The sequence below is a fragment of the Vibrio sp. 10N.247.310.17 genome (genome assembly GCF_041466605.1).
GTDB lineage: Bacteria > Pseudomonadota > Gammaproteobacteria > Enterobacterales > Vibrionaceae > Vibrio > Vibrio tasmaniensis_A.
This window is the reverse complement of record NZ_JBFSTC010000022.1, coordinates 1-57,671: the sequence shown is the minus strand read 5'-3', so window position 1 is coordinate 57,671 and position 57,671 is coordinate 1. Positions and strand designations below refer to the sequence as shown.

Annotated in this window: 52 protein-coding genes and 1 tRNA gene (1 of these 53 running past the window's edge); 13 read left to right on the top strand and 40 right to left on the bottom strand. The window is 44.6% G+C overall.

Annotation, left to right across the window (positions count from 1 at the left end):
* The 4 genes from AB6D80_RS08935 to fabB all read right to left on the bottom strand — a co-directional run.
* Positions 1-1,589, bottom strand: part of the annotated coding region (locus AB6D80_RS08935) for a FimV/HubP family polar landmark protein (protein WP_372188328.1) (this coding region is incomplete at its 3' end). 1,441 nt of the annotated region lie to the left of the window's left edge; 1,589 of its 3,030 annotated nt are in view.
* Positions 1,590-1,798: 209 nt separating this feature from the next.
* Complete coding sequence (locus AB6D80_RS08930; protein ID WP_102249272.1) at positions 1,799-2,812, bottom strand: aspartate-semialdehyde dehydrogenase; 1,014 nt, start codon at positions 2,810-2,812, stop codon at positions 1,799-1,801.
* A 12-nt stretch (positions 2,813-2,824) separates the two neighbouring features.
* The gene (locus tag AB6D80_RS08925) at positions 2,825-3,958 is read right to left on the bottom strand and encodes a 4-phosphoerythronate dehydrogenase (RefSeq protein WP_102257949.1); all 1,134 of its coding nucleotides are present in this window, start codon (positions 3,956-3,958) and stop codon (positions 2,825-2,827) included.
* Positions 3,959-4,471: 513 nt separating this feature from the next.
* Positions 4,472-5,683: a beta-ketoacyl-ACP synthase I gene (gene fabB / locus AB6D80_RS08920; protein ID WP_009848735.1), complete on the bottom strand. Its 1,212-nt coding sequence runs from the start codon at positions 5,681-5,683 to the stop codon at positions 4,472-4,474.
* Positions 5,684-5,811: 128 nt separating this feature from the next.
* Between fabB and mnmC the strand changes: the two genes are divergently transcribed.
* A complete protein-coding gene (mnmC, locus tag AB6D80_RS08915; protein ID WP_372188327.1) occupies positions 5,812-7,890 on the top strand; it encodes a bifunctional tRNA (5-methylaminomethyl-2-thiouridine)(34)-methyltransferase MnmD/FAD-dependent 5-carboxymethylaminomethyl-2-thiouridine(34) oxidoreductase MnmC in 2,079 nt (692 codons plus the stop codon).
* A 146-nt stretch (positions 7,891-8,036) separates the two neighbouring features.
* Here mnmC and AB6D80_RS08910 read toward each other — a convergent pair whose 3' ends face one another.
* The 3 genes from AB6D80_RS08910 to AB6D80_RS08900 form a co-directional block, all read right to left on the bottom strand.
* A complete protein-coding gene (locus AB6D80_RS08910; protein ID WP_372188325.1) occupies positions 8,037-8,558 on the bottom strand; it encodes an NADPH-dependent FMN reductase in 522 nt (173 codons plus the stop codon).
* Between the two features lie 188 nt (positions 8,559-8,746).
* Positions 8,747-9,010 carry a YfcL family protein gene (locus AB6D80_RS08905; RefSeq protein WP_004734185.1) on the bottom strand — a complete coding sequence of 88 codons (264 nt, stop codon included), beginning with the start codon at positions 9,008-9,010 and terminating at the stop codon, positions 8,747-8,749.
* A gap of 9 nt (positions 9,011-9,019) precedes the next feature.
* On the bottom strand, positions 9,020-9,550 hold the full coding sequence (locus AB6D80_RS08900) for an elongation factor P hydroxylase (protein ID WP_017079495.1): 531 nt from the start codon (positions 9,548-9,550) through the stop codon (positions 9,020-9,022).
* 299 nt (positions 9,551-9,849) lie between these two features.
* On the opposite strand from AB6D80_RS08900, the gene AB6D80_RS08895 reads away from it, so the two are divergent.
* The gene (locus tag AB6D80_RS08895) at positions 9,850-10,473 is read left to right on the top strand and encodes a trimeric intracellular cation channel family protein (protein ID WP_029405962.1); all 624 of its coding nucleotides are present in this window, start codon (positions 9,850-9,852) and stop codon (positions 10,471-10,473) included.
* Between the two features lie 113 nt (positions 10,474-10,586).
* On the opposite strand, the gene aroC is transcribed toward AB6D80_RS08895, so the two are convergent.
* Positions 10,587-11,672 (bottom strand): chorismate synthase, encoded by a 1,086-nt coding sequence (gene aroC / locus AB6D80_RS08890; protein WP_004734182.1) that lies wholly within the window; start codon positions 11,670-11,672, stop codon positions 10,587-10,589.
* Between the two features lie 297 nt (positions 11,673-11,969).
* On the opposite strand from aroC, the gene AB6D80_RS08885 reads away from it, so the two are divergent.
* On the top strand, positions 11,970-12,473 hold the full coding sequence (locus tag AB6D80_RS08885) for a GNAT family N-acetyltransferase (RefSeq protein WP_371727029.1): 504 nt from the start codon (positions 11,970-11,972) through the stop codon (positions 12,471-12,473).
* A 113-nt stretch (positions 12,474-12,586) separates the two neighbouring features.
* Here AB6D80_RS08885 and AB6D80_RS08880 read toward each other — a convergent pair.
* A tRNA-Arg gene (locus tag AB6D80_RS08880) sits at positions 12,587-12,663 on the bottom strand.
* Positions 12,664-12,874: 211 nt separating this feature from the next.
* On the opposite strand from AB6D80_RS08880, the gene folD reads away from it, so the two are divergent.
* Positions 12,875-13,732, top strand: a complete 858-nt coding sequence (folD, locus tag AB6D80_RS08875) for a bifunctional methylenetetrahydrofolate dehydrogenase/methenyltetrahydrofolate cyclohydrolase FolD (RefSeq protein ID WP_012603477.1) — start codon at positions 12,875-12,877, stop codon at positions 13,730-13,732.
* A gap of 119 nt (positions 13,733-13,851) precedes the next feature.
* On the opposite strand, the gene AB6D80_RS08870 is transcribed toward folD, so the two are convergent.
* From AB6D80_RS08870 to AB6D80_RS08850, 5 genes are all read right to left on the bottom strand, one after another.
* Positions 13,852-15,666: a cation:proton antiporter gene (locus AB6D80_RS08870; protein WP_372188323.1), complete on the bottom strand. Its 1,815-nt coding sequence runs from the start codon at positions 15,664-15,666 to the stop codon at positions 13,852-13,854.
* Positions 15,667-15,851: 185 nt separating this feature from the next.
* Positions 15,852-17,051, bottom strand: a complete 1,200-nt coding sequence (locus AB6D80_RS08865; protein ID WP_102249267.1) for a NupC/NupG family nucleoside CNT transporter — start codon at positions 17,049-17,051, stop codon at positions 15,852-15,854.
* Between the two features lie 205 nt (positions 17,052-17,256).
* The gene (locus AB6D80_RS08860; RefSeq protein WP_009848494.1) at positions 17,257-18,177 is read right to left on the bottom strand and encodes a LysR family transcriptional regulator; all 921 of its coding nucleotides are present in this window, start codon (positions 18,175-18,177) and stop codon (positions 17,257-17,259) included.
* A 152-nt stretch (positions 18,178-18,329) separates the two neighbouring features.
* A complete protein-coding gene (locus AB6D80_RS08855) occupies positions 18,330-19,328 on the bottom strand; it encodes a lytic transglycosylase domain-containing protein (protein ID WP_009848495.1) in 999 nt (332 codons plus the stop codon).
* Positions 19,329-19,358: 30 nt separating this feature from the next.
* Positions 19,359-19,649, bottom strand: coding sequence for a YcgL domain-containing protein (locus tag AB6D80_RS08850; RefSeq protein WP_009848496.1), 291 nt, complete (start codon positions 19,647-19,649; stop codon positions 19,359-19,361).
* Positions 19,650-19,868: 219 nt separating this feature from the next.
* Between AB6D80_RS08850 and minC the strand changes: the two genes are divergently transcribed.
* Genes minC through minE form a run of 3 tightly spaced genes read left to right on the top strand, consistent with a single transcriptional unit; the run spans position 19,869 to position 21,636 of the window.
* Positions 19,869-20,531 (top strand): septum site-determining protein MinC, encoded by a 663-nt coding sequence (minC, locus tag AB6D80_RS08845; protein WP_009848497.1) that lies wholly within the window; start codon positions 19,869-19,871, stop codon positions 20,529-20,531.
* A gap of 22 nt (positions 20,532-20,553) precedes the next feature.
* Positions 20,554-21,366, top strand: a complete 813-nt coding sequence (gene minD / locus AB6D80_RS08840; protein WP_009848498.1) for a septum site-determining protein MinD — start codon at positions 20,554-20,556, stop codon at positions 21,364-21,366.
* Between the two features lie 6 nt (positions 21,367-21,372).
* Complete coding sequence (gene minE / locus AB6D80_RS08835) at positions 21,373-21,636, top strand: cell division topological specificity factor MinE (protein ID WP_009848499.1); 264 nt, start codon at positions 21,373-21,375, stop codon at positions 21,634-21,636.
* A gap of 95 nt (positions 21,637-21,731) precedes the next feature.
* On the opposite strand, the gene hflX is transcribed toward minE, so the two are convergent.
* The 10 genes from hflX to prmB form a co-directional block, all read right to left on the bottom strand.
* Positions 21,732-23,099 (bottom strand): GTPase HflX, encoded by a 1,368-nt coding sequence (gene hflX, locus AB6D80_RS08830; RefSeq protein ID WP_012603471.1) that lies wholly within the window; start codon positions 23,097-23,099, stop codon positions 21,732-21,734.
* Between the two features lie 279 nt (positions 23,100-23,378).
* A complete protein-coding gene (locus tag AB6D80_RS08825; RefSeq protein WP_048613122.1) occupies positions 23,379-24,491 on the bottom strand; it encodes an ABC transporter ATP-binding protein in 1,113 nt (370 codons plus the stop codon).
* A gap of 6 nt (positions 24,492-24,497) precedes the next feature.
* On the bottom strand, positions 24,498-25,355 hold the full coding sequence (locus AB6D80_RS08820; protein ID WP_048613124.1) for a carbohydrate ABC transporter permease: 858 nt from the start codon (positions 25,353-25,355) through the stop codon (positions 24,498-24,500).
* Positions 25,352-26,290: a carbohydrate ABC transporter permease gene (locus AB6D80_RS08815; protein WP_102480879.1), complete on the bottom strand. Its 939-nt coding sequence runs from the start codon at positions 26,288-26,290 to the stop codon at positions 25,352-25,354. The genes AB6D80_RS08820 and AB6D80_RS08815 overlap by 4 nt, the downstream gene beginning before the upstream one ends.
* A 181-nt stretch (positions 26,291-26,471) precedes the next feature.
* Positions 26,472-27,719, bottom strand: coding sequence for an ABC transporter substrate-binding protein (locus AB6D80_RS08810; protein ID WP_048664276.1), 1,248 nt, complete (start codon positions 27,717-27,719; stop codon positions 26,472-26,474).
* A 110-nt stretch (positions 27,720-27,829) separates the two neighbouring features.
* Positions 27,830-29,275, bottom strand: a complete 1,446-nt coding sequence (locus AB6D80_RS08805) for an ATP-binding protein (protein WP_012603466.1) — start codon at positions 29,273-29,275, stop codon at positions 27,830-27,832.
* Positions 29,276-29,320: 45 nt separating this feature from the next.
* Positions 29,321-30,049, bottom strand: coding sequence for a response regulator (locus tag AB6D80_RS08800; RefSeq protein WP_102582666.1), 729 nt, complete (start codon positions 30,047-30,049; stop codon positions 29,321-29,323).
* 157 nt (positions 30,050-30,206) lie between these two features.
* Positions 30,207-31,664 carry a protein adenylyltransferase SelO gene (locus AB6D80_RS08795; protein WP_372188320.1) on the bottom strand — a complete coding sequence of 486 codons (1,458 nt, stop codon included), beginning with the start codon at positions 31,662-31,664 and terminating at the stop codon, positions 30,207-30,209.
* A 567-nt stretch (positions 31,665-32,231) separates the two neighbouring features.
* On the bottom strand, positions 32,232-32,873 hold the full coding sequence (locus tag AB6D80_RS08790; RefSeq protein ID WP_372188318.1) for a LysE family translocator: 642 nt from the start codon (positions 32,871-32,873) through the stop codon (positions 32,232-32,234).
* 262 nt (positions 32,874-33,135) lie between these two features.
* On the bottom strand, positions 33,136-34,068 hold the full coding sequence (gene prmB / locus AB6D80_RS08785) for a 50S ribosomal protein L3 N(5)-glutamine methyltransferase (protein WP_009848509.1): 933 nt from the start codon (positions 34,066-34,068) through the stop codon (positions 33,136-33,138).
* 62 nt (positions 34,069-34,130) lie between these two features.
* Between prmB and smrB the strand changes: the two genes are divergently transcribed.
* Positions 34,131-34,661, top strand: a complete 531-nt coding sequence (gene smrB / locus AB6D80_RS08780; RefSeq protein WP_009848510.1) for an endonuclease SmrB — start codon at positions 34,131-34,133, stop codon at positions 34,659-34,661.
* A 135-nt stretch (positions 34,662-34,796) separates the two neighbouring features.
* Here the strand turns inward: smrB and sixA are convergent, their stop codons facing one another.
* The gene (sixA, locus tag AB6D80_RS08775) at positions 34,797-35,261 is read right to left on the bottom strand and encodes a phosphohistidine phosphatase SixA (protein ID WP_371707233.1); all 465 of its coding nucleotides are present in this window, start codon (positions 35,259-35,261) and stop codon (positions 34,797-34,799) included.
* A gap of 304 nt (positions 35,262-35,565) precedes the next feature.
* Between sixA and AB6D80_RS08770 the strand changes: the two genes are divergently transcribed.
* Positions 35,566-38,343, top strand: a complete 2,778-nt coding sequence (locus tag AB6D80_RS08770) for an insulinase family protein (RefSeq protein WP_371995690.1) — start codon at positions 35,566-35,568, stop codon at positions 38,341-38,343.
* A 317-nt stretch (positions 38,344-38,660) separates the two neighbouring features.
* Here the strand turns inward: AB6D80_RS08770 and fadJ are convergent, their stop codons facing one another.
* Together fadJ and fadI are read right to left on the bottom strand one after the other, a co-directional pair.
* The gene (fadJ, locus tag AB6D80_RS08765) at positions 38,661-40,907 is read right to left on the bottom strand and encodes a fatty acid oxidation complex subunit alpha FadJ (protein ID WP_372188317.1); all 2,247 of its coding nucleotides are present in this window, start codon (positions 40,905-40,907) and stop codon (positions 38,661-38,663) included.
* Complete coding sequence (fadI, locus tag AB6D80_RS08760; protein ID WP_009848514.1) at positions 40,907-42,214, bottom strand: acetyl-CoA C-acyltransferase FadI; 1,308 nt, start codon at positions 42,212-42,214, stop codon at positions 40,907-40,909. The genes fadJ and fadI overlap by 1 nt, the downstream gene beginning before the upstream one ends.
* Positions 42,215-42,773: 559 nt before the next feature.
* Here fadI and AB6D80_RS08755 point away from each other — a divergent pair.
* The 4 genes from AB6D80_RS08755 (at position 42,774) to AB6D80_RS08740 (ending at position 47,180) form a co-directional block, all read left to right on the top strand.
* A complete protein-coding gene (locus AB6D80_RS08755) occupies positions 42,774-43,322 on the top strand; it encodes a sigma-70 family RNA polymerase sigma factor (RefSeq protein ID WP_009848515.1) in 549 nt (182 codons plus the stop codon).
* Positions 43,315-44,043 carry a DUF3379 domain-containing protein gene (locus AB6D80_RS08750; RefSeq protein ID WP_371707236.1) on the top strand — a complete coding sequence of 243 codons (729 nt, stop codon included), beginning with the start codon at positions 43,315-43,317 and terminating at the stop codon, positions 44,041-44,043. The genes AB6D80_RS08755 and AB6D80_RS08750 overlap by 8 nt, the downstream gene beginning before the upstream one ends.
* Before the next feature lie 297 nt (positions 44,044-44,340).
* The gene (locus AB6D80_RS08745) at positions 44,341-45,609 is read left to right on the top strand and encodes an outer membrane protein transport protein (protein WP_017099182.1); all 1,269 of its coding nucleotides are present in this window, start codon (positions 44,341-44,343) and stop codon (positions 45,607-45,609) included.
* Between the two features lie 296 nt (positions 45,610-45,905).
* Positions 45,906-47,180, top strand: a complete 1,275-nt coding sequence (locus tag AB6D80_RS08740; protein WP_372188315.1) for an outer membrane protein transport protein — start codon at positions 45,906-45,908, stop codon at positions 47,178-47,180.
* Positions 47,181-47,310: 130 nt separating this feature from the next.
* On the opposite strand, the gene AB6D80_RS08735 is transcribed toward AB6D80_RS08740, so the two are convergent.
* From AB6D80_RS08735 to AB6D80_RS08675, 13 genes are all read right to left on the bottom strand, one after another.
* Positions 47,311-48,096 carry a VacJ family lipoprotein gene (locus AB6D80_RS08735; RefSeq protein WP_012603453.1) on the bottom strand — a complete coding sequence of 262 codons (786 nt, stop codon included), beginning with the start codon at positions 48,094-48,096 and terminating at the stop codon, positions 47,311-47,313.
* Positions 48,097-48,214: 118 nt separating this feature from the next.
* On the bottom strand, positions 48,215-49,435 hold the full coding sequence (gene ccmI / locus AB6D80_RS08730; protein ID WP_012603452.1) for a c-type cytochrome biogenesis protein CcmI: 1,221 nt from the start codon (positions 49,433-49,435) through the stop codon (positions 48,215-48,217).
* Entirely contained in the window at positions 49,435-49,923 is a 489-nt protein-coding gene (locus AB6D80_RS08725) for a cytochrome c-type biogenesis protein (RefSeq protein ID WP_009848521.1), read from the bottom strand. Before AB6D80_RS08725 ends, ccmI begins: the two co-directional genes overlap by 1 nt.
* A complete protein-coding gene (locus AB6D80_RS08720) occupies positions 49,920-50,471 on the bottom strand; it encodes a DsbE family thiol:disulfide interchange protein (protein WP_009848522.1) in 552 nt (183 codons plus the stop codon). Before AB6D80_RS08720 ends, AB6D80_RS08725 begins: the two co-directional genes overlap by 4 nt.
* A 5-nt stretch (positions 50,472-50,476) precedes the next feature.
* On the bottom strand, positions 50,477-52,447 hold the full coding sequence (locus AB6D80_RS08715; RefSeq protein WP_372188313.1) for a heme lyase CcmF/NrfE family subunit: 1,971 nt from the start codon (positions 52,445-52,447) through the stop codon (positions 50,477-50,479).
* A complete protein-coding gene (gene ccmE, locus AB6D80_RS08710) occupies positions 52,444-52,926 on the bottom strand; it encodes a cytochrome c maturation protein CcmE (RefSeq protein WP_009848524.1) in 483 nt (160 codons plus the stop codon). The genes AB6D80_RS08715 and ccmE overlap by 4 nt, the downstream gene beginning before the upstream one ends.
* Complete coding sequence (ccmD, locus tag AB6D80_RS08705; RefSeq protein ID WP_009848525.1) at positions 52,923-53,129, bottom strand: heme exporter protein CcmD; 207 nt, start codon at positions 53,127-53,129, stop codon at positions 52,923-52,925. Before ccmD ends, ccmE begins: the two co-directional genes overlap by 4 nt.
* A gap of 14 nt (positions 53,130-53,143) precedes the next feature.
* Entirely contained in the window at positions 53,144-53,884 is a 741-nt protein-coding gene (locus AB6D80_RS08700) for a heme ABC transporter permease (RefSeq protein WP_009848526.1), read from the bottom strand.
* Positions 53,885-54,067: 183 nt separating this feature from the next.
* Positions 54,068-54,736 (bottom strand): heme exporter protein CcmB, encoded by a 669-nt coding sequence (gene ccmB / locus AB6D80_RS08695; RefSeq protein WP_009848527.1) that lies wholly within the window; start codon positions 54,734-54,736, stop codon positions 54,068-54,070.
* Position 54,737: 1 nt separating this feature from the next.
* Positions 54,738-55,355, bottom strand: a complete 618-nt coding sequence (gene ccmA, locus AB6D80_RS08690) for a cytochrome c biogenesis heme-transporting ATPase CcmA (protein ID WP_372066510.1) — start codon at positions 55,353-55,355, stop codon at positions 54,738-54,740.
* A gap of 278 nt (positions 55,356-55,633) precedes the next feature.
* A complete protein-coding gene (locus tag AB6D80_RS08685) occupies positions 55,634-56,146 on the bottom strand; it encodes a DUF2802 domain-containing protein (RefSeq protein WP_372043856.1) in 513 nt (170 codons plus the stop codon).
* Positions 56,146-56,640, bottom strand: a complete 495-nt coding sequence (locus tag AB6D80_RS08680; RefSeq protein ID WP_009848530.1) for a chemotaxis protein CheW — start codon at positions 56,638-56,640, stop codon at positions 56,146-56,148. The genes AB6D80_RS08685 and AB6D80_RS08680 overlap by 1 nt, the downstream gene beginning before the upstream one ends.
* A 70-nt stretch (positions 56,641-56,710) precedes the next feature.
* Positions 56,711-57,671, bottom strand: a 961-nt coding sequence (locus AB6D80_RS08675) for a chemotaxis protein CheW (RefSeq protein ID WP_372188311.1), incomplete at its 5' end; no start/stop codon positions are given.

Below are 57,671 nucleotides of genomic sequence, written 5' to 3'. Positions count from 1 at the left end.
TCGCTCTGTTGTTCAGAGATAAGCGCATCAATGTCAAAATCATCGGTTGCTGATGTGTCGGTATTAGAAATCGAATCACTTTGCTCTTCTGAGATTAAAGCATCAATATCGAAGCTATCATCATCTTCATCATCAAGCGCAAATAGATCATCTAATAGAGATTGGTCTAGTTCGTTAGAGCCTAGATCTTCAGTCTCAGAATCCTGTGATAGTAGCGATTCAATATCTTCATTCGACATTGAGTTATCATCTGAAAGATCAAAGTCGGCCTCATCAGAACCGAGTTCGCTTTCTGATGTTTTATCAAGTGCGCGCTCCATCTCTTCAAGACCAAGCGCCTTGTCATCGCCATTGACACTAATGCCGTTGCTGCTGTCTAACTCCAGATCATCGAAGTTAGTGTCTAAGTCACCATTTTCTCCGATGCTCGCAAATGGGTCGTCATCGTCATCATCGAGATTAAAATCGAGATCAGAATCATCTAAACCTGCAAATACATCTTCTTCAGGCGATGCTTGGTCATCAAATAACTTATCAGCATCATCTTCATTGCCAAATTGTTCATCGTCTAAAGACAATTCATTATCAAAGTCGTCCATCTCGTCGCCTAAAGCGATAGGCGCGACGCTACTTGCATCTGATTGAATTGGTTGGTCTTGTGTCGGCTGCTGCTCATCATTTTTAGAACGGCGCCCCAACAAAATCACTATGATAAGACCAAGTAGAAGGCCTGGAATAACCGCAAGAGCAGTAACTAACCAACCATTTGATAACAATTGATCCATGGCACTTGGAGCCATTTTTGCAATCTCAGCGTTCTTTCTACGCTCTTCATCAAGCAGCTTTTCCACTTCGCTACGAATACGGTCTTCATCACTAAGTTCTGTTTTTAGCTCATCCACTTCCAATTGAACATTCGACAACATCAGACGAAGTTGATGGTTTTTCTCTTCAAGTGACAATAGCTCAGTTTCTGAAAGCTCTAGCTGTTTCTCTAACTTATTCACCTCTCGGGTTGGAGCCGATTGAGCTTGAGATGATTGAGTTGGAGACAATGGCTTTTTAGCGGCTTCAGTAGTGCTTACTTGCTTAGCAAGAGCAACATTTTTTGCATCAGAACTCGACGCTTTGGGTTTTGAAGCGACAGGCTTACTTGCAGGAGCATCGAGCTTAGCAAGGTGCGCATTCATGATGTTAACGGCTTGCTGTGTAGAACTTGCACGTGCTTGCTCTAAAGAAGGCACTCGTAAATTACTGGCAGGCAGCAAGCTGTGGATATTCTGGTTTTCAAACGCTTGTGGATTTAGACGATAAATAGCCAACAAGGTTTGCTGAACTGAAACGGAATTATCAGGGCGTAACCTTGAGGCAATTGACCACAATGTTTCCGACCCCAAAGTTGGGCCGTAAAAACGAGAAGGCCCAGCACGATTCAATTGTGCTCTTTGAAGAGGTTCGGAAAACGTAGGCGCTGATTGTATCTGACCATTAGGCCCTACAACTCGAATGGAATCTGCACGAACAACGGAAATCTGAGTCGCCATGAGAATGGCAAAAGGCATTAACCACGGCTTGAAAAATTGAAACATAAAAGGCTCAGCTAGGTGCTTAAATTCGAATAAATTGATGAACTGTTAAATATATCGGATAAACGACGTAAAGCTATAGAGATGAAAACAAAAAATGTGTTGCAGCGACAATATTCGCAGCAATTTCACACAATTTGACTAACAATATTTTCAATCGATTAAAAAAGCCCCACTAAAAGAGTGAGGCTTGTTTATCAAAGCAGTGAAGCTTAGAAGTAATCGCGAATCAGAACTTCAGCGATTTGAACTGCGTTTGTTGCTGCGCCTTTACGAACGTTATCAGCGACAACCCACATGTTCACACCGCTGTGATGGCTGATGTCGTTACGAATACGACCAACCATTACGTGGTCTTTACCACCAGCATCACGAACCTGTGTTGGGAAGTCTAGAGCTTGGAAAACTTCTACGCCTTCCGTGTTCTCTAGAAGCTGAACCACTTGCTCAGCACCGATTGGCGCGCGAGTTTCAATGTGTAGAGATTCAGCGTGACCATAGAACACAGGAACACGAACACAAGTCGGGTTAACCGTGATTGATGAATCAGCAAAGATCTTTTGAGTTTCCCAAACCATCTTCATTTCTTCACGTGTGTAGCCGTTCTCTGTAAATTCATCGATTTGAGGAATACAGTTGAACGCGATCTGCTGTGAGAACGCTGACTTGTCAGCTGGCATACCGTTAAGAAGCTTAGCCGTTTGACCTGCTAGCTCATCGATACCCGGCTTACCTGCACCAGACACAGATTGGTAAGTTGAAACGTTAATACGCTCAAGGCCCACTTCATCGTGAATCGGTTTAAGTGCTACTACCATCTGAATAGTAGAACAGTTCGGGTTCGCAATGATGTTGCGATTACGGAACTCAGCAATCGCTTCAGGGTTCACTTCAGGCACAACCAGAGGAACATCGTATTCGTAACGGAAACGTGAGGTGTTATCGATAACAACCACACCTTCGTCAGCGGCGATTGGAGCCCAACGTTCTGAAAGCTCGCTACCTGCAGAGAAAAATGCAATATGTACTTGAGACCAATCGAAGTCTTCTACGTTTTGTACTTGTATTGTTTTGCCGTTAAAACGGGAAGTTTTGCCTTCACTACGTTCACTTGCTAGTAAGTGCATTTCACCGACAGGGAATTTACGCTCTTTAAGTACTTCAAGAATGGTTTCACCAACCGCACCAGTCGCACCTAAAATAGCAATATTAAATTCTTGGCTCATTGTTTCTCTCTTTTATAAAGTTGGCTTTACCATAAAACCGAGTTTAGATAACGGCGTTAAATTACAAGATTCGTCGCCCGTTAACTCGACTGCACTGTACTCTCTGCGGTCCCAATATTCTTTACGCATCTTGTCAAAAGAACCCGGCGTAGAGATATTGCGACGGAATAAGGCGTCGTCTTTGCGCACATCATAGATCAACTGAGTCAAATTGTGCAGTGTTGCTTCATCCCAAGCTCTATCTAATTTCATTTGAGGCACTGGCGCTGTCGGCAGGAGGTCGCTTGCATAAGCACGCTGTTCAGTACCTAAAAACTCACAATAACTGTTGAAGATCATCGTGGTACCACGCGCTTTACCCTCTAAACCGTAGCCCGCTACGTGAGGTGTTGCAAAAGCGAGCAATGGAAGAAGTTCAAAGTCGACTTCAGGTTCAAACTCAAACACATCAAGAACGGCAGTGAAACCATCGGCTTTTTGCAAGCGAGCTTTTAACGCTTGGTTATCAACAACTGGGCCACGAGCCGCATTTATCAGAATTTGGTCAGCACGTAAATTGTTCAGTACTTGCTCATTGATCAAATGATGCGTTGGGAACTCACCTGTCTTAGTGATTGGCGTATGCAGAGTGATGACGTCTGACTGCTCAAGCAGTGTATCTAGCTCAGTAAATTCACGAGTATCACCCTCTTGCTGTTTTAGAGGGTCGTTCAGCAGAACTTTAATACCAATACCTTCAAGGCATTTCGCTAAGTAACTGCCTACCTGCCCACAGCCGATAATACCGACCGTTTTTTCGAATACAGAGAAACCTTGTTGCTGCGCAAGCACCATCATCGCACTGAACGCGTACTCAGCAACACCCACCTTGTTACAGCCAGGCGCCGCAGTAAAGAAAATGCCACGCTCTTTCATCAATTCTTGGTCAACATGATCCATACCAGCCGTCGCAGTACCGACAAACTTCAGCTTATTGGCTTTGCTGATCAATGACTCGTTTACCTTAGTAACAGAGCGAATCATCAATGCGTCTACGTCAACTAGGTCGTCAGCTGTTAATGTGCGACCAGACTTCATTGTCACTTCCCCTAGCTGGCTAAAAAGCGCTTCAGCATAAGGCATATTTTCGTCGATTAAGATTTTCATTTGGCGAGTACTTTTGTTGGGGTCTATCGACCTAAATGTGAATTGAAATGATTGTGCAAAATTCCACACACGGTGTCGAGTAGCAATTGGAATACATTATAAATAAAGGGCTGAATCACTGAGTCTGCACAAACAACAGGCATAAGATTCCATACCCAAATATCAAACGGCTAAAACGAAAAATGCCCGATTGAATAAACAATCGGGCAAACATCCAGAACAAAAGGATCCTATCTCGCTCTCCAGGAGACAGAGTCTTGCGTCTGTTCAACCAGTACTAACCAAAGCCAGTACTGATCAAGCTCTGGAAACCTTTCAACTTCTAAATCTTGATTTAAAAAGCTATTTTCTAAAGCGAAGCTTACAAAGCTAGGGTTAAAAAACACGCTTAAAACCATATTTATAAAAGCTTTGTTCTGTTGGGCAGGGTTAATGAGCGACCTGTGCGTGTTGAATCAGCACTCACATCACCCACTAACGATTAACCTTTTATTAATTTAACCTTAGCTTCAATTAGCCTTGGTATTTTTTGATTACTAGCGTTGCGTTCGTACCGCCGAAACCAAAGCTGTTAGACATAACCGTTGTTAGCTCTTGTTCACGAGCTTCGGTTACGATGTCTAGGCCTTCGCCCGCTTCGTCTAGGTTTGCAACGTTAATGCTTGGTGCGATGAAGCCGTTATCAAGCATTAGCGTTGAGTAAATTGCTTCGTGTACACCAGCCGCACCTAGAGCGTGACCTGTCATCGCTTTAGTTGCTGAGATTGCTGGGCTATTGCCGCCAAAGACTTCTTGGATTGCACCAAGTTCTTTAACGTCACCAACAGGAGTTGAAGTACCGTGAGTGTTCACGTAGTCAACGCCATCAACGTTTTGCATTGCCATCTTCATACAACGAACCGCGCCTTCGCCAGAAGGAGCAACCATGTCGTAGCCATCTGAAGTCGCGCCGTAACCCACGATCTCGCCGTAGATTTTTGCGCCACGAGCAACAGCGTGCTCAAGTTCTTCGATAACTAGCATGCCGCCGCCACCAGAGATAACGAAACCGTCACGGTCAGCATCGTAAGTACGAGAAGCCAATTCTGGCGTGTCGTTGTACTTAGTAGAAAGTGCGCCCATTGCGTCGAACATCATAGTCAGAGACCAATCCAGTTCTTCACCGCCACCAGCGAATACTACGTCTTGCTTACCAAGTTGGATAAGCTCCATTGCGTGACCGATACAGTGTGCAGATGTTGCACATGCAGAGCTCATAGAGTAGTTCACACCACGGATTTTGAAAGGTGTTGCTAGACAAGCAGAAACCGTAGAAGCCATTGTACGTGGAACCATGTATGGACCAACGCGCTTAACGCCTTTTTCACGGATGATGTCTACAGCGTTAACTTGGTTTAGAGATGAAGCACCACCTGAACCCGCAACGATACCTGTGCGGTCATTAGATACTTGATCTTCAGTTAAACCAGAGTCAGCAATTGCTTGCTCCATTGAAAGATAAGCGAATGCCGCTGCATCACCCATAAAGCGCATTTTTTTGCGATCGATATGGTCAGCAGGGTTCATTTTTAGGTTACCCCAAACTTGAGAGCGCAAGCCATTTTCCTTGAACTGCTCTGAAGCGGTAATACCTGATTTACCCTCTTTCAGTGATGCTAAAACTTCTTCGACGTTGTTACCGATACTTGAAACAATACCCATACCGGTGATTACGACTCGTTTCATGTGACATTCCTATAATTCTAAATTCAGCTAGATGATAACTAAGAAGCCTAACAAAAGTGGTCAGCTTTCCTAGAAATTCGTACAATCCCTACCAACATATCGCTTCAAATCACAAAATGATAGATTTTATGACTTCAATTACTAATGCAGAGCTGGAATGGAATGAGTCTGGCACGCCAGTTTCAGACCAATTTGACGACGTTTACTTCTCTAATGTTAACGGTTTGGAAGAAACTCGCTACGTCTTTTTAAAACAAAACCACCTTCCAGAGCGTTGGGTTGAACATCAACAACGCCGTTTTGTGATTGCTGAAACCGGTTTTGGTACAGGTTTAAACTTTCTCGCAGTCTGGCAATGGTTCGATGCTTTTCTTAAAGATAACCCACAAGCTATGACCAAAGAGTTACATTTCATCAGTTTTGAAAAATATCCTTTAAATAAAGAGGATCTCATCAAAGCGCACCAATCGTGGCCAGAATTAGCGGAGTATGTGACACAACTCCAAGAACACTACCCGATTGCCCTGCCCGAATGTCACCGCATTGTGTTAGGCGATGGTGCTATCACGCTTGATTTGTGGTTTGGTGATATTAAGGATTGTATGCCAAACGTGCCGACCCCTCGCAAAGGTTTAGTCGATGCGTGGTTCTTAGATGGCTTTGCTCCAAGCAAAAACCCTGAAATGTGGAATCAAAACCTATTCAACGGCATGGCCAAACTGGCAAAACAAGATTGCAGCTGTGCAACGTTTACCGCTGCCGGTTTTGTTCGCCGCGGTTTAATCGAAGCTGGCTTTGCGATGAAAAAAGTTAAAGGCTTTGGTACTAAGCGGGAAATGATTGCCGGGCGACTTGGTGAGAAGCACGCTCACACCAACATTAAACCTTGGTATGGCCTTTCAGAGCACAGTGAATCACAAGACATTGCGATCATTGGTGGTGGTGTCGCCAGTGCTGCATTAGCCAAAACGCTAAGCCGACGTGGTAAAAACATCACCCTTTATTGTGAACACCAACAAGCTGCGGGCAATGCCTCTGGCAACAATCAAGGTGCCATTTATCCGCTACTCAGCGAAGCGACATCGAACGTGTCTCGCGTGTTTGGTCCAGGGTTACTGTTTGCTCGCCAATTTATTAATCAAGCAGCACTATCAGTAAACTTCGATCACAATTGGTGTGGCGTGAACATTTTGATGTGGGATGAAGGCTCCACTAAAAAGCTCAATCGCATGTTAGAAGGCAATTTCCACACAGATCTGATTCAGCGTTTAACGCCAGAGCAAGCCAACGAAAAGATTGGCTTACCAGTCGATAAAGAGAGTGTCTACTTTCCACTGGGAGGTTGGTTAAGCCCTCTCCAACTGACTCAAGGTTTGATTGGCAGGTTAGAAGAGACCAACCAAGTGAGCGCACACTATCAACATCAAGTAACGAAACTTGAGTGGCTCGAAGCTGAACAACAGTGGTTATTGACGATTGAGACACCTCAAGGTGAGATTCAAACCAAGCACGACCAAGTGGTTGTCGCGAATGGACACAAGTTCACTCAGTTTGAACAAACTCAGCCAGTACCTCTGACGCCAGTTAAAGGCCAAGTGAGCCATATTCCGACCACGGAAAATCTCAGCCAGCTAAAAACCGTGTTGTGCTTTGATGGCTACCTGACGCCACAGAACCCAAACAATGGTCACCACTGTATTGGTGCGAACTACGACAAAACCAATATCGACCAAGAGTTTGATATTGAGGTTCAGCAACACAATGGCGAGCGCCTACATGGGTCGCTACCAAACCAAGCATGGGCCAAAGATGTCGACACCAGTGACAACTTAGCGCGCCAAGGTATCCGAAGCGTAAGCCGCGACCACTTACCGTTTGTCGGAAACGTTGGTGACTTTGAAGCCATTAAGGAGCAGTACCAAGACCTGCACAACTTCAACCCGCAGCGCGACTCGGTTGAGGATGTTCAAACGGTAACAAGCTTCCCTAACCTTTATTGCTTTATCGGGCTAGGTTCACGTGGCTTGAGCTCCGCGCCATTATTGGCTGAAGTATTAGCATCACAAATCTGTGGCGATCCGCTGCCCTTGCCTGTTGATGTGCTTGAGGCGATTCACCCAAGTCGAATGTGGGTACGCAGACTGCGTAAAGGTAAGGCATTAACGGCTGGATGGGATGCGGACAAGCATTCTAAATCAAAGCCGTAGTTTCTAGTTCAGCTATTCTGAACATCTGAAATTTCTGAATATCTGAAACTAATAAGTTATAAGCTCAAAAGCCCGAACGACATTATGTCGCTCGGGCTTTTTGTTATTCGTGTTGCTCTAAACTGATGCTCTAAACGAAGCAGTATTTACAGCTTAGCAATCGCGTCTTTAATTTGAGCGGCAATCTCTTCGTTGCTAATTGAACCCGACTCAAAATCAAAGTTATCGTAGAAGCTTGGTACTGAAAGTGACGCTTTAACGTTACCGCCAAAAAATGGTGCTGAACCTGTTGCTGCGCCAAGTACCGTCTGTGCACCACCTGGGCCTGGTGAGGTTGCTAAGTAAACCGCAGGCTTCTCGCCAAATACTGAACGCTCAATGCGTGTCGCCCAGTCAAATAGGTTTTTGTACGCTGCTGGGTAATGACCGTTGTGTTCAGCAAACGAGATAACGAATGCATCGGCTTCAGTTAGGTCACGTAAAAATGCTTGAGCGCCTTCCGCTTGGCCAATCTCTTTTTCAGTGTCTTCACTGAACATAGGCACGTTGTAATCGGTGATGTTTAGGACTTTTACTTCAGCACCTTCAATCAAGTTTGCTGCGTAAGTTGCTAGTGCTTTATTGATAGAGGTAGAGCTTGTGCTTGCGCCAAATGCGATAACTTTCATGATGTGACCTTTTCTATAGTTCCGTTAAGTGGGATTAGAATAACGTAGTCAGGAAATGGAACCATCATAAGAAATGAACGGACTCATTCAAAAATTTCGAATGAGTCTCAAATTATTGGTTCGCTCAAAAGTGAGGAGGAAGAGTAATGAGCGAATTACGGTAGACGAATAATGCTAGACGAATAAAATTAAGCTTGGTTTTGCAGCTCAACCCAAAGGTCATTAACGATAGTGCGATCGGCTGGCGTCAATTCAGAACGCGCGTCTTCTAGGCTCTTCTCAATACGCAATTTAACTTCTGCTACGTCTTCAATGCCGTCTTCTTCACATGAAGCCACTGAAAGAGAAATATGACCACGTAAGTAACCACCAGCAAACAGTTCATCGTCTGATGCGTTTTCAATGCGAGCATCAATTACTTCAAGTAGTTTTTCTTCAAATTCGATAATCATAATATTCTCTTATTTCACAATAAATTGGCTAGTACATAAAGGTGCAACATCATAGAAACTGCGTAATGCTTCAGAGAGCATTTTCACGCGAGGCGGAAGGCCAGCTTCAAAGATACCCATGACTTCGCTGTGTACTTTATTCATAAAGGCCAAACGATCTGGCTCAAAATCGCCGTGTAGATTGTCACAGCTGACATTAAAAGGAAAGCCTGCACTGGTCGCAATGATCCATTCATACGCTTGTGGGCGAATTTCTACTTTTTCAAACTCAGCTTGAACCGACTCAGTTCGGCCATCAGGCTCATACCAGTAACCAAAATCTTCCAATAAACGACGTTCAGGACCAGCCACACACCAGTGTGCTATCTCGTGAAGTGCTGACGCGTAAAAGCCGCGAGCAAATACGATACGGTGATGAGAAACCTCCCCATCGGCTGGCAGGTAAATAGGCTCGTCCGCTCCCAGTTCTAGCTTGGTATTGAAGCTCTCGAAAAAGGTTTGATTGAAAATGTCGATGATATCTGGGTATTGGTGCGTCATAAGATCAAATTTAAATAAAAAGAACTGGGGCATTTTGCGTTTTTTTAAGCGCTCGGTAAAGCCCTATCACTGGCAATGACATTAGGTTCATCATAATACTTTACGATGACAATCGATTGCTGATCCCAGATTACACCATTTTGAGGTGAATGATTAGTTTAGCTAATCTGAAATGCCTATTCACGGTACAAATATTCATTCGTCAATCAGCGTTTTTACTACTACACTCGCGCTTCATTTTTATATCCCTATGGCCTATAAGACTCCAATTTATAGACCTAAATTATAGAGCTACAGCAATGCTACTAAGTGTTTTGTATATCATTGGCATCACGGCAGAAGCCATGACCGGCGCTCTCAGCGCTGGCAAACAAAAAATGGATTGGTTTGGTGTAATGTTGGTTGCAAGTGCAACGGCAATTGGCGGCGGTACAGTACGAGATATCTTACTCGGCCATTACCCTTTAGGTTGGGTTGAAAACCCACAATATCTGGCGATCACCTGTATCGCGGGTGTTATCACAACAGGACTGGCTAAATGGGTAATCAAGCTAAAAGGGTTATTCATTCGTTTGGATGCGCTGGGGCTTATCGTATTCAGTATCATTGGTACTAAAGTGGCGATGACCATGGGTCTGCACCCAATGATCTGTATGGTGTCTGCATTGGTCACTGGCGTGTTTGGTGGCCTGCTGCGCGATCTTATCTGTCGTCAAACGCCACTGGTTCTGCATGAAGAGCTGTACGCATCTGTCGCCCTTGTCGCTTCAGGTTTATACCTAGGTTTGCTTGAGCTTGGCATAAACGACGTAACAACAACGATTGTTACGCTTGTGGTTGGCTACTTGCTGCGTATGGCTGCCGTAAGATTCAAATGGCGCTTGCCTTCGTTCCAGCTTGATCCGGAAAGCTCTGTGCATTAGATAATATATTCTCAATGACGCAGAATATAAAAAGGGTTGCTTCATTACGAAGCAACCCTTTTTGGTTTCTCTCAAATCAGTTTCAAATCTGTTCTGAATAAAACGAAGCAGAACTAGATTTTTGGCGTTTCTGTTGTCACACCAAAGTTTTGACCACGGTGACGCAGTAAGTGGTCAAGCAACACGATAGCCAGCATCGCTTCAGCAATAGGCACTGCACGGATACCAACACATGGATCGTGACGACCTTTAGTGATTAACTGCGTTGCTTCACCGTCTTTAGTGATCGTGTCACCAGGAACGGTAATGCTTGATGTGGGTTTAAGCGCAATGCTTGCCACAATATCTTGGCCAGTAGAAATACCACCTAAGATACCGCCAGCATGGTTGCTGCTGAAACCTTCCGGAGTTAATGGATCACGGTGTTCACTACCGCGTTGATTAACCACATCAAAGCCATCACCAATCTCAACACCTTTCACCGCATTGATGCTCATTAGAGCGTGCGCGATGTCTGCATCTAGACGATCAAAGATTGGCTCACCAAGGCCTACAGGCACTTTAGTCGCAACTACTTGAATCTTCGCACCGATCGAGTTGCCTTCTTTTAGCAAATCACGAATCAGCTGGTCAAATTCAGGTACTTTGTCGGCATCAGGACAGAAGAAAGCGTTGTTTTCGATCTCGTTCCAATCCACTTTATCAATTGAGATATCACCCATTTGAGAAAGATAAGCTTGGATTTCAACACCAAATTCTTGCTTAAGGTATTTCTTCGCAATCGCACCTGCCGCAACACGCATTGCAGTTTCACGAGCAGAAGAGCGACCGCCACCTCGGTAATCACGCACACCGTACTTTTGATGGTAGGTATAATCAGCGTGGCCAGGGCGGAACTTGTCTTTAATTTCGGAATAGTCTTTAGAGCGTTGGTCTGTATTTTCAATCAATAGACCAATAGAAGTACCCGTAGTCTGGCCTTCAAATACACCGGATAAAATCTTTACTTCATCCGCTTCACGGCGAGCCGTTGTATAACGAGAAGTACCTGGGCGACGACGATCCAAATCTCTTTGAAGGTCTGCTTCGGTAATTTCTAATCCTGGTGGGCACCCATCTACGATACATCCTAGTGCGATACCGTGACTTTCTCCGAACGTAGTCACGCGGAAATGTTGTCCGATACTGTTTCCTGCCATTACTTCCTCTAAATCAGCCATTGAGCAGAAGGTTTGATTCCTAAACCTACGGGTTAACAGCTTTACTTGTCTATTCTTCGTGAATTCATATTGGCTTTATTACCAAATGATGTAAACCCCAAAAAACCAACAATTTTAACTTTCTATTACATGAGCCGAATGAAATGAATAACGAGGGGAAATGAGTGGTGCTTTAAAGTGGTGATTTTGAATAGTTTCATGGCCAGTTAACAAAGGTTAATGAACTCGGTTTGAATACTATCTATGTTGTAGCCCAAAATAATAAGGAGAAAAGTGATGATCGAGTGGAGAGTTAAAAAATTTTCGGAGCTGTCTGTTCAAGAGCTCTATGATTTCTTACAGCAAAGAGTCGATATTTTTATCGTCGATATGAACACACCCTATAGTGATCTAGACGGCAAAGATAGCCATCCAGAAACCTATCACGTCATGGGTTATGAGAACGGGCAACTAGTAGCTTACAGTCGAATTATGGCTCAGAAGCTTGGATACCCCGTAGATGTTCTCCCTCTGCTCGATTCTGATGCAGATGATGTTTGTATCGGGCGAGTGATCGTAGCAAAGGATTATCGCGGTAAACAGATTGGTAATCAGCTGATGCAAGTAAGCTTTGATGCAACCCGCGAGGCGTACCCTGACTGTTCAATTTTTATTTCGGCACAAGCACATCTCAAAGACTACTATGGTAAATTCGGATTCAACGTTGTCACCGACAGTTATTTGGAAGATGGGTGCAGTATGTTAGGTCTTAGATATACCCCACAGCTAGTGGCCGTTTAGCAAAAGACAAAAGACAGAGGCATCGAAATACAAAACATGGTTTTGATAGATTAAGTCGTTCTGAAATGCAAAAAACCCGACAACTCAGAGAGTTATCGGGTTTCTTTAAATAGTGGTACGCCCTGAAGGATTCGAACCTTCGACCACCTCCTTAGAAGGGAGGTGCTCTATCCAGCTGAGCTAAGGGCGCGCTACAGGGAAGGATTATACGAATTCGAATCAGTAAAGCAACGGCTTTATGTAACATTCTGATCCAAGTGAGTAAAAAAAGTGCAATAGGATTATAAGTGTTGGAAAATAGAACAAAGCAAACGTTTGCTTGATGGTAATCAAAAAGATTTTCTGGAATAATGCGCCAAAAACATCAGCCACTAACTTGAATATCAATACTAAGGAAATTCATGACTGCTCAAAATATTGATGGAAAGCTAATTTCTCAAACGGTTCGCTCTGAAGTTGCGGCTCGTGTAAAAGCTCGCACTCAAGCTGGATTACGCGCTCCGGGCCTAGCGGTTGTTTTAGTGGGTGAAGACCCTGCTTCTCAGGTTTACGTAGGAAGTAAACGTAAAGCATGTGAAGAAGTTGGCTTCGTATCTAAATCTTACGACTTGCCAGCCACTGCTACAGAAGACGAATTATTAACACTGGTAGACCAACTGAACGAAGACCCGGAGATTGACGGTATTCTTGTTCAACTTCCTCTGCCGGCTGGTATTGATAGCACTCAAGTTCTTGAGCGCATCACGCCAGAAAAAGACGTTGATGGCTTCCACCCATACAACGTAGGTCGTTTGGCTCAGCGTATGCCTAAGCTTCGCTCTTGTACGCCTAAAGGCATCATTACGCTGCTTGACCGTTATAACATCGACTTACGTGGCAAACACGCGGTTGTGGTTGGCGCATCAAACATCGTAGGTCGCCCAATGACATTAGAGCTTCTTCTAGCCGGTTGTACAACGACAACATGTCACCGCTTCACCAAAGACCTTGAGGGTCATGTACGTCAAGCAGATGTTGTTGTTGTAGCCGTTGGTAAGCCTAACTTCATTCCTGGTGCTTGGATTAAGAAAGGTGCTGTTGTGGTCGATGTAGGTATCAATCGTTTGGAATCTGGCAAACTCGTTGGCGACGTTGAATACGATGTCGCGAAAGAGAGCGCAAGCTTCATCACACCAGTTCCGGGTGGTGTTGGTCCAATGACAGTAGCAAGCCTAATCGAGAACACCATGATCGCTTGTGAGCAATTCCACTCTAAATAATCTGCGAACGACAGCATAAACAGAATTAAAAAGCCGCAGCGTTAAAACGTTGCGGCTTTTTTGATACTGAGCTATTCGTTTTTGATACAAAGTGACTCGCTTTAAATACAGAGCACTCACTACTTATCTGGAGCATCAGTTCTTTCCGTTGGATCCGAAGGCGGCAATAAACTAATGATCGCACACTCCGTTGATACCAGTTTTTCCAAATCAGAACCTTGTGTCACTAAACGGAAATCACCGCCAGTAATCACACCGAGTGGAATCGCTTTAGGATACAGGGCGTTAAACTCATTAAGGTCAAACGCTTCGGTCAAACCTGTACTCTTTATTTGGCAGCCTTGAGCCATCAAGGAGTTAAGCTTGGAATAGGTAATTCCTTCCGAAAACAGACTTCTGTTGCCATCTCGACTCACTGAATGCCTTTCGTGTTTAGTTTCTGTCGATTCAAGCTCAAACACCTTGTTTTCACCAAACTCATCTTGATAATGCATACTGACTAATGGGTTGGTTTGACGATAAGGCGAGACGATCATGGCGCGCCCTATCCCATCCAATTCCAGATTATTTTCCGCGTGATTTGAGGCTGGGTTACCAAAATAGACATTCAGATTATCCATACGCGCTAAGCGAATGCTCTCCCAGTTGGTATCAGCAAGCACACTGTTGATGCTGTGTGTCGCCAGCACTTTGGCAAACTGGCGTGAAAAATGAGTCGCACCAAAGAAGATAACCCCTTGTGCTTTCTCTTGAGTCACACCCAACCTTCTCGCCCACCAACTCGCGGTTAGGCTCTGAATCACAACCGTACCAATAATGACCAAGAACACCATGGGCACCAGTAGATCCGCCCCTTCGATTAATTGCTTCTCTTGAAGTTTGATAGCAAACAGAGAAGAAACTGCGGCAGCAACGATCCCGCGAGGCGCCATCCAGCTCAAAAACCATTTATCTGCTGAGGTAAGATCCGTGCCGATCCCGCTGATCCACACACTCAGAGGACGAGCCACCAGCATGACGACCGCTAATAAGCCAATTCCGCCCCAACCTATTGAGAGAAAAGTCCCTGAATCAAGCCTGCTAGCTAACAGAATAAACAACGCAGAAATGAGTAACACGGTTAAGGTCTCTTTGAACTCAATAATGTCTTCAAGATCCAAGCCTTTCACGTTGGCGAGCCAGATGCCCATGATGGTCACGGTTAATAGGCCAGACTCTTCACTCAGATCATTAGAAAAAGAGAATGCCGCCAACATCAACGTTAGAACTGCCACGTTACGCAAATAATGCGGAACCCAATGCCCTTTCAGCATCTTGGCAATCAAATAGCCACCGATGATCCCTAAGCCTAAACCGATGGCTAGAGTCAGCCCCAAAGCCGACAGTACATGGCTTGTAGGATCGGCTGAAGAAACAATGTATTCGTAAACGAGAACGGCAAACAGAGCGCCAATCGGATCAATCACTATCCCTTCCCAGCGCAAGATGCTGCCTAACGAAGATTTGGGCTGAATGCTGCGCAGCATGGGAACAATAACGGTTGGACCCGTCACCACCACTAAGGCAGCAAACAGCGCGGCTAATGGCCAACTGAAGTCCACAAAGTAATAAGCACCAACAACAATACACGCCCAAGTAATCAGCATGCCGAAACTCACGAGGTGCGTCACCATACGACCATGACCTCTTATTTCCTTGAAATTCAGGGTCAATGCACCTTCAAACAGAATAATAGCGACACCTAATGAAATCAGCGGAAATAGCACGTCACCAAAAATGGCATCGGGATTAAGGATGTTAAGACCGGGACCTAAAAGTAGGCCGACAATAAGAAGAGGAAGAATAGCAGGAAGACGTAAGCGCCAGCCTAACAATTGACACGTTAAGGACAGCAGTCCAATTAACGCCAAGGATGAAGTAATCGACAAATCCATTTGTGCCCCTAAAAAATTTGCACCACACCTTGTGATACAAACCTATTTGCTGAAACAAGAAAGCCTATGTCATTAAACTATAGGCTCTCTTTTTCATGCTAACCGAATATTAGTGTGATTAATCAGTCACTTTACTATAGGGGAAATAAAGTGACTGACTCATCCACTCTGTACTTATCATCTAGCTACAGAGAAAGCACCACGCCAGCGATCGCAGCGCTCATTAAGTTGGCAAGCACACCCGCACAAATCGCTTTGAAGCCATATTGTGAGATGAAAGAGCGACGCTCTGGAACTAAGCTACCCAAACCGCCAATCAGAATCGCCATGGTAGAGATGTTAGCAAAACCACATAGTGCAAAAGTAACGATCGCTTTTGAGTGCTCACTCAGTGCATCTTTTACGTCCATTAACTGGATGAAAGCCACAAACTCATTCACAACGATTTTGTTACCGATCAGCGAGCCTGCAACCACAGCTTCAGACCACGGTACACCGATCAGCCATGCAACGGGTGCGAACACATAACCTAGGATAAGTTCGAAGCTTAGGTTTACGCCAAACCAGCCACCAACAATACCTAACAAGCCATTCAGCATCGCAATCACACTGATAAAGGCTAGAAGTGTCGCACCCACCGCAACGGCAATACGAAGTCCAGACATAGCCCCATCTGCCATTGCCTCAACTACGTTTGTTGCTCGTGGAATCTCTACACCAGACTCAATATCTTCTTGAACATCCTCTGGGCTGCCTGGTACTAAGATTTTAGCCATCAATAGACCAGCTGGTGCCGACATGAATGCCGCAGCGATCAGATAGTTTAGGTCAACACCCAGCGATGCATAACCCACTAGCGTGCCGCCAGCAACAGAAGCCAAACCACATACCATCACAGCAAACAGTTGTGAGTCCGTCATATGTTTTAGGTAAGGCTTAACCACCAATGGCGCTTCGATCATGCCAACAAAAATGTTTGCCGTTGCAGACAGTGACTCCGCACGACCTGTGCCTAGAAACTTCTGCAAAGCACCGCCGATTATGTTGATCACCTTTGGCATAAAGCCGATGTGATACAAACCTGAAATCAATGCAGAGAAAAAGATAATGATGCCGAGAACATTAATAGCGAAAACAAATCCGTTATTCGTTAGGCCACCGAATAGGAAGTTAATCCCCTCTTGACCGTAGTTGATCAAGCTAGACACCGCACCAGTAGCTGCATTCAGCGCTTCTTTACCCATTGGCACATAAAGAACCAATAGCGCGAATGAGATTTGCAGTAAGAAAGCCAAAGAGACAGTTCTTAGCGGGATATTTTTTCTGTCCGTAGATAGTAACCAAGCGGCTACTAAAATAGTGATAATTCCAAGTAGGGAAGCCATATGCGTCAACCTAAAAGTTGTAGGTAGGAAAGGCGACGCATTGTATAGAGGAAATCGTTTGCGGCAAGGTGCGGTTGTTAATGTGATGTTGGGATTATCAGCAACTTGCCCAAGATTAGATTAAAGCATTGAATTTTAATGGATTAACTTGTTCAAAAAGCATACTTTTTCCATATGGAAATTATATTTATGAATTAGGAAACAATTAACGATGCAGCTCAACGCAAGTTTTGAGGTTTTTGTCCCAATACGTCGGCGAACCAACATGCTGTTTGATGAACTCAATCACTGCTGAAAGCTTCTTTGGCATGTTCTTTCGACTCGGATAGACGGCATAGAATGGCATCAACTGACTGGCTCTCCATTCTGGTAATACTTGGATTAACTTGCCTGTTCTAAACTCCTCTTTGACTAAATAAGTCGCCAAATAAGCAACACCCCACCCAGATACAGCTGCGTCTCGTACCGCCTCAGCCAAATCCACCGAGTAATCGCCCGCCACTTTGACACTGAGGTTTTCTTGCCCGTTATCAAACGCCCATGACGTGTAGTCTCGTTCACGGCTGCGATAGATAAGACAGTTATGGTCAATCAGATCAGATGGCACATGAGGAGTACCAGCTTTAATCAGATAATCCGGTGATGCGGCTACCACAAATTGGCTGTCGGCTAAACGCTGCGCTATATAACCTTCTGGCAGGTCTTCATTATTGGTGATCCAAAGATCCAAGCGCTCCTCAATCATATCCACTTTGTAATCGAACAAATGCACTTCAATTCTCAGCTGCGGATAGAGCTGTCTGAGCTGATCAATCGCTGGAATGATATGCAGTGTGCCAAATGACTGAGACAAGCCTATGCGGAATATTCCAGAAATGTCGTCACGCTGGCTATCCATATCCATTTGAGCCGCTTTCACCGTATTGAACAGCTGCTCACAATGTTGATAGAACACTTCCCCTGCTTCAGTTAGTGTCAGGCTGCGTGTGGTTCGTTGCACCAGCTTGATACCTATCGAATCCTCGAGCAAAGCAACTTGCTTACTGATGTGAGACACCGACACATTCAAACTTTTTGCTGCACTGGTAAAGCCTTCATGCTTGATTAACGCATGGAATATCACCATCTGTGCGGCTCTATCTGTTAGCACAAGGCCACCTTTAAAAATCTCTGAAATATAAAAGAAAAAGGACTCCGAAGAGTCCTTTAGTTCGTTCTGCCTATGGTAGGCCAAATGCTATTCAAAGCGACCTAAATCTGTTAATCAAATTAGGTCGATTAATCAAACTTAATTCTGTCTGCTAAGTGGCTAACTGCCAAAGCAAAGTAGTAAGAACGATTCCACTTCATTAACACATTGTAGTTGTTGTAAATGAGGTAAGAACGGCCAGTTTCATCGTCTGGCATAATTAGCCAAGCTTTAATATCTTCATCAAGCGTTGGTAGTGGGCGATCGTCAAAGCGCTTAATACCGAGCTCAGACCACTCTTTTAAGTATTTCGCTTTGTCTTCGCCTCGGCCTTGCATTTCAATAGACACAGTCGACGGTACGTGAACCTGACGGCCCCAAGTATATTTGTCATCCCAACCCGATTGGCTGAGATAATTCGCCGCTGAAGCAAATACATCCTCTTCAGTACCCCAAATATCTTTCTTGCCGTCGCCGTTACCGTCAGCGGCATAAGCTAAGAATGAGCTTGGCATAAACTGAGGCTGCCCCATCGCACCAGCCCAGGATCCTTTCATCTCTTGTGGTGCAATATGACCTTGATCAAGAATCTTCAACGCCGCCATCGCTTCACTACGGAAGAAGGCTTCTCTACGTCCTTCATAGGCCATAGTCGTGAGAGCATCAATAACACTGTAGTTACCCGTGAACTTACCAAAGTTACTCTCAACACCCCATAGCGCGACAATGAATCTTGGTTGAACACCATATTCATCACCAATGCGCTTCAACGCTGAATAATGCTTCTTATAGAGCGATCTCGCCTGCTTCACTTTCCAATCTGGAACCGCGCGTGGAATGTATTCATCCAGAGTCAGTTTTTTCTCAGGTTGATTCTTATCGGCTTTCACCGCTCTTGGCTTAAACGTCACACCATCAAAGGCCTGATCAATGATCGTTTCAGAGATGCCTTCTGCACGGCCTTGTTGCTTTAGTTTCTCTACATATTGCTCAAAGCTCAGCTCTTCAGCCTGAACTGAACCAATCGTCAGGCTATTACCCAATAGTAAGGCCGACACAGCCAATATGGTTTTCGAAAATTTACTCAACGATCACTCCTCCCTGAATTAAGGTAGCTATCACTCTTCGTCTTGAACGTTTTGCTGAGCTTTACGCTCTTTATGAAGTTCAAGTTCATTAACCGGTGGTGGCGGAACCTGCAAAAAGAAACCATCGGTGTTCAGTGATTCTCTCACTTTATCGATGTTCACTTGCGCCAGTTTACGGCCATCCATTTTAATTACCATTACAAAACTAGGTTTACCAAACATTTGCATCAATGCGTCAGGAACTTGTGAGAAATCATCCTTCTTAGGGATATAAAGGTATGTTCCTTCTTTCTTTGAACTTTTATATATAGAACACAGCATGACAAACCTTTTTATTGTTTATGACTACAAAACTCTCACTTACGAGATCAATAGTTTATGTTAAGGGAAATATTGGGAACAAAACGTTCATTTGACAACAAGATTACTTGCTGTGCTTGGTTTGGGAATATAACATGATAAACCAAGTTTCAGGCAACGCCCTTTATTTTATTGATAAAGAAATTGTACCAATCCGCTATTGAGGTCCTGTAGTTTTCGATGTCTAGTAATCCAGATCTAAAAGGTAGCAGTTTTACGCTATCTGTTTTGCACTTATCCGATGATCAAGTCGAAAATGCGGTGTCTTTTCTTCAAGAAAAAGTAAACCAAGCTCCCACTTTTTTCGCTGCTGCGCCTGTTGTTATCAATATTAGCAAAGTAGCGGGTGATATCGATTTTGTGCAACTGAAAGAGGGTATATCTCAAGCGGGCATGATCCCAGTAGGTGTGGCTGGTTGTTCGGATAAACGTATGCAGAACCTAGCGAAAGAAGCTGGTTTTGCAGTGATGACAGCCAGTAAATCGCCTTCTCAAGCTCCAGCGAAGATGGCTCCGATAAAAGTGGTGAGAACGCCTATTCGTTCTGGTCAGCAAGTGTATGCAAAAGATGGCGATCTATTGATCCTCAGCCATGTGAGTGCTGGCGCAGAAGTCATAGCCGATGGCAGCATCCATATCCATGGTACTTTACGCGGTCGTGCGATTGCAGGCGCGAGTGGTCAAACTGAAGCAAAAATAATTTGTAACGATTTACAAGCCGAGCTGGTTTCCATTGCTGGAAATTACTGGCTCAGCGATCAAATTGAAAGCGAGTACTGGCAGAAGAAAACCATGTTCAGTATGGCAAACGATGTATTACACGTTGATGTCCTCGCAATATAAGAGAAATAAAAAGGAAAACAAAATGGCACGCATTATCGTTGTAACGTCAGGTAAAGGCGGGGTAGGCAAAACGACCTCCAGTGCAGCTATTGCCTCAGGCTTAGCTTTAAAAGGGAAGAAAACCGCAGTTATCGACTTTGATATCGGTCTGCGTAACCTAGATTTAATCATGGGTTGTGAGCGTCGTGTTGTGTACGACTTCGTTAACGTTATCAATGGCGAAGCGACACTGAACCAAGCGATGATCAAAGACAAGCGCACAGAGAATCTATTCATTCTTCCGGCTTCTCAAACTCGTGATAAAGATGCACTAACAAAAGATGGTGTTCGTCGTGTATTTGATGAACTAGATGAAATGGGCTTTGATTTCATCATCTGTGATTCTCCTGCAGGTATCGAGCAAGGCGCTCTGATGGCGCTTTACTTTGCTGATGAAGCGATTGTTACGACTAACCCAGAAGTTTCTTCTGTACGCGATTCAGACCGTATTCTCGGTATTCTTGATTCTAAGTCTCGTCGTTCAGAAGATGGCTTAGAACCAGTGAAAACGCACCTTTTACTGACTCGCTACAACCCAGCACGTGTAACTCAAGGTGAGATGCTAAGTGTTGAAGACGTTGAAGAGATTCTTCACATCTCTCTACTGGGTGTCATCCCAGAGAGCCAAGCAGTACTGAACGCGTCGAACAAAGGTGTTCCAGTTATTTTTGACGAAGCAACCGATGCAGGTATGGCTTACAATGATACTGTAGAGCGACTACTGGGTAGCCAAGTGGACTTCCGTTTCTTAACGGAACAGAAGAAAGGCATCTTCAAAAGACTGTTCGGGGGCTAATTCGCAATGTCATTACTAGAGTTTTTTAGACCACAAAAAAAGACAACCGCAAACCTAGCTAAAGAGCGTTTGCAGATCATTGTTGCCGAGCGACGCAGCCATGACGACCCAGCACCGTCTTATCTGCCGCAACTAAAAGAAGACATCTTGAAGTGTATTGCGAAGTACGTTGACGTCGATCCATCAATGGTTGATCTGACTTTCGAACACAAAGATGACGACATCTCAGTATTAGAACTGAACGTCAAACTTCCAGAAGAAGACCGATAAGCAGAGCTCGAGCTGTGCTTATCACGATTCAATAAAAAAGAGAGCCTAGGCTCTCTTTTTTGGTATTTGAACTTGTGTCTAAACGCTATAAAAGATTAAGAATTCTGCATACGCTTTTTCAGTCGAGCTAAATCAATTTCACTAGAGCGAACAGTCAACTTAATACACTCGTAATCGTACTCTTCTTTAACCACACTCATGTTTGAGCGAATCTCGCCGATAATGCCTTGTCCAGAATAAGGGATAGTGATCTCTTCTTCGATCATACCTTCTTCAGCAACACCAACGATATACTTGTGCAGTTTCGTAATATCTAGCGGATCACGAGTCGACGTTAGCATCGCATCTGGGAATTCTTCGATCAGCTCTAATTGCTGTTCTTCAGTCAATCTATCGCACTTATTCAGCACTAATAGTTTTTCGCTGCCTTCAACACCCACTTGTGCTAATACGTCGTGTACCACATCAAGTTGTGCGCGGAATGAAACATCAGAAGCATCAACCACATAAAGCAACAATGAAGCATCGTGCGCTTCTGCTAGCGTTGAGTGGAATGATGCAACCAGATCGTGTGGCAATTTCTTGATGAAACCCACTGTATCTGAAACCAGAATACGCGGTTGAGTAATCGGCTGAAGCGCACGAACCGTCGTATCTAGCGTTGCGAACAGTTTATCTTCACCCACCACTTCGGTTGCGGTCATTGCACGCATCATCGAAGACTTACCGGCATTGGTGTAGCCAACTAAAGCAACAGTGAAAAGCTCCGCGCGCCTTGTGCGTCGGGTCTTCATTTCATCTTGTACGCTTACTAGCTCACGCTTAAGCGCAGCAATTTGGTCACGTACGTTACGACGGTCTAGCTCTAGTGAAGTTTCACCGGCGCCCTGACCCATTTGACGCTCTTTATCGCCCTCAGCCGTTTCACGAAGACGTGGCACTAAGTAGTTTAAACGAGCGATATCAACTTGCAGACGAGCAGTACGAGTACGAGCGTGGCGGCTAAAGATTTCGATGATGATGCCAGTACGGTCAAATACTTCCACACCCAAACTCGCCTCAACAGTACGCATTTGAGATGGACTTAAATCACAGTCAAATACCACAACATCAGCGGCACCGTACTGGAAATTGCCCGTTGGAAGATCATCAAAATCTAGCTCATCGATTTCAGAATCAAACAAACCCGACTCATCAAGAAAGTCTTCATCTTCAGCTTCTTCAATAGAGCCTTGGTAACCAGTTAGATGTGCAATTTCGGCGAGCTTACCTGCACCCAACACATTCTGTCTTTGAGATGAACTGTGGTGTTGCGATTGCGTACCGACGACTTTAAACCCTAGGGTTGTCACTAAGCGAGCAAGTTCGGCAAGAGACTCTTTTGCTTCGTCACCTTTAAAATCCGGTGTCGTAATAGAAATAAGTAAAGCGTTATTCGCCGCTGGTTTTGCTGTTAGTTTCATGTATTCTTCTGTTTATGCACCAAGGTGCAGCCTAGTTTCTGGTCTAAAGTAGTGTGATCCTACGCGTTTCTACGTCAGCTTTATAGAGCTAAGGGATACTAAATCACGATATTATTGCAGTAGAAGCATATATATCGTTTATCCCTCTGTTTTTATAAGGGATAAAAAGCAAGTATAGACAACGAAAAAGGCAGCATCACGTTACTTATTAGTAGTTGGTGATACTGCCTTTGATTTAGACATGAACTTTGATTGTTAAACTAACTCAGCAACTAGAAGTTAGAAGTCGATTCTCGCTTCGGTTTGAGCATCGAAGAATACCGCCTTTGATAAGTCAAAATGAAGCGGTGCCATTTGCCCAACCGACACTTCAAATTCTGGCGATAAACGACACGCTACTTCTTGGTCGTTCACTTTAACCATTGCGATGGTATCTGGCCCTGTTGGCTCCAATACCTCCAGCTGTAAGTCCAGCTTTGTCGAGGCAGAAACATCATCGCCTTCCTGTTCAGTAATGTGTTCTGGACGCAGCCCAATCACCAATTCTTTGCCGTCTTGGTCGCGCATACTTTGTGGCAAACGAATATGGTGTTCTTGATCTGCAGTACCAACCACTTTAATAATCGGATTCTGTTCCTCATCCAAGTCCACCATGGTTTTAATGAAGTTCATTGACGGTGACCCCATAAAGCCAGCCACAAACATATTGTTGGGTTTGGTGTAGATCTCTTGCGGTGTGCCTAACTGCTGTAGCTCGCCATCTTTCATTACTGCGATGCGATCAGCCAGTGTCATTGCCTCGATCTGATCATGGGTTACATAAACGATCGTGGTATTGAGCTTCTGGTGTAAGCGCTTAATCTGATGACGCATCTCAACACGTAACTTAGCATCCAAGTTCGAAAGTGGCTCATCAAATAGATAAAGCTTAGGGCGACGAGCCAGAGCGCGTCCCATCGCGACACGTTGACGCTGACCACCAGAAAGCTGCGATGGTTTACGATCAAGCAACTGCTCTATTTGCAGCATTTCTGCCACTCGATTCACTTCTGCATCAATCTCGTCCTGAGGCATCTTGCGAATCTTCAGACCGAAAGCGATATTGCCACGTACCGTCATGTTTGGGTAAAGCGCGTAGGATTGGAATACCATGGCGATATCGCGATCTTTAGGTTCAACCTGCGCCACGTCTATGCCGTCAATTACAATCTCACCCGAGCTAATATTCTCGAGCCCAGCAATGGTGTTCATTAGGGTGGATTTTCCACACCCCGAAGGGCCGACAAGTATCAAAAATTCCCCCGAATCGATACTGATGTCGATGCCCTTTAACGTTTCGTTGTCCGCGTTGCGATAGGTTTTACGGATCTGTTTTAAATCTAATGTTGCCATGGGTAATTATCCTTTTACTGATCCTGCCGTTAGGCCACGAACAAAATATTTTCCTGCGAAGACATATACCAACAGCGTTGGCAGTGCGGCGATGATCGCGGCAGCCATGTCGACGTTATATTCTTTAACGCCCGTACTGGTGTTGACTAAGTTATTTAATGCCACAGTGATTGGCTGAGTTTCTGAGCCCGAATAGACCACCCCAAACAAGAAATCATTCCAGATAGCGGTGAACTGCCAGATCACCGTCACCATGATGATTGGCGTTGAGATCGGTAATAAGATCTTGAAGAAGATGGTAAAGAAGCCAGCACCATCGAGCTTTGCCGCCTTGATTAATTCATCAGGGATCGAGATATAGAAGTTACGGAAAAACAGTGTTGTAAATGCCATGCCGTAGATAACGTGCACAATCACCAAGCCGATGGTTGTGTTCGCTAACCCCATCTTGCCAAGCATGGTCGCCATTGGCAGTAGCACCACTTGGAATGGAATGAAGCAGCCAAATAACAACAAACTAAAGAACAGGTTTGAACCTCTAAATTGCCATTTCGTCACCACATAGCCATTGAATGCACCGAGCAGTGTTGAAATCGCAACCGCTGGAATCACCATTTGGAATGAGTTCCAGAAGTAGCCTTTGATGCCTTCACATTTCACGCCCGTACAAGCGGTGTCCCACGCTTTATACCAAGCATCGAACACCCACTCTTTCGGCAAGCTCATCAGGTTGCCCGCCTTGATATCAGGCAGAGTTTTGAATGAGGTCAGCACCATCACGAACAATGGCATTAGATACACTAAACAGAAGAAAAGCAGTGCTGAATAGATAAAGATTCGAGCAAAATTGATGTTATTCATCATGACTTTTTCTCCCTAAGTTCAGAGTAAAGATAAGGCACGAGAATCGCTAAAATACCAGCAAGCATCATCATGGCACTGGCAGCACCAAGGCCGATTTGTCCACGCGTAAATGAGTGTGCATACATGAATAGCGCAGGAAGGTCCGATGAATAACCCGGGCCACCCGCCGTCATTGCGGTCACAAGGTCGAAGCTCTTAATCGCGATGTGTGAGGTGATGATCACCGCACTGAAAACCACAGGGCGCAAGCAAGGCAGAATGATTTTGAGATAAATAGTAGGTAAGCTTGCCCCATCAATTTGTGCCGCTTTGATAATTGATGAATCGATGCCGCGAAGACCCGCTAAGAACATCGCCATCACAAAGCCTGAAGACTGCCAAAGTGCCGCGATAACCAAGGTATACACCGACATTTCCGAGTCAACTAGCCAATCAAATTTGAAGTCGGTAAATCCCCAGTCTTGCATCAGCTTTTCAATGCCAAGACCCGGATTAAGAATCCATTTCCACGCCGTACCTGTCACGATGAATGACAACGCCATTGGGTAGAGATAGATAGTTCGAATCGCCCCTTCTTGGCGGATATTCTGGTCAAGCAATACCGCTAAACCAACACCAAGCAAGATAGCAATCGCCATAAAAAGAAAGCCAAACACACCGAGGTTAGTGATTGAGGTGATCCAACGATCGTTGTCCATCAGCTTTTCATATTGGGTTAAACCAACGAAGTTAAAGCTCGGCAGAAATCGAGAGTTGGTGAACGACAGCGCTGCCGTCCAAAAAATGTAGCCGTAGATACACACCACGGTCACTAACGCGGTCGGCGCAAGTACCATTTTAGGTAACCAATGTTGTAACCTGTCAGCAAAACTCGGTTTCGGTGCAGGCTGGCTCCTTGTGGGTTTTGGAGTCGACTCAGTCAAAACATGCTCCATAACTTATCCTTGTTGCACAATCGAGCCGATGGCTTACCTTTCGGCACCACATCAGCATCACGCATATCAGAATTGGGAGTGAAGAGCAGATAGGCTCCCTACGAGCCTACCCACCCTGGGGGTTCGATAAAGCAACACAACCCTTCACTTATGTGCGTTGTGTGTCGCTTATCAAGTTAGATTAGATAGCCGCTTTCACTGCTTTCGCTAACTTGGCTGCCGCTTCTTTTGGATCGGCATCTTTCTCGTTGAAGAAGTTGGTTACCACGTCGTAAATTGCGCCTTGCGCGTAACTTGTCGTCGCTAGGCCGTGAGCCATACTCGGAACAAGATCGCCCGATTCAGCACTCGCTTTGAAAGTAGCCATTGAATCCAACGCACATTGGTCGAATTTAGACATGTCCATATCTAGACGTACAGGGATAGAACCTTTGTTAAGGTTGAATACTTCTTGGAAATCCTTGGTAAGAATGGTTTTTGCTAGGTCTTGCTGCGCTTTTTGGTTCTCTTTGTCACTTAACTCGAAGAACGCAAAGCTATCGATATTGAAGGTAAATTGGCCGTCAGTACCTGGAGCTGGTGCACAGATGTAATCTTTACCCGGCACTTTGCCTGCCGCAGTAAATTCACCTTTCGCCCAGTCACCCATGATCTGCATCGCGGCTTCGCCATTGATAACCATTGAGGTTGCTACGTTCCAATCACGACCAGGAGAGTTGCTGTCGATGTAATCACGCATCTTTTTGAACTTGGTGAACACTTCCACCATTTTGTCGCCAGATAATACGTCCATATCAAGATCAACGAACGCTTTGTTGTAGTCTTCACTGCCTAGTACATCAAGTGCCACGGCTTCGAATACTGTCGCGTCTTGCCAAGGCTGACCGCCATGAGCTAATGGAATGAAGCCAGCCGCTTTAATCTTGTCTGCAGCTACAAAGAACTCATCTAATGTCGTTGGAACCGTCACGCCTGATTTTTCTAAAACAACAGGGTTAGCCCAAAGCCAGTTAACACGGTGAACGTTGACAGGAACTGCCACATATTCGCCATCCCACTTCATCACTTTAGTCACTACTTCTGGTAGTAGTTCATCCCATTGTTCTTGTTTTGCAGTCGCATCGAGAGACGTTAGAAAACCTAAACCACCCCACTCCTGAATATCATGACCTTTAATCTGCGCCGCAGATGGAGGGTTGCCCGATACTGCTCGCGTTTTCAAAACAGTCATCGCACTTTCACCGCCGCCACCAGCAACTGCGAAGTCTTTCCAAGTATGGCCTTGTTCTTCAATCATCTCTTTCAGTACCGCCGCGGATTTCGCTTCGCCACCGGCAGTCCACCAGTGAAGCACTTCCACTTCACCAGCTTGAGAAAATGTTGAGGCAGCAAGAAGAGATAGAGTAAGTAGGGTTTTATTGATTTTCATTATAATCTTCCATGTTTAGCGGACTCGACGCCCGGTTCAATAAAGAGTCTACTTATTCTGACTGATAAGATTGAAACAAAAGGTAACCCCAATGTAACACGATTGTTACACTACACTTCTAGGCCTGTTGGGATATAGACTTTGACTTCCAAGCCACCTTGAGAGGAGTTGCGAATAATGAGATCTCCACCGTGTCCGTGCAGGATGTTTCGGCAGATCCCGAGGCCAAGTCCGTGTCCTTGATCATCCGTTGCTAGCCTAAAATAGGGTTCAAAAACCATCTCTAACTTGTCTTCAGGAATGCCATTCCCACGGTCTTGAATAGTCACGACAACCCAAAGCTCATCACCACTAACTTCCACGACAGCTGATGAACCATACTTAACCGCGTTGTCAATTAAGTTGGTCAGTACACGCTTAATCGCCAGTGGTTTCGCGACCAGTGGCTCAATGACGACCGGCTCAAACTCAACTTTTGTCTGATACTGGTTATGAGATTCAATAACAGAAAGTACCATTTCGTTGAGGTCAATAATGGCATTATTCTCGTGTAGATCGGTGTCTCTTACCGCTTGCAAAGCACCTTTGACCATCATCTCGAGCTCATCGAGATCTTTATTGAATTTGTCTTTCTTTACTTCACTCTCCAACAACTCTGCACGCAATCTTAGACGTGTTATTGGTGTCTTTAAGTCATGGGAGATCGCAGAAAAAAGGTGCTCTCGGTCGGCAACATAGCGACGAATCCGTTGCTGCATGCGATTAAAGGCTCGGGTTGCGGTGACCAGTTCAGTCGCCCCTTCTTCGTTTAGCGGAGGCTGCTGAATATCCATACTCATCTCATTGGCCGCCCTTGCTAACTTTTTCAGAGGACGCACTTGGCGACGAATCATCAAGTAAGTTAGAACCAGCAAAATAAGCGTTGAAGAAACTAAGAAGATCACCTGCTCTCTGCCAAGAATCGTATCGTCGAGTTTCACATATGGAGCAGGCAACAATGCCGCAATGTATACCCATTCGTGACTGGTCAATTCGATTTGTACAACCAGAATGGGTGGATTCAGCGGTTCTAACGTTAAAGTATGATGTGCCCAAGATCGCGGGAGATCGCTTAAGTAGATGTCGTTTTTAAGCAAGCGAAGGTGTTCAGGTCGAGAAAAATCTACCCGCACTGACGCCACTTTATTGAGTTTGCTACTCAAAACACTTTCTATCGCTTCAATCGAGGCTGTTTTTAAACGGGTATCGGGGATCGGTTCGACAATCAAAGCCTCTTTATTGAAAGAAACGAAGAAGCGCGTACCGCCCATATTCCGTATTTGATCCAGCACGATATGACGATATTTAACGGGTAGAGATTGGAAAAAAGTCACCGTTGAAGCAAACATGTTCGCCATGCTCGACGAGGCAGAACGAATTCCTTCCAGCTCTTTGTGTTTTGATTCGCTATACCATATAGACGTTGCGATGCCTTGAGCAATCACAACGGCTAACAACGTCAACAATAAGGTTCTTGCGACCAAAGAGTTTGGTTTTAATCGACTCAACCAGTTCATAGGAAATACTTCATTGGCAAGGTGTTCATTAACAGCACTTGATTATCAATGTTCATACTGAACCGGCACAGCAAGAATGTAGCCATTACCGCGCATGGTTTTGATGTAGTGAGGATATTTACCACTGTCGCCCAATCGGCTTCTCAGGCGGCTAAGCTGTACGTCAATGCCACGTTCAAAAGGCAGCGCTTCACGGCCTCTGGTAGCGAAAGATATTGTGTCACGGTCGAGAACTTCGTTAGGACGAGTTAAGAACAACATCAACAAAGAAAAGTCACTGCCCGACAAGTCCATCTCTTCTGAGTTTTCGTTGTGATAGATTCGGTGCGCGAGCGTATCGAGCGTCCAATCACCAAAAATAATCTGCTTTGGCAATGCATCACTTGGCTTGTCGTCCACCACTTGTACACGGCGTAATAGCGCTTTGATTCGAGCCATTAACTGACGAGGACTAAACGGCTTCGCGATGTAATCATCTGCACCAATTTCTAAGCCGATAATCTGATCGGTTTCATCCGATACCGCTGTCAGCATAATGATAGGCACATTGGATTGTTTTCGGACTCGCTGACACAAGGTAAAACCGTCGTCACCGGGGAGCATCACATCAAGCAGAATCAGGTCTGGATAACCTTGGTTTTGCAGATGAGTTTCGAGTTCAACACCATCTCCCACCGAAGAAACATCGAAACCCGATTTTGTGAGGTACTCTTCCAGCAGCTCGCAGATTTCTTGATCATCATCCACCACGAGAATTCGAGTATTTGTTGGCATCGCCCAAACCTATTAAATTTACAACTTATTCACATAGTGTATAGGCTGGCCGATTATTTGATTATTGACATGTTTGTAAAGTTAGACGAACAAACAGATAAAGATCACATCTTAGTGACCTCTACCTGTACTTAGCGACTCAAAGAATCATAGAAGGTTAAGAGGAACAGCTGATTTCCATTGCTTTGCCCCACTCAGGCGGCAAGGCAGCAAGATGTTCGTAGTCAGGATGTTCCGCATAAGGGTCTGCCAGCACCACCATTAGTGCATCAATATCGCTGCTATCACCGCGCTCAGCTTTATCTATCGCAAGCTGGGCTAGGTAGTTTCTGAGGATGTATTTCGGGTTTACTTGTCGCATCTTTTCACAGCGCTCGGCCACTGAACTCTCTTCCAATTCACAGCGTTGCAAGTAGTTATCCACCCATAGCTTTGCGGCCTCGCGGTCGATAACCAAATCAATCACGTCTTGCGGCAGCAATGTATCTAGGTTCGATAGCGTTCTAAAGAATCTTGGGTAATCGACTTTGTTTTGCGACATCAGCTCGAACATAGATTCAAACAAGCGACTGTCACCTTCGTGTTTCGAAAGCAATCCTAACTTACGGCGCATCAGCTGACTGAAATAACCGTTCATTTGTGGTTCGTACTGTTCTAACGCGGCCTCTAAATCGGCTTTATCCACCAGCGGAGAAAGAGAATGAGCCAGTGCCGACAAATTCCATAATCCAATTCTAGGCTGCTGATTAAAGGCATAACGACCTTGATAGTCGGAGTGATTACAGATCAAGCGAGGGTCATATTCATCTAAGAAGGCGAACGGGCCATAATCGAAGGTTTGCCCTATGATCGACATGTTATCGGTGTTCATCACCCCATGAGCAAAACCATTCGCTTGCCACAGCGCGACCATTTCCGCAGTGCGATCAACAATCTGATTAAACATAGCAGCGTAGGGTTTGTCGTCATCGAGGCATTCCGGGAAGTGCCATTCGATGACTTTATCGGCCAATAATTTATGTTCTGCCAACTGATTGGTATAAAACAGATGTTCAAAGTGACCGAAACGGATGTGTGACTCAGCAGCACGCACCAGCAATGCGCCCCACTCTTGCTTCTCTCGATAAACGGGTGTGTCGCTAGTCATCATCGCCAATGCGCGAGTAGTTGGGATATTAAGCCCCGCCATCGCTTCGCTACATAGATACTCACGAACCGTTGATCGAATAACAGCACGACCATCGCCCATACGAGAATAGGGAGTTTTACCCGCACCTTTAAGGTGTAAGTCGAACGTTTCACCACTTTTCGCGACAACTTGAGCTAATAACAGCCCTCTTCCATCACCTAAATCGGGGTTATAAGAGCCAAACTGATGACCTGCGTATTTCATTGCTACTGGCGAGAATGGCTCAGGTTCAACATTGCCCGACAACGTCTCAAGCAATTCCTCTGAGGCGCCCTCAAATGACGGAAAGCCGAGTTCATCCGCAAGGTTATGGTTCCATGCGAGCCATTGAACATTGTTTAGCGGTGTAGGTTGAATTGGGGTATAGAACAATCGAGGTAATGCCGTAAATCGATTGTTAAATGAAATAGAATCCCAGACAGACATGAGAGATACACTGTAGATAAAAGATAACTTAAGATTATCACAGTTTCGTAACAACTTCAGAAGTGCGATGGCGCTTGTTTATAGAGGTAAGGTGATAAACCATTCCACAGGAAGAAGGTGGCGGCTTTAGGGGAAGAAGACGACTACGAGAAATGGCGACTAGGAGTAAATGACTAGGGGAAGCTTGCTAGAAGAGGATGACTAAGAAAAAGTTAAGTGGCTAGCCTGATGAGAAAGCCACATTTATAAGAGAAAGAGTTCTGACTTTGAAGACTTTTTAACAAGTGATTTCATAATAAAAACTAAAAATATAGAGCCATGAAGCTGACTACATTAGAGCAAGAATACCCAGAAGAGAAAGGGTAGAGAAAATCCAAGTTCGACTGATTACGCCAAAATTACTGTGTTGAATCATTTCTTGATGCTGCATATATCTCTCCTGAGAATGTGATGGTGTAACACCAATATATCGACTTTATGCCGATATCAGCAAGCACATTAATATTAACCTTTTATTACAGCCTGAATAATTTTCTGTAACTATTCAGGCCTTTGATAAATTGGAAATTACGCTCTGCTTGTCGTAGAAAGCAGCGCCCCAGCACCGATAAAGACACCACCAGTCACACGATTAAAAACCTTGGCTCTACCTTTAGCAAACAACCAATTTGATGATTTCGCACCTAGGTAGGCATAAACCAGTAACCAAGATAATTCCATCACAACGAAGGTCAAAGCGAACACCACAAATTGAGGAAATAGCGCTATCGATGGGTCAATAAACTGAGGAAAAAGTGCGGTAAAAAACAGGATAGCTTTTGGGTTACTCGCACCAACAATAAAGCCACTGACATAATGCTGTGCAGCGCTTTCTTTAACAGGTTGAGAGCCGGCTTGTTGATTCGATAACTTGTCGTAATCTTGCTGACTCGATCGTAACGACTTCCAACCGAGATAAATAAGGTAAGCAGCCCCCGTCCACTTAATGATATTAAACACCACTTCTGACGAAGCAATGATCACCCCTAAACCGGTAAAAGATAACGTGAGGATTCCGGTAATGGCAGTCACGCTACCCAAGGCGGTAAATATCGATAACTTAAAACCAGATTGCACACCCTTAGTCATGCACAACAAAGAGCTTGGCCCCGGCGATGTCGTTAAAATCAGTACTGCCAACAAATAATAAATCCATGTATCAAAGGTCATCGCGAATTCTCCTTAACTCACTAAAACGACTAAATATTGAGCGCCAATATGTAATAGCTATTCATATTAAGCAACTAAATATTGATCACGTTCACTCTGTGCTGCTTACTTATCTCTTAAATTTCGGCAATAACAAAACGCCATGCATTGCTGCATGGCGTTTAAATTCAAACGTTTCAAATAAAACGTCTTATCAGGTTCTAACCTTAAGTTTCCAGCTTAATCTCCAAGCTAAATCCCTAAGCTAACGACTAACAGTAACCTAGTCTTTGTAGATAGAGAATTCGTCAGCGCAAGCCACTAGCTGCTCGCGAGTGATCATGAATACACCGTGACCACCGTTCGAGAATTCAATCCAAGTGAATGGAATCTCTGGGTACTGATCCATCATGTGAACCATTGAGTTGCCCACTTCACAGATAAGAATACCGTCGTCAGTTAGGTAGTCTGGTGCGTTAGCTAAGATGCGACGAACCAATTTCAGACCGTCAGTACCCGCTGCTAGGCCAAGTTCTGGCTCGTGAGTAAACTCATCTGGCAGGCTGTTCATATCTTCTTCGTCCACGTAAGGTGGGTTAGATACGATCAGGTTGTATTTCTCTTTTGGCAAGTCACGGAAAAGATCTGAACGGATTGGGAACACTTGCTGCTCCATGCCGTGATCTTGAACGTTCTGCTCTGCAACTTGCAGTGCGTCTGTAGAGATATCAATCGCATCTACTTCTGCGTCAGGGAATGCATGAGCACAAGCAATAGCAATACAACCACTACCCGTACACATATCCATGATGCGAGTTGGCTCTTCAATTAACCAAGGTTGGAATTGAGCTTCGATCAGCTCACCAATTGGAGAGCGAGGCACAAGAACGCGCTCATCAACGAAGAACTCAAGGCCACAGAACCAAGCTTTATTGGTTAAGTAAGCCGTTGGTGTACGCTCATTGATACGCTTGATTACGCGCTCAACAATACGCAGACGCTCGCTACTCGTTAGACGAGAGTTCATCACATGCGAAGGAACATCAATCGGCAGATAAAGAGTAGGTAAAATTAGTTGTACCGCCTCATCCCACGCGTTATCAGTGCCGTGACCATAAAATAGGCCCGCTGCGTTAAAGCGACTAACAGTCCAACGAATCACATCTTGAAGCGTGTGTAGTTCTGATACCGCTTCTTCTACAAAAATCTTATCCAAAATTGTCTCCGAAAAGCGCTACAATACTGCTAATTACGTTTCTAATTAGAATTCATAACCTGATGAGCAAAAAAGACACCGACTTCGATGACGATTTCGCCCTATTCAACGATGCAGTAAAGGGCGTTAAAAAGTTGCAACAGGATACCATAGTCCAGCAACCAAAAAGAAATGCCAAGCAAAAAGAAATTACTCGCACGGCAAGACAAGCCAGTGATAGCGAGTTTTATTTCTCGGATGAGTTCATTCCGCATCTTAGCGAAGAGGGGCCTACACGTTATGCACGCGATGATGTCTCTAAATATGAGGTGAAACGCTTACGTCGTGGTGTCTATGTACCGGATGTGTATCTTGATATGCACGGTATGACTCAACAAGAAGCCAAACGTGAACTTGGGGCTATGATTGCACACTGCGTGAAAGAGAGCGTAGCTTGTGCCTGTGTACAGCACGGCATTGGTAAACACATCCTTAAACAGAAAGTGCCTTTGTGGTTAGCGCAGCACCCAGATGTGATGGCTTTTCACCAAGCACCTTTAGAGTTCGGTGGCCATGGGGCGCTACTGGTTTTACTTGCTATCCCAGATAAATAGCCATCGACTTGCTCTTTATTCTAAAAAGTACGTCCAGCACCTTGTCGTTTGGTCGAAATAATCCGTTAGAAACAACAAAGAGCATCTCAATAATCATGAGGTGCCCTTAAATTTATCTTGAGGAAACGGGCTCAGCTATGGATTAATGTTCCAAAGCAACTCGCCTTTTTGTTTTTTAAGGTCGAATTCAATACACGCGAGCCCTGAGGTTGGGAACATAGGTGGCGCCATGCCCGTCGCAAATTCAGCCGTTAAATAGCCCACTAGAGGTAAATGAGAAACAAATAAAATGGTCTCTAGCTTTTCTACTTCAGCCATTGCTATGGTCAAATCAAACACATCGTCAGACATTCCGTAAGGCGTAATGTCATCACAGGTTTCTACTTTCTTTCCAGAAAACGCTTGAGATATTTCTAACCACGTTTCTTGTGCCCTTAAGTATGGGCTCACAAGCACTTTATCGAACTGGCTAAACCCTTGCTCATTTGCAGCTTGAGCTACCGCAAGAGACGCCATTTTACCGCGCTTCGTTAACGCACGTTCTGCATCCGAGTTAGCAAAATGTTCTGCTTCACCGTGGCGCATTATGAATATTTTCATGTTCAGTCCTGTCTACGTAACATTTCGAAAGTCGATATATCCCATATCAGCGATACGCTACTTAGCGTTTGGCTCTCAAACTAGAGAAACCGCAGTCTATATAAATAATTATATCAAGTCACTTGCTAAAGAGTTCGACTTTCTTAACAATCTTATTAAAAGAAAATAAATCACTGATAAAAATCGATAAAAGTGATTTAGAAGTCGCCAAAAAGCACTTCATATCCCAAAATATGATCGCGAGGTTTGCACCTTAAATCATCGCGTACATAATTTAAAAACCACCTTCTCTGGAGATGCATCTGTGCATTTAAGCCCTAATGATGAACATCAATACCGTTACGTAACATTGGATAACGGGTTGAGAGTACTGTTAGTTCACGATCAGAACGCTCAAAAAGCTGCAGCCGCACTCGCCGTTAATGTCGGGCATTTTGATGACCCTACAGACCGAGAGGGTTTAGCTCACTACTTAGAGCATATGCTATTTTTGGGAACTGAAAAGTATCCAAAGGTCGGAGAGTTCCAAAGTTTTATCAGCCAGCATGGTGGTAGCAACAACGCTTGGACAGGAACCGAACACACCTGCTTCTTTTTTGATGTTGAATTGAATGCCTTTGAAAATGCACTCGATCGCTTCAGCCAATTTTTTACCGCCCCCCTGTTCAACGAAGAAGCCTTAGACAAAGAACGCCAAGCCGTTGATTCAGAGTATAAAATGAAACTCAACGACGACTCGCGACGATTGTACCAAGTGACCAAAGAGTTGGTGAATAACAATCACCCATTCTCGAAGTTTTCTGTCGGTAATATCGATACGTTGGGTGACCAAAACGGCGAGACGATTCGACAAGAGATCTTAGCTTTCCACCAGCAGCAGTACTCTGCTGACTTAATGACATTGACACTGTCTGGCAATCAATCATTAGACGAGATGCAAAGTTGGGTTGAGGAGCGTTTTAGCTCGATCACCAACCACCAACTACAAGGCAAGAAGGTCGATGTACCGATTGTTGGCGAATTAAGCACGGGTGTACAAGTACACGTTAAACCGATCAAAGAAGTGCGCAAACTTATCTTAACCTTCCCAATGCCAAGCATGGATGAACACTACGGTATTAAACCATTATCGTTCTTTGCACACCTTATCGGTTACGAAGGCGAAGGCAGTTTGATGATGCAACTCAAAGAGAAAGGCTGGATTACTTCCCTCTCAGCAGGTGGCGGCGCAAGTGGCAGTAACTATCGTGATTTCACAGTCAGTTGCTCATTAACCATCGAAGGTTTAACCAAAACCGATAACATCATCCAAGCGGTGTTCCAGTACATTAAGTTGATTGAACAACAAGGTATTGAAGAGTGGCGTTACCTCGAAAAACGGGCTGTTTTGGAATCAGCCTTCCGCTTTCAAGAGCCCTCAAGACCACTTGATGTCGTCAGCCATCTCGTTATCAACATGCAGCATTACCAAGAGCAAGATGTGGTGTATGGCGATTACAAAATGTCGCACTTCGACGAAGAGTTACAACGTTCTCTGCTTCCTTACTTAACCGTCGACAACATGCGGGTCACCGTTGTTGCTCAAGGATTCGAATATGACAGAGAAGCGAAATGGTACTTTACGCCCTATTCGCTCACACCATTTAGCGCTGAGCAAATTCAATGCTTTACATGCATCAACCCCGGCTGGCAGTTTGAGCTCCCAAGTAAAAACCCGTTTATTTGCTATGACTTAGACCCTGCTGAGCTCGAAGGTGACGCTAAGCACCCACAACTGTTAGAAGAGCTGGACGGCTTTAAGTTATGGCACCTTCAAGACCATCAATTTCGAGTGCCAAAAGGTGTGGTGTATATCGCTATAGATAGCCCACACTCAGTTGCCACCCCGAGAAACATCGTTAAAACGCGCTTGTGTGTAGAGATGTTCTTAGACTCGCTTGAAAAAGATACGTATCAAGCTGAGATTGCTGGCATGGGCTACAACATGTATACCCATCAGGGTGGTGTCACACTTACTCTGTCTGGATTTAGCGAGAAACAGCCACAGCTGCTCAATATGATTCTTGAACGTTTCCAAGCACGCGACTTTAGTTCAATACGATTCGAAACGATTAAGCATCAATTGCTCAGAAACTGGAATAACGCATCGCAAGACCGTCCTATCTCGCAGCTATTCAATGCGATGACGGGAATCTTACAGCCAAATAACCCGCCCTATTCCGTCTTAATTGAAGCGCTGGAAACAATAGAAGTCGACGAGCTTTCTTCTTTTGTTCAAGCTATTTTGGCTGAACTGCATGTCGAAATGTTTGTGTATGGTGACTGGAAAAAATCCGATGCGAACAAGATGGCTGAAACGCTAAAAGATGCCCTGCGTGTTCAAGACCAAGCTTACGAAGAGTCACTGCGCCCTTTAATCATGCTGGGTGATAACGGTAGTTTCCAACGCGAAGTGGTGTGTAATCAAGATGATTCAGCCATCGTGGTTTACTACCAATGTTCAGATATATCACCTACAAATATTGCACTGTATTCATTGGCCAACCACTTGATGTCAGCCACTTTCTTCCACGAGATTCGTACCAAGCAGCAGCTAGGCTATATGGTCGGCACTGGTAATATGCCATTGAACCGACACCCAGGTATTGTGTTGTATGTGCAATCGCCTAATGCAGCCCCAGCAGATCTGTTGGCTTCAATAGACGAGTTCCTCAATGCCTTTTACATGGTATTGCTAGAGCTTAACGACTATCAATGGCACAGCAGTAAACGCGGTCTTTGGAATCAAATTTCAACGCCAGATACCACCTTGCGTGGTCGCGCTCAACGCTTATGGGTTGCGATAGGCAATAAGGATTTGGAATTCAATCAGAGGGATCGTGTGTTAGAAGAGCTCAAAGGTCTGACTCGCTCAGACATGATGCGCTTTGTGGTTAGCCAACTAAAACCTCGTACAGCGAATCGTCTGATTATGCATGCGCACGGCAATGCTCATAATGAAGAAGAGAAGTTGTCGGCAGGTGTTGAGATTGGCTCAATTGATGAGTTTCAGTTGCGTCCTAAAGACTGTGAGCTTGGTTAGTCGTTCTTATTAAAAAGATCAGAAGGTTGATGTGAAAGCATCAACCTTTTTTATTGAATGCAGCACAAGAGCAGATCTCCTATTACGCTCCTTCGTCGCTTTAGGAGATGACGGTAGTTTTGATTGAGTTGTGTTTGACCACTTTCCTAATCAACACAATAGCTTACTTGTTACATCTCAATCGTCATTCCAAAAAAGGAGAAACGACTGAGTCGCGAATCTCCTTCTTTTGCATACTCCCATAAAAATGAAGCCCGCATCAATTGCTTGATACGAGCTTTATAATCAAAGTGCTAGAAAATTACTAATAGAAAGAGTTACTTGTAGAAAGACTCATCCAACCCAGCACGTGTCAGTAGGCCATCACATGGCGCAAAACGATCACCGTACTTCTTAGCGAAATCGTTCATCATCTCTACCAGTGACTTAATACCGATTTGATCCATATAACGGAACGGACCACCTAGGAATGGCGGGAAGCCGATACCGAAAATAGCACCAATATCGCCATCTCGCGGGCTACGGATAATACCATCATCCAAACAACGAACCGCTTCGTTGAGCATAGGCAGTACACAGCGCATTGCGATATCGTTATCGCTTAGCTTAGGTTCAGGTTGCAGCTTAAGCAGCTTGTAAACTGACTTATCGACTTCCTTCTTTTTACCTTTGTAAGTGTAGAAACCTTTGCCTGTCTTACGGCCTTTACGGTTGTCATTCAAAAGAATGTCGAACACATCAGGGCCTTGGAAACGTTCGCCTAATTCATTAACCAAAATCGGGATGATCTTCGCACCGATATCAACACCCACCTCGTCTAACAAAGTAATTGGGCCAACCGGGAAACCGAAATCCAACAATGTGCTGTCGAGCTTTTCAATCGGCTCATTTGCCAATAACAGATGCGCCGCTTCATTCATGTACGGAGCAAGGATACGGTTCACGTAGAAACCTGCCGTGTCTTTAACAACAATCGGCGTTTTACCTTGCTTCTTCGCTAATGCAACAACCGTCGAAATAGTCTCTTCTGACGTTGTTTCATGAGGGATGACTTCTACTAGCGGCATTTTTTCTGCTGGGCTGAAGTAGTGAAGACCGACCACGTTTTCTGGTCGTTGCGCCTTCTCTGCAATCTTATGAATTGGCAATGAAGACGTGTTGGTCGCGAAGATAGTACTAGGCTTGGCATTGGCTTCAATGTCCGCAACCATTGATTGCTTAAGGTCAAGATCTTCAAATACCGCTTCAATCACCACATCAGTATGGTTAAAGCTTGTAAAGTCGATACCACCAGAAAGCTGAAGCATCTTACTTTCAAGGCCAGCTCGGCTCAGGATACGACGTTTACGCTGCTTATCGAACAACTTGTAGTTGTAGTTAAGCGCATTGAGCACACCTTCATTAGACACATCTTTAATACGAACCGGGACTTTCGCTTTAGCAACACTGACGTGGCTGATACCAGCGCCCATTAGACCGCCACCTAGCACACCAACACGCTTAACCGCTTTCGGTTCTGCGTCTGCGCCGTGTTCTTTTTTCATTTCAGTCGTTGCAAAGAAAATCGAACGAAGGGCTTTGGATTCTGCGGTCATCACCAATTCAGAGAAACGCTTCGCTTCGTACTGAAGACCTTTATCAAAGCCGTTCTCTAAGCCATAACGAATCACATCAAGAATCGCATCAGCGGCTGGGTAATTACCGCGTGTTTTCTGATTGGTCTTCTTTGAAGCCTGTTCAAAAATAACCTTGCGACCAAGACCCGTACGTGAAATTAGTTTTTCTTTGGCCGAAGCTTGGCTTTTAGACGCCAAGCGCTTACCTTTTTTCCCGCCTGAGTTCTTTTCAACAAAGCTCTTAGCAACTTCCAGCAAGATAGTTTCTGGCACACAAGCATCCACGACACCTAGCGATTTCGCTTTTTTAGCGCGCAGTTGCTTACCCGTAAGAATAATGTCAAGAGAAGGCAGTAAACCGATAAGACGAGGAAGACGTTGCGTACCACCAGATCCGGGTAACAGACCAAGTTGGACTTCTGGCAAGCCAAGGCGAGTCTTGTCTGAGTCTGTACATACACGGTAATCACACGATAGTGCTAGCTCTAAGCCACCACCTAAACATGGACCGTGAATCGCTGAGACAACAGGATAAGGCAAATCAGAAAGCGCTTGGAACATCTCTTGCCCCTGACGAGCGAGAGATTGTGCTTCATCAGCCGTTTTGCAGGCATCAAGCATTCGAACATCAGCGCCAGCAATAAAATTATCTGGCTTCAATGAATGAACGATTAAGCCTTTAACTCGGCTTTGCTTTTCCTTCAACTGCTCGAAGATTGCTTTCATTTCTTCGGCAAACGCCGCTTGTAGCGTGTTCATTTTTTCGTTTGGTACATCGATCGCAAGCCATGCAATATCTTGGTCATCGATAGTTAAAGAAAACGCGGTCGCCGGTTTTACGGCTTCATCGTTTGAAACCGTCTTATCACTTTTAGATACAGTCACTGGCTTTGAATCCGTTTTTTTGACTGCTTTCTTTTCTTTTTTCACATCAAGAGTCATAGACATTATTCCACCTCCAAGATCATTGCTGCACCTAAGCCACCAGCCGCACAAGCAGTATTCAGTGCTAGGCCACCACCACGACGTTTAAGTTCACGCAGTGTCTGAGTCATCATACGCGCGCCAGTCGCTGCAAACGGGTGTCCGTAAGCAATTGAGCTACCCAACACGTTGAACTTCTCCATATCAATCTCACCGATCGCTTTGTCACGGCCAAGATTCTTCTGAGCAAATTCATCGCTTGCGAACATTTTGACGTTAGCCAGAACTTGAGCTGCAAACGCTTCGTGCATCTCGATAAGTGTTAGATCTGATAATTCTAGTCCTGTGTTCTTCAATACTTGAGAGGTCGCGTACGTCGGCCCCATCAGCATATCCGTTTCAACACCAATCGCTGAGAACGCGTAACCACGAATGTAACCAAGCACTTCTAAGCCTAGCTCTTTCGCTTTTCCTTCGCGCATCAACATCACTGCGGCACCGCCATCGGTAAGAGGCGTGGCATTGGCTGCCGTTACACTGCCGTATTGTCTGTCGAATGCAGGGCGCAATTTAGCGTAACCTTCAACCGTCGAGTCGTGGCGAATGTTGTTGTCTTCTGCTAGGTACTTTTTATAAGGCGCGGGGAATGCCGTCATCACTTCGTCTTTAATCTTGCCTTCTTTCCATGCTTGAGAAGCCAAAGAGTGAGAACGGTGAGCAAGTGCATCTTGAGCTTCGCGAGTAATACCATGTGTCTTAGCCATCTGCTCAGCAGTTTGTCCCATAGACAAACCTGTCGAGTATTCTGCGACTGCTGGTGGTACTGGCATCAAATCTTTGACTGAAAATGTTTTAAGAATCTTCAGTTTTTGACCTATGGTTTTCGTTTTACTCAGTGCTAATAAATTCGCCGCTAACTTTTTCGAAACACCGATTGGCAATACAGAAGAAGAATCCGCGCCGCCCGCAATACCAACATCAATAGTGCCAGCCATAATGCTCTCGGTCACGTTGACTGCAGCTTGGAAGCTAGTCGCACATGCTCGCGTCACACTGTAGGCATCAGTATTAATGTCCATACCTGTACCCAGCACGATTTCACGTGCAATGTTCGGAGCTTCTGGCATTTGCACTACTTGGCCGAACACGACTTGTTCGATAAGCGCAGGATCGACATCAGTTCTTGCAAGCATTTCGCTCACCACCATTTTGCCTAGGTCAACCGCAGGCACTTGGCTAAATTCTGTGCTCTGACGAGCGAATGGGGTTCGTAGTCCAGCGACAACGGCAACACGTTCTCCAGAACGCGTTTTGACTTCCTGTTTGCCCATGGTTTCTCCTTAAGGTTAAGAGGTCTGACCTGAAGCATTGTAAACAAGTTGTTAATTAAATCAAACAGGCGTTTAAATAAACGTGATACGAGTATCCCACTGCTTGAAAATCTAACTGAACATTCAGGCGAACCTTTTTGAGGGAAAGGTTGTCGTAAGATACTAAACTATTGCAAGCAAAGCTGTTATCGCTATGTAAGGGATGTTTTTCTTAAGGCAAAAAAAAACCACACAAAACTGTGTGGTCGGAATGTATATAAAGCAATTAACTTAACGCCAATTGAAATAATCAGTTTCCTGATTAGGAGAAAGTAAAGTCAGCCTTCAAAAGGAAGTGTCGTCTTGCTCAACATGCTAGCCACGAATGACTAACTAGACGACAAGGTGTACTATAGCGTTTTCGAGGGCTTAAATTTTGAAGTAGATCAATTTTAATGTGATTTTACGACTTCCTGCCGACGTTAGCCCTAAAAACGAAACAGCATATATAACGAAGCACAACGTATAGAAGACAGCTATACGCAGAGCAATTATGGAGGCTCGTGTGTCAATAATAAAAATGTTTGGAAAGAAAACAGCCAAGCGTCCGGTCAACTCTGATATGGACAAACAAAGAAAATACGAAGCACTCGTGCGCGCCTATCATCGTGACCTCTTTCGCTATGCCTATTGGCTATGCAAAGACAAAAGCATTGCCGAAGATTTAGTTCAAGAAACTTGCCTTCGTGCATGGAAGTCACTCGATAGCCTACAAGATGAAAAAGCCGCAAAGTCATGGCTGATTACTATCTTGCGCCGCGAGAATGCTCGACGTTTTGAACGCAAACAATTTGATCTGGTTGATATCGACGATCATGGTAACGATGCTAGCATCAGTGATGACCCACATCATCAACACCAATGGTTGCAAGCGCAGATCATGAAACTTGAAATCGAATACCGTGAACCCCTCTTCTTACAAGTGATTGGTGGTTTTAGTGGTGATGAGATCGCCGATATTCTCGATCTTAACAAAAATACGGTGATGACACGTTTATTCAGAGCTCGAAATCAGTTGAAAGAGATGCTGGATACAGAAGAGGCAGAGAGGGGGCAACATAATGGATGATTTGGAATTTCGTCGTCGTGTATTGTCGGAACCTAAGCAACGTACACAAGACATTATTGATGCAGCAGCGAATAGTGAAGCCAATAGTAATTTCTTAGACGATGTACTATCACTTGATAAGCAAATCCATTCAGCATTGAATGTGGATGTGCCAGACGATCTTGCTGATCGTATTCTGTTCAATCAGACCTCAAGCGAAGAAAGCAAAGTAGTAAGGCCTACGTTTGCGAGACGAGCAATGGCAATGGCTGCCTCGGTGGCATTTGTTGCTGGTTTATTAGTTGGCCAAGTGAATTGGGGAAATGCATTCGTTTCACCTGCGCAAGCTAGTTTAGTTGATACGGCGATGAAGCATGTTGTTGATGAGAAGAGCTTTGTTAGTAACATCGATGAACAGGTCACATCGCAGCAGATCAATGCAAAAATGAATCCATTTGCTTTTCAGTTTGATGATGCTTTCCCTTACCACGTCTATTACCTGAACCACTGTGGTTTTGGCAAATCCAACGCAATGCACATGGTTTTCCAAGGCGAAAAAGGCAAAGTCACGCTGTTTTTAACTGGCATTCCGACTGACAAGTCTATCGACTTTGATGAAAAAGGCATGTCAGGCTCGGTAACACCGATCGATGGCAGCAGTTTGATCCTTGTAGGGGAAGATGGCGAGGATGTCTCTAAAATCGCCGAAAAGCTGACAAAAATGATCAAACCAATGAGCTAACTTGCTCTCAAAGCCCCGTAACAAAAGGCCCAGCAAGTATACTACTGATATTGCTGGGCTTTGTTTATCAATAATCCAAAAAACCATTCACCACACCAATGCCTCTAGAGTTAAAACTCTAAAAAACAGCATTTCTCTCCATTTTCGTGCCAGATAGGCGTCATTTCCATAATTTTACCCTCAAAATTTCCAATGGTCGGATTTGTATATCGTATACTTCCGAATAGGATCAGCCACCATTGAGCAATTGCTCAAATTAATCGCCCTGTAGAGGCGGATATATAAAGGAATAAATGAATGACTACCAACAACACGCGTCTGTTTAAAAAGTCTCTTTTAGCAGTAACAATTACACTGGCGTCTTCGCAAGCGATGGCAGCAGGTTTCCAACTTAACGCACAATCAGCAACCGGCATCGGCCGTGCTTTTGCTGGTGATGCAGTAATCGCAGATAACGCGTCAGTAATGGCACGTAACCCTGCAGCAATGGCACTATTTGATAAAACTGAGCTATCTCTTGGTTTTGAAAGCATCACTTCAATGATTGAAGTCAACGACGTTAACTACGTTGGTGGCAAAGTTCCGGTAAATAATACTGATGATGTAGGTGACACATCAATCGCGCCTAACATCCACCTTATCGTTCCAGTAAATGATAAATTTGCTTGGGGTATCAATGCCTACTCAAACTTCGGTACTAAAACAGAGTTTGACGACAACTACCCGGCAGCTGAATACGGTGGCTTAACGGATGTTAAGAGCGTCAACTTTGGTCTTGCAGGTTCTTACCGACTAGACGACCAATGGAGCTTCGGTGCAGGTTTAGACCTTATTTATGGTCAAGGTACGATGAAACGTACCGCTGGTGCTGGTTTTGGTAAAGGAAATCCATCTAAGGGAATTCCACCGGCAGGCACCTCTTTATTAAACGTCGACAAAGCTGATGGTTGGGCTGTTGGTTTTAATGTTGGTACCGTTTACGAATTAGATGAAAACAACCGTTTTGGTCTAGCGTACCGTTATAGCCCTGAAATCACCGCTAAAGATGACAAGGGCCAAGAAATCACGCTACCACTACCAGACATCGCTGAATTCTCTGGTTTCCACAAAATTGAAGATACTAAGTTCGCAGTTCACTACTCTGTACAATGGATCGGCTGGGGTGACTTCGACCAGATCGAATTTAGAAACTTAGATCTAGCAACATCACCAGTTGGTGGGGCAAATGGTAGCTACAATAAAGAATACAAATGGCAAGATGGTTGGCACTACGCAATTGGTGGTACTTACTACCTAAACGATACATGGACACTACGTACCGGTTACATGTATGACACCAGTGCGCAAGACGAACTGACATCTATCTCTGTTCCGGATTCAGACCGTCAGTGGTTCTCTGCTGGTTTCACTTACCACATTGACACTGCTTCAAACGTAGACTTCGGCTTTACATACTTGTTAGGTGACGATGTGAAGGTTTCAGAAACCTCTTCAGGTACACCACTAACAGCGACGACACATGCTGATGCAATCCTATTAGGTCTTCAGTACAGCCGCAGCTTCTAATATAAAGTTAGCTATAACCCCAAAGGGTCGCATTGTGCGACCCTTTTTTGTTTTCCTAAACCACTGACCAACCTAAATTTAAGCTTACAACTGTAGCCTGCAGAGCAAATATACAGCTACAGGTGTACGCTCAAACTTCGCAACACAGCCGAAACATTTAGATGATTTCTCTAATAATTAAACACATTTGCTCATTTAATCCCTAAAACACTGTTTTATTCGAATTTCATTTTTAAAGTAATAACTCTAAAAGTAGAATCACGCCACTAAATACTTATGATTCAGTGAACATAATAATGAAAATGAATAAAACTCTTCTATCTGCTGCAGTGGCAGTAGGATTACTTTCGACTTCTACCGTAACTAACGCGGCAGGTTTTCAACTAGCAGAATACTCAGCAACAGGCTTAGGTCGTGCTTACGCTGGTGAAGCAGCAATGGCTGACGGTGCAGACACGCAATGGCGTAACCCTGCTATGCTGACTTACCTAGAAGGCACACAGGTTTCTGTTGGTGGTATCTACGTAGACCCAAACATTGATATTGAAGGGACTTCTACAACTCCGCGCGGTAAAACAACATCTAACTCTAGTGACTTCGCGCACAGTGCTTTTATTCCAAACTTTTATGCTTCTCATAAGTACAATGACAAATTTGCGTTAGGCTTTGCCGCTGGTACTAACTACGGCATGGCTACGGACCTGGGTAAAGACTTCGGCGGTGCAAACCATGGTAACGAAGCAAGTGTGACTACTATGGAGCTGAACTTGAACGCTGCATATCAAGTACTAGAGAGTGTTTCTATTGGTGGTGGCGTACGTTACATCATGGCTGAAGGTAGCTTTGGTGCAGTATCAACTAAAAACTCTCTTATTCCAGTGAAGTCTGGTACCTCTTTGAAATACATGGAAGGTGATGACACGGCATGGGGTTGGCAAGTTGGTACCGCTTGGGACATTAATGAAGACAACCGCCTTGGCTTTACCTACAAATCAGAAGTTGACCTGACTTTAGAAGGTTACGCTAAGGGTATTGGCTTCAACCCAACAAACCCAGTAGCGCACAAGAGTGGTTCAATGGATCTCGCTCTTCCGGCAACAGCAGAACTTGCAAGTTTCCATCAACTGACAGACACAGTAGCGGTTCACGCGAGTATTAACTGGACAAACTGGAGCAGCTTTAAAGAGCTTGTTGCTGATTTCCCTGGTGAAAAAAGCGTAGAGATCAAGCAAGAGAACTGGGAAGACAACTACCGTTTTGCAATCGGTACGACTTACCAAATGACCTCTAAACTAGCACTGCGTTCTGGTATTGCCTACGATACTTCAGCGGTAAGCGAAGAGCACCGTACTGCGACGATCCCAGAAACAGACCGCACTTGGTTAAGTATCGGTGCGGGCTACCAATGGTCTGAACAGCTAACTCTGGATGCAGGCTTCACTTACATTCTAGCGAAAGACGCGAAAATGCATGAAAAAGATCCAAAAGCAGATTACTTTGGTGGTAGCTTCGAAGGCGAAGTGACAGGCAGCATCTGGTTAGTCGGTATCCAAGCTAACTACCGCTTCTAGGCTAGTTACCTAATTATCTACTTACCTTCTTACCGAAAGGTAGAAAAGTAGAAAAGTAGAAAGCATTAAAAAGGCTCGATGTTGAATTAACATCGAGCCTTTCTCTTATCTGCTTATCTAAGCTTTGTCTCTAGTAATCTTCGAGATACTCATCAATGAAATCTTCTTCCTCAAGATCAACCTCTTCTGGCTCGATCTCAGCTTTAAAATCTTGACGTTGGATGTAAATATCACGAGTCAAAGCATATGGATCTGGAGAGTCATCTAATAAGGCTTCTTGCGAGGCCAACTGAGCACGTGTTTCCATACCTTCAAAGGCCCACTTCCCTAACTTTGCCCAAAAGGTAAACAGAGACAAAGGTACATATAAGCTATCCACTTGCTCTGTTACTTGTCGGGTCGTCACAGGGCCATATCCCGGCAGCATAAAATACGGTCCATTCCCTACCCCATAATGACCAATCGCATCAGAAAACGACTTTTCGTCATATTTGGTGATCCCCGCTTCGCTAGCAATATCAATCAGACCAAGAAGACCAAAGGTAGAGTTAATCCAAAAACGATTGAAATGATCGAGCGCTTTCCCACCATTACCCATAATGAGATTATTGAGCATACTTGATGGCTCATCTAAGTTGGCTAAAAAATTGGAAATACCAGAGCGAATTGGTACAGGGGTATAGTCAACATAGGCAAGAGAAACAGGTCGAACCAAATAAGGGTCGAGATACTCGTAGTTGATATCCCACATCGCTCGGTTGAAACCTTCAAAAGGGTCGTTCGGATGGGACTCTTCGACATATTCAGAGGTTTCGAAATTATCACCGCCATTGCTTTCATCTGGTACGCTCGAACAACCTACCGTTAAGCTTGCGATGAAGAGTAAACTCGAAAGTCTTAAAACACTGATAGACATATCACCTTTTCCATAAGGAATAATAAAAAAGGCCAGCAATCGCTGGCCTCAATTGGTTGCGTAAGTCTATACCGTTTTTTAATAAATCGGAATAGCTAACACCTATGCAAAGTAATGATTAATATTGCTTATTGATATCAATGGTAACTGGGGCACCCAGTTCAACCACTTCACTTTCACCGTACCAATCACCGTCTCGAGTTGAAACGTTACCATCTGTATCAAGCCTAGCTCTAACCATTAGAGTTTCAAGGCTGGACAGCTTCTGCCCTTCCAACATGCTGTTGCCATCATCAAGAACGACAGTACGAGGGAAAGTTCCTAGCGGATAACGAGCCGCAGCAATCGGCATTGGTGAGCCGTCAGCTCTGTGCACTGATACAACTAACACTGAACTAGGGGCAGCATTCACATCACCAGATAATTCAAGCGTTACAGCAACAGTTTTACCTTGGTCAACGCCCATAGCATTGCCCATTTTCTTCTGTGCACTTTCAATACTGCGCGACAACATTTCATAGCGACTGTCTTGTGGACCAATCATCTGTTGCATGATGCTCCAGTACTTAACAGCACCTGGGTAGTCTTGACGCTCAAACGCATCAAACGCTAGCAACGAGAACACACGAAGATCAACATAGTCGTTTTGAATCAAACGGCTCAAAATTAAACGAGCTTGGTTTTGATCCGCATCATCAGGTGAAAGCATCAATGCTTGTGCATAACCTAGCTGAACATCTTCATTCTTTGGCTCAAGCTTGTAAGCTCTTTGCATCGAATCTTTCGCAGTTTCCGCGTCGCGGTTAGCCAATGCAATACGACCTAATAGTAACCAACCTGTCGAATCTTTTGGTTGATAGTGCAGACGAGTACGAAGTGCCAGAGTCAAATCTTCTAGTTCATCATCCGTTAATGCACCACCTTCCGATGACATTAGCTTTTTAGACAACTCAGGAAGGTTTGAACTCACTTCTTGCCAGTGTTGGACTTTATCCAGAGCACCAAACTGAAAGTACATACCATATGTAACAACCACGACTAGGACAATAGATGGTACTACGACGCCCAATGTTGAGATTTGGGTCTTCTTCATCTCTTTCTGCGCAGGTACATCATCAAGTAGAGACTGTTTCAAATCAGCGATCAGCTCTTGTTGGTTATCAACAAGGCCTTCTTCTGCTTCTACTTCGAGCTCAACGAGACGATCTTTATAGAATGCTTTGTTCAACTCGTCGCGAAGCATTTCATCATTGTTCGCCTTCTTATTTATGAAGGGCAGAACAATTAAGAAAATAGCTGCTAGCGAAAGGATAATGGTAGAAATCCAAAATAGAGTCATTACTTCTTATCTCCGTCGTTCTCTTCATCGAGTAACGCTTTTAAACGAGCTTCTTTGTCTGCATCCCAGTCTTTATCTGACTCTACTGCTTTCGACTTTGACTTTCGGCTTCGTAAAATGATCAAACCGAAACCAAACACGACTACCGCAAACGGACCAACCCAAAGGATTGATGTGGCTAATGTGAGTGGTGGGTTGTAAGTAACAAAGTTACCGTAGCGAGCAATCATGTAATCAATGATGTCTTGCTTCGACTTGCCATCTTTTGTCATTTCATACACTTTTTGGCGTAAATCAACCGCAAGCTCTGCGTTCGAATCACCAATGGTGTTGTTCTGACATTTAGGGCAACGCAGCGTGTTGCTTAGCTCTTTGAACTGCTGCTCTTGATCAACGGTATCAAATTCATGAAATTCGATAGGCGCAGCAGAAACAGTCGCCGAAATAGCAAATGTAGCGAATAGAGCAATCAGTGTCTTCTTAATCATTTCGCTTCCTCCAACAACTCTTGGTACATCGGCTCAAGCGTCGATGCCCAGTTAGTTGGGTTCACGTCACCAACATGGCGATAACGAACTACGCCGTTAGCATCAATGAGGAAAGTCTCTGGAGCGCCATACACACCAAGGTCAAGACCTAGCATGCCGTTACCATCGAACAGGCTGATCAAGTATGGATTGCCCAGCTCTTTTAACCAACCTACCGCTTTATTGCGATCATCTTTGTAGTTAAGGCCAATAATCTTAACGCCTTGACCCGCTAACTTATTCAAGTAAGAGTGCTCTGCATAACAAGTAGGACACCAAGTCGCCCACACATTTAGAAGCAGTGGCTCACCTTTAAAGATAGCTTGATCATGGAACTTACCCGGTTGCTCTAAGTCTTCTAAACCGAACTCAGGTACTGGCTTACCAATCAATACCGATTCAAGTTTAGTCGGGTCGTCACCCGACTGGTTACGCATCAATTGAGTCGCAAAGATTCCAGCTAGAACCATGAACGCAATCAATGGAATGAATAAAATCTTCTTGTTCATTCGAATTAAGCCTCCTGCTCTTTAGTAGACTTTTTCGTTGGCTTACGGAAGCGGTAACGACGGTCACTGATAGCAATAACACCACCAATCGACATAATCAGAGAACCAGCCCAGATCCAACGTACAAATGGTTTGTAGTAGATACGCACAGCCCAAGATTTATTGTCGTCTAAACGCTCACCCATTGCGATGTAAAGGTCGCGCGTTACGCCACGATCAATCGCCGCTTCTGTCATCATCGACTTAGCGGTTGTGTAGAAACGTTTTTCAGCGTGAAGCGTGTTGATGTATTTGCCTTCTTTGGTAATTTCAAAGTCAGCAATGTAACCATCGTAGTTAGGGCCATCTTTGTCACGAACTCCTGTAAACAGGAAGCTGTACTCTTCAAGTTGGTAGCTTTCACCTGGTGCTAAGCGTACGTCACGTTCGATGCTGTAGTTTTGCACCATCGCAATACCAATCACTGTCACGGCCAAACCAATGTGACCACACATCATCGCCCAGTGGCTACGAGGTAGCTTAGTCAGGCCTTTCAGGAATGTATGACGGTGTGTCGCACGTTCATGAAGCTCAAAGCCATGCATGAAGATAATCCAGAATGCCATTACCCAACCGGCAAAAGCGGTACCGCTGAAACGGTCAGCCAAAATCGTAACCATTAGCGCACTTAAGCCCAGTGAGAATACACCTGAGATCAGCATAGGTTTAACGAGCTTAGATAGGTTGTCACGTTTCCAACGGATCAGTGGACCGATACCTAATAGGAACGAGAACGGGATCATTAACCAGAAGAACAACATATCAAAGAATGGTGCACCGATAGATACCGAGCCCAAGCCTAACTGTTTATGAACTAATGGCAGCAAGGTACCAACTAACACAACCACAAGTGCAGCAATCAATAGGATGTTGTTGCCGAGTAGCGCGTTTTCACGAGAAACCAAATCGAAGTTACCACGTACACGAACCGATGCGCCTTTAACAGCAAACAACAACAGTGAACCACCGATAACGAACACTAAGAAACCTAGAATAAACATACCACGGGCAGGATCCGACGCGAATGCGTGAACCGATACCAAGATGCCCGAACGAACTAAGAATGTACCTAGTAAGCTTAGTGAGAATGCAGAGATAGCCAGCAAGACTGTCCAAGCTTTAAATGTGCCACGCTTTTCGGTTACCGCTAGTGAGTGCATTAGAGCAGTACCAGCTAACCAAGGCATGAATGAAGCGTTTTCTACTGGATCCCAGAACCACCAGCCACCCCAGCCAAGTTCGTAGTAAGCCCACCATGAACCAAGTGCGATACCTACTGTTAGGAATAACCAAGCAGCGATTGTCCAAGGACGAGACCAACGAGCCCATGCCGTATCTAAACGACCGCTCATTAGAGAAGCGATTGCAAAAGAGAACGCTACCGAGAAACCTACATAACCCATGTAAAGCATTGGCGGGTGAATAATCAAACCCGGGTCTTGCAGTAGTGGGTTCAAGTCACGGCCATCAACAGGGAAGAAAGGCAATGTACGTAAAAACGGGTTAGACGTTACGATAATGAACAGCAAGAAGCCGACAGTAATTAAACCCATAATCGCCAGTACGCGAGCCACAGACTCTTGAGGCATACCACGACTAAACGTTGCAACTGCTACCGTCCAACCCGCTTGGATTATAACCCAAAGCAGTAGTGAGCCTTCATGAGCCCCCCAAACCGCGGTAATTCGGTAGTACCAAGGTAGTTGGCTATTCGAGTTACTTGCTACGTATTGAATCGTAAAATCATTTGTGTAGAACGCGTAACACAAGATAAAGAACGAAATCGCTAGGAATCCGAACATACCCCACGACAGCGGTCGCGCACTGTTCATCAATAATGTGTTATTTCGAGCGGATCCATACAGTGGGAGCACGCTTAGCAGCAGTGCAAGTCCCAAAGACAGGATCATCGCAAAATGGCCGATCTCGGCTATCATTGAGCATTTCCTTCTTTTTGTTCAGTCGTGTATTGCAAAGGCTCATGAGTTTTCTTCATTGCTTCAGCAACTTCAGAAGGCATATATTCTTCATCGTGCTTTGCCAACACCTCAAACGCTTCAATTGTCGTTGCATCCTTAAGGACACCTTGAGCAACAATACCTTGGCCTTCACGGAAAAGATCAGGAAGGATGCCATCATATAGAATCGTCACTTTAGGGCCTACATCAGCCAAATCGAAGCTAACACGCAATGATTCATTGTCACGGCTTACAGAGCCGACTACAACCATGCCACCAATACGTAAGCGTTGACCCACTTCAGGTTTTTTACCATCTTTGCCGTTGACGAGCTCGGTTGGTGTATAGAACAGATCCATGTTCTGGTTAAGTGCATAAACCATCAATCCAACAGTTGCACTGATACCAAAAAAGATCGCTAAGATAATGCCTAGCCTCTTTTTGCGTCTTGGGTTCATAGAGTGTTCTCCATATTTTTTGCTGCATCAATACGAGCTTGACGGTCAATCTTAGCTTGTACTTCATTTAATAATTGCTTACCACGACGAACGCTTACGACCAGTAAAATGATCATCGCGAGGAATGTGATTCCAAATGCACTCCATACATATGAGGCGTAGCCACCCATGGCAAAGAAATCACTCAGAGATTCAAAATACATAATTACCTACCCTACTACGCTTTATTAGCCGCTAGCTTGCGAACCCATGGACGGTGACTCTCTTTACTGATGATTTCGTTTCTAAAACGAACCATAGTCACAGCACCAAAGAAAAAGGCAAAACCGAAGATGTTAAGAAGAAGCGGCCATAGCATGTCACTTGAAATAGAAGGCTTATCAAACTTAGTAATTGTTGCGCCTTGGTGGAGTGTGTTCCACCACTCTACTGAAAAGTGAATGATAGGTAGGTTGATGACACCAACGATGGCCAAAATACCGGCTGCTTTTGCTGCGGTTTTTTGGTCGTCAAACGCATGGTGCAGTGCAATAACACCTAAATATAGGAATAGAAGAATCAGCTCTGAGGTTAAACGTGCATCCCAAACCCACCAAGCACCCCACATTGGTTTACCCCAAACAGCGCCAGTTAGTAACGCAATAAAGGTAAATACAGCACCGATAGGCGCCATAGCCAACGCAGCCATGTCTGACAGCCTTACCTGCCATACCAAACCGATAAAGGCGGCAATTGCCATCGACATGTATACACCCATAGACCAAATTGCAGACGGAACATGGATATAGATAATTCGGAAGCTATCGCCTTGCTGGTAATCAGAAGGGGCAAATGCAAGCCCCCATACAGTACCGGCGGATAGACACAATAGCGCTAGGATCGAAAACCATGGCAGAAGTTTACCAGCAAGCTGATAAGAGGTTTCTGCTTTGGCGTAGGGATGGAGCCATTTCCACATGTTGTAATCTCACTCTTACTTCATATTGCTTACAGCTATCACAGCTATCACAGCTATAATTATTATAATTTATTTGGCTTACAGCTTCTTTCAGTGACTCTAGGAGTTTGAAGGCTTTAAATAGTTCACTTTGAACATGCAAAGTGCTGGTGAGTGCGTAGTTAATCTTAACCAGGTAATTAACTAGTTAACACTCACTCTCAGTGCTGCACTGATGGCAAATGGGGTGAGCGTCATCGCGCCCATTAACATTGCCCCTAACACCGCTAATTGTCCGTTATACGCAACGCCTAACGCTGCGGCATCAATCGCTGATGTAGCAAATATAAGAATTGGGATATACAACGGCAAAATAAGCAGACTTAACAGCACACCACCTTTTTGTAACCCAACCGTTAAAGCCACACCAATCGCACCAATAAAGCTTAATGCAGGCGTACCGACCGATAACGTTAAGACTACCGATAACCAAGTATCGAAATCCAAGGACAGCAGTACCGCCAACAACGGACTGATCAATATTAATGGTAACCCTGTCAATAACCAGTGCGCTATGACCTTGGACAAGACTACCAACTGCAACGGGATGGGCATCAACATCATCTGCTCAAGCGCGCCATCTTGAAAATCATCACGAAACAAACGCTCTAAAGAGAGCAATGCAGAAAGCAAAGCCGCTACCCAAACAATACCTGCAGCAATACGTGCAAGTAGGTTTGGCTCAGGGCCGATACTCAATGGGAAAAGGGTGATGACAATAATAAAAAACCACAGAGGGTTAAAGATATCGGCTTGGCGACGAAATGCGATCAATAGCTCACGTCGGATGATCGTTGTCATTGAAGAGATCATATTACTCACCCAACTTTATTTTTCTTAGTTTCGGGCTATCAGCAAACATATCTTGGTGTGTGGTTAATAACACAATGCCACCCTTATCTGCATGCTGAGAAAAAAGAGACTCCAAAACCTTAACACCCTGCTTGTCTATTGCAGTCAGCGGTTCGTCTAGAATCCATAACATTTGCTTACTCAACCAAAGACGAGCCAATGCCACACGGCGCTGTTGCCCCGCTGAAAGTTGCCCTGCTGGTACGTCTTCTCTACCAGCAAGCCCCACTTGAGCCAATGCATTGTAAAGTTCTTCCTTACTCGTTCCACTGCTGTGAATCGATTGATAGAAGCTCAGATTTTCATAGGCACTGAGCTCGCGTTTCACGCCAGTTTGGTGACCAAGAAAAAGCAAATTTTGGTGATACATATCTCGGTTCGACTCAATAGATTCGCCATCCCAAGAGATAGTGCCGTCATCGCGGTCGCCTAGCCCGGTGATAATCCTAAGGAGTGTCGTTTTCCCAGTACCGTTACGACCTTCAACTTGAACCAGTTCACCGGGTTTCAATTGAAAAGACAACGATTCAAACAGAACCCTGTCGTCACGAATAGCAGTTAAATTTGAGACTTCTAGCATAGGTAAATTTAGTCGAGTAATGAGGGGGCTATAGTAGCACACCAATAAGGTGACAAAACAGGACTAGGCGTTTTCGAAAGGACAAACTCCGTAAGAAACTGTTACCACCGCATCACAATTTACACATTTTCATCAACAAACAAGATATTGCATTAGATACAAATACTTATAAACATCGTTCTATATAGGTATAACTGGCACAAAAAAAGAAGCCGAAGCTTCTTTTAAGAGGTGTGCGTGATGAACATCAATTGCTCATTACGCAGTAAGCGCTAAATTTAACGACGTCGAGTCGGGTCTCTGCGATCACGAGAGGATGCAGGTTGTTCATCATACGATGAAGGATTACTTCTTAACGAAGGGATTTTTTCCTTACCTGCGAGCTTATTCTGCAGAGACATCATCAGCTCAGCTTCTGCCTTAGGTAATTCACACTCTTCGATCAGTTCGTTTATCCCAGCCCCAAGCTGAACCATTTTAGTTGCACGTGTATACAAACGCCCATCGGTGTCCGCATGTTCCAACTCAACAATACGTTCATTCAAGTGTTTTATCAGATCTTGCTGTTCCGTCACTTTCTGACCAAGGCCAACCACAACAGAGCGAACTTCAAGTAATTGCTTACTCGATTTTTGAAGCTCTTTATCCAAGTTACGAACTTGCAGGCGTGACGTATCGATCTGCTTTTGAATTGCACTTTTTACTTTGCTAATCAAAATCACGATGAATAACGTAAAAACCCCAACTCCGACTATCAGAGCAATAGGGTTTAAAGAAAGCGCTTCAAACATTACAGGTGAGCCATCTCATCCCATTCGTCTTCACTTAACAGCTTGTTCAGATCGACTAAGATAAGAAGCTTGCCATCACGGTTACTAACACCTTGGATGAACTTAGCACTTTCATCAGTACCAACACTTGGTGTCGTGTCGATTTCAGAAGAACGCAGGTAAACAACTTCAGCAACGCTATCTACTAAAATGCCAATAACTTGACGCTCAGACTCAATAACAATAATGCGTGTGTTATCAGTGATTTCACCTTGCATCAAACCAAAACGAGAACGAGTGTCAATAACAGTAACAACGTTACCACGCAGGTTGATAATACCTAAAACGTAGTCTGGAGCACCCGGTACTGGAGCAATCTCGCTGTAACGCAATACTTCACGTACTTGCATTACATTGATGCCGTAAGTTTCTTCTTCTAGTTGAAATGTCACCCATTGAAGTACTTCATCATTTGTTTGATCTTTTCTTACTTCAACTTCACTCATATGAGACATAGATAATCCTCTTGCCGTCGTTACCGACCACTGTTGTTAACTTGATGCTTATATTGTACCAATCGTAGTACTAGCCCAATGCTTTTACGTCTAGCCCTGCATTTAGCATGGCGGTTAATGCTTCAACATGGATCAAAGCACACATTTTTTCTTTTACCATACCAGCGAGCCATGGCCGTTTCCCTGCCGTTTCTCGCCAGCGTACTTTATCTGTACTAAGCAGCTCGGTACCTTTAAGCTCTGTGCTCGCAAGCCCCCACAAGCTTTCGCCAAGCATGACTATATATTGATAATTTTCTTTATAATCATCACATAATAGCTTTTCAGGCATCACCCATTTGGCGGTATCAACCACGTCTAGCTTACTATCTCGATTAGTTTGCAACCCCAAATACCAAGCAGGTTTGCCAATAATATGACTTAACTCTTCGAGGCGATGAATACCCCCGAGCTCATCAAGTGGCACAGCAAACGTCACACCGTTCACATCAAAATACAGCACTTGAAAATCTTCAGTTCTAGCCGTCGTTTCCCATGATGTAAACTGACCGGCTCCACCAGCTTGAGTTTCAAGTTCGGTAAATGGCTCAATTTGAGGAGATTCAAGATCGGGTTCAGTAGCCTTAACTTCTACTTGCTCCGTCTCCAGCGATTCAGCTTGTAACTCTTCAATTTGCTGCGATTCAACAGGTGGCTCTACAGCAATTGATAAATCAGGTTCTGGAAGATCCCAATCTTGAATTTCAGGGTCTACAGACACTTGAACAGACTCTACTGCAGCGTCAAACATTTGCATGTCTGCCTGCTGAGCAATTTGCTGTGTGTTCCGATCCATCAACTCATCTAGATTCAGCTCATCGACAACATTAGTCGCTTCTAAACGACTCAGAAGTTTCTGAACATCCTCAAGATTCGGCACTTCAAATTCTGCAGCGCGTATTTCGGCGTAGCTTGAATAATGACTAGTCGTTAATTGTGGCTCTGGCTCTGGCTCTGGCTCTGGCTCTGGCTCTGGCTCTGGCTCTGGCTCT

What these genes read in the sequence shown, in the direction of transcription:
- fabB (WP_009848735.1), bottom strand. Translation starts at nt 5,683, where the DNA reads ATGAAACGAGTCGTAATCACCGGTATGGGTATTGTTTCAAGTATCGGT.
- AB6D80_RS08735 (WP_012603453.1), bottom strand. Translation starts at nt 48,096, where the DNA reads ATGTCTATCAGTGTTTTAAGACTTTCGAGTTTACTCTTCATCGCAAGC.
- ccmD (WP_009848525.1), bottom strand. Translation starts at nt 53,129, where the DNA reads ATGTATTTTGAATCTCTGAGTGATTTCTTTGCCATGGGTGGCTACGCC.
- sixA (WP_371707233.1), bottom strand. Translation starts at nt 35,261, where the DNA reads ATGAAAATATTCATAATGCGCCACGGTGAAGCAGAACATTTTGCTAAC.
- AB6D80_RS08810 (WP_048664276.1), bottom strand. Translation starts at nt 27,719, where the DNA reads ATGAAAATCAATAAAACCCTACTTACTCTATCTCTTCTTGCTGCCTCA.
- AB6D80_RS08805 (WP_012603466.1), bottom strand. Translation starts at nt 29,275, where the DNA reads ATGAACTGGTTGAGTCGATTAAAACCAAACTCTTTGGTCGCAAGAACC.
- minD (WP_009848498.1), top strand. Translation starts at nt 20,554, where the DNA reads ATGGCACGCATTATCGTTGTAACGTCAGGTAAAGGCGGGGTAGGCAAA.
- AB6D80_RS08755 (WP_009848515.1), top strand. Translation starts at nt 42,774, where the DNA reads ATGTTTGGAAAGAAAACAGCCAAGCGTCCGGTCAACTCTGATATGGAC.
- AB6D80_RS08820 (WP_048613124.1), bottom strand. Translation starts at nt 25,355, where the DNA reads ATGATGAATAACATCAATTTTGCTCGAATCTTTATCTATTCAGCACTG.
- AB6D80_RS08905 (WP_004734185.1), bottom strand. Translation starts at nt 9,010, where the DNA reads ATGATTATCGAATTTGAAGAAAAACTACTTGAAGTAATTGATGCTCGC.
- AB6D80_RS08750 (WP_371707236.1), top strand. Translation starts at nt 43,315, where the DNA reads ATGGATGATTTGGAATTTCGTCGTCGTGTATTGTCGGAACCTAAGCAA.
- AB6D80_RS08865 (WP_102249267.1), bottom strand. Translation starts at nt 17,051, where the DNA reads ATGGCTTCCCTACTTGGAATTATCACTATTTTAGTAGCCGCTTGGTTA.
- AB6D80_RS08900 (WP_017079495.1), bottom strand. Translation starts at nt 9,550, where the DNA reads ATGACGCACCAATACCCAGATATCATCGACATTTTCAATCAAACCTTT.
- minE (WP_009848499.1), top strand. Translation starts at nt 21,373, where the DNA reads ATGTCATTACTAGAGTTTTTTAGACCACAAAAAAAGACAACCGCAAAC.
- ccmI (WP_012603452.1), bottom strand. Translation starts at nt 49,435, where the DNA reads ATGACTCTATTTTGGATTTCTACCATTATCCTTTCGCTAGCAGCTATT.
- smrB (WP_009848510.1), top strand. Translation starts at nt 34,131, where the DNA reads ATGAGCAAAAAAGACACCGACTTCGATGACGATTTCGCCCTATTCAAC.
- AB6D80_RS08815 (WP_102480879.1), bottom strand. Translation starts at nt 26,290, where the DNA reads ATGGAGCATGTTTTGACTGAGTCGACTCCAAAACCCACAAGGAGCCAG.
- mnmC (WP_372188327.1), top strand. Translation starts at nt 5,812, where the DNA reads ATGACTTCAATTACTAATGCAGAGCTGGAATGGAATGAGTCTGGCACG.
- AB6D80_RS08925 (WP_102257949.1), bottom strand. Translation starts at nt 3,958, where the DNA reads ATGAAAATCTTAATCGACGAAAATATGCCTTATGCTGAAGCGCTTTTT.
- fadI (WP_009848514.1), bottom strand. Translation starts at nt 42,214, where the DNA reads ATGGGCAAACAGGAAGTCAAAACGCGTTCTGGAGAACGTGTTGCCGTT.
- AB6D80_RS08910 (WP_372188325.1), bottom strand. Translation starts at nt 8,558, where the DNA reads ATGAAAGTTATCGCATTTGGCGCAAGCACAAGCTCTACCTCTATCAAT.
- AB6D80_RS08720 (WP_009848522.1), bottom strand. Translation starts at nt 50,471, where the DNA reads ATGAACAAGAAGATTTTATTCATTCCATTGATTGCGTTCATGGTTCTA.
- AB6D80_RS08860 (WP_009848494.1), bottom strand. Translation starts at nt 18,177, where the DNA reads ATGGTGATATTCCATGCGTTAATCAAGCATGAAGGCTTTACCAGTGCA.
- AB6D80_RS08870 (WP_372188323.1), bottom strand. Translation starts at nt 15,666, where the DNA reads ATGGATTTGTCGATTACTTCATCCTTGGCGTTAATTGGACTGCTGTCC.
- folD (WP_012603477.1), top strand. Translation starts at nt 12,875, where the DNA reads ATGACTGCTCAAAATATTGATGGAAAGCTAATTTCTCAAACGGTTCGC.
- ccmB (WP_009848527.1), bottom strand. Translation starts at nt 54,736, where the DNA reads ATGATCTCTTCAATGACAACGATCATCCGACGTGAGCTATTGATCGCA.
- hflX (WP_012603471.1), bottom strand. Translation starts at nt 23,099, where the DNA reads ATGAAACTAACAGCAAAACCAGCGGCGAATAACGCTTTACTTATTTCT.
- minC (WP_009848497.1), top strand. Translation starts at nt 19,869, where the DNA reads ATGTCTAGTAATCCAGATCTAAAAGGTAGCAGTTTTACGCTATCTGTT.
- AB6D80_RS08740 (WP_372188315.1), top strand. Translation starts at nt 45,906, where the DNA reads ATGAAAATGAATAAAACTCTTCTATCTGCTGCAGTGGCAGTAGGATTA.
- AB6D80_RS08825 (WP_048613122.1), bottom strand. Translation starts at nt 24,491, where the DNA reads ATGGCAACATTAGATTTAAAACAGATCCGTAAAACCTATCGCAACGCG.
- AB6D80_RS08745 (WP_017099182.1), top strand. Translation starts at nt 44,341, where the DNA reads ATGACTACCAACAACACGCGTCTGTTTAAAAAGTCTCTTTTAGCAGTA.
- AB6D80_RS08800 (WP_102582666.1), bottom strand. Translation starts at nt 30,049, where the DNA reads ATGCCAACAAATACTCGAATTCTCGTGGTGGATGATGATCAAGAAATC.
- AB6D80_RS08885 (WP_371727029.1), top strand. Translation starts at nt 11,970, where the DNA reads ATGATCGAGTGGAGAGTTAAAAAATTTTCGGAGCTGTCTGTTCAAGAG.
- AB6D80_RS08680 (WP_009848530.1), bottom strand. Translation starts at nt 56,640, where the DNA reads ATGTCTCATATGAGTGAAGTTGAAGTAAGAAAAGATCAAACAAATGAT.
- AB6D80_RS08715 (WP_372188313.1), bottom strand. Translation starts at nt 52,447, where the DNA reads ATGATAGCCGAGATCGGCCATTTTGCGATGATCCTGTCTTTGGGACTT.
- AB6D80_RS08930 (WP_102249272.1), bottom strand. Translation starts at nt 2,812, where the DNA reads ATGAGCCAAGAATTTAATATTGCTATTTTAGGTGCGACTGGTGCGGTT.
- AB6D80_RS08700 (WP_009848526.1), bottom strand. Translation starts at nt 53,884, where the DNA reads ATGTGGAAATGGCTCCATCCCTACGCCAAAGCAGAAACCTCTTATCAG.
- AB6D80_RS08850 (WP_009848496.1), bottom strand. Translation starts at nt 19,649, where the DNA reads ATGCTGTGTTCTATATATAAAAGTTCAAAGAAAGAAGGAACATACCTT.
- ccmA (WP_372066510.1), bottom strand. Translation starts at nt 55,355, where the DNA reads ATGCTAGAAGTCTCAAATTTAACTGCTATTCGTGACGACAGGGTTCTG.
- ccmE (WP_009848524.1), bottom strand. Translation starts at nt 52,926, where the DNA reads ATGAACCCAAGACGCAAAAAGAGGCTAGGCATTATCTTAGCGATCTTT.
- AB6D80_RS08795 (WP_372188320.1), bottom strand. Translation starts at nt 31,664, where the DNA reads ATGTCTGTCTGGGATTCTATTTCATTTAACAATCGATTTACGGCATTA.
- aroC (WP_004734182.1), bottom strand. Translation starts at nt 11,672, where the DNA reads ATGGCAGGAAACAGTATCGGACAACATTTCCGCGTGACTACGTTCGGA.
- AB6D80_RS08685 (WP_372043856.1), bottom strand. Translation starts at nt 56,146, where the DNA reads ATGTTTGAAGCGCTTTCTTTAAACCCTATTGCTCTGATAGTCGGAGTT.
- AB6D80_RS08725 (WP_009848521.1), bottom strand. Translation starts at nt 49,923, where the DNA reads ATGATTAAGAAGACACTGATTGCTCTATTCGCTACATTTGCTATTTCG.
- AB6D80_RS08790 (WP_372188318.1), bottom strand. Translation starts at nt 32,873, where the DNA reads ATGACCTTTGATACATGGATTTATTATTTGTTGGCAGTACTGATTTTA.
- fadJ (WP_372188317.1), bottom strand. Translation starts at nt 40,907, where the DNA reads ATGTCTATGACTCTTGATGTGAAAAAAGAAAAGAAAGCAGTCAAAAAA.
- AB6D80_RS08895 (WP_029405962.1), top strand. Translation starts at nt 9,850, where the DNA reads ATGCTACTAAGTGTTTTGTATATCATTGGCATCACGGCAGAAGCCATG.